The 57671-nt window shown below is 71.0% G+C and carries 49 protein-coding genes (2 of these 49 cut by a window edge); 24 read left to right on the forward strand and 25 right to left on the reverse strand.

Going from position 1 to position 57671, the window contains the following annotated elements:
- From K7862_RS03835 to K7862_RS03850, 4 genes are all read left to right on the forward strand, one after another.
- Positions 1 to 531: the 3' portion of a GTP cyclohydrolase II gene (locus tag K7862_RS03835; protein WP_222960599.1), read on the forward strand. 102 nt of this gene lie to the left of the window's left edge; the window shows 531 of its 633 coding nt (coding positions 103-633); its start codon lies beyond the left edge, outside the window; its stop codon occupies positions 529 to 531.
- Between the two features lie 179 nt (positions 532 to 710).
- Entirely contained in the window at positions 711 to 1307 is a 597-nt protein-coding gene (locus K7862_RS03840) for a TetR/AcrR family transcriptional regulator (RefSeq protein ID WP_222960602.1), read from the forward strand.
- A gap of 163 nt (positions 1308 to 1470) precedes the next feature.
- A complete protein-coding gene (locus tag K7862_RS03845; protein WP_222960604.1) occupies positions 1471 to 3678 on the forward strand; it encodes an MMPL family transporter in 2208 nt (735 codons plus the stop codon).
- Between the two features lie 150 nt (positions 3679 to 3828).
- Entirely contained in the window at positions 3829 to 6468 is a 2640-nt protein-coding gene (locus K7862_RS03850) for a YfhO family protein (RefSeq protein WP_222960607.1), read from the forward strand.
- A gap of 68 nt (positions 6469 to 6536) precedes the next feature.
- On the opposite strand, the gene K7862_RS03855 is transcribed toward K7862_RS03850, so the two are convergent.
- From K7862_RS03855 to K7862_RS03875, 5 genes are all read right to left on the reverse strand, one after another.
- The gene (locus K7862_RS03855; RefSeq protein ID WP_222960609.1) at positions 6537 to 7103 is read right to left on the reverse strand and encodes a methylated-DNA--[protein]-cysteine S-methyltransferase; all 567 of its coding nucleotides are present in this window, start codon (positions 7101 to 7103) and stop codon (positions 6537 to 6539) included.
- On the reverse strand, positions 7100 to 8707 hold the full coding sequence (locus tag K7862_RS03860) for an AlkA N-terminal domain-containing protein (RefSeq protein WP_262412616.1): 1608 nt from the start codon (positions 8705 to 8707) through the stop codon (positions 7100 to 7102). Before K7862_RS03860 ends, K7862_RS03855 begins: the two co-directional genes overlap by 4 nt.
- A gap of 79 nt (positions 8708 to 8786) precedes the next feature.
- On the reverse strand, positions 8787 to 9098 hold the full coding sequence (locus tag K7862_RS03865; protein ID WP_222960613.1) for a GNAT family N-acetyltransferase: 312 nt from the start codon (positions 9096 to 9098) through the stop codon (positions 8787 to 8789).
- Positions 9095 to 9304, reverse strand: a complete 210-nt coding sequence (locus K7862_RS03870; RefSeq protein WP_222960892.1) for a DUF2630 family protein — start codon at positions 9302 to 9304, stop codon at positions 9095 to 9097. The genes K7862_RS03865 and K7862_RS03870 overlap by 4 nt, the downstream gene beginning before the upstream one ends.
- 170 nt (positions 9305 to 9474) lie before the next feature.
- Positions 9475 to 10248: a MerR family transcriptional regulator gene (locus tag K7862_RS03875; protein WP_222960615.1), complete on the reverse strand. Its 774-nt coding sequence runs from the start codon at positions 10246 to 10248 to the stop codon at positions 9475 to 9477.
- Positions 10249 to 10491: 243 nt separating this feature from the next.
- Here K7862_RS03875 and K7862_RS03880 point away from each other — a divergent pair, with 243 nt between their 5' ends.
- The 4 genes from K7862_RS03880 (at position 10492) to K7862_RS03895 (ending at position 14183) form a co-directional block, all read left to right on the forward strand.
- On the forward strand, positions 10492 to 11997 hold the full coding sequence (locus K7862_RS03880; protein WP_222960616.1) for a flavin-containing monooxygenase: 1506 nt from the start codon (positions 10492 to 10494) through the stop codon (positions 11995 to 11997).
- On the forward strand, positions 11994 to 12959 hold the full coding sequence (locus K7862_RS03885; RefSeq protein ID WP_222960617.1) for an alpha/beta fold hydrolase: 966 nt from the start codon (positions 11994 to 11996) through the stop codon (positions 12957 to 12959). The genes K7862_RS03880 and K7862_RS03885 overlap by 4 nt, the downstream gene beginning before the upstream one ends.
- The gene (locus K7862_RS03890) at positions 12956 to 13858 is read left to right on the forward strand and encodes an SDR family oxidoreductase (protein WP_222960618.1); all 903 of its coding nucleotides are present in this window, start codon (positions 12956 to 12958) and stop codon (positions 13856 to 13858) included. The genes K7862_RS03885 and K7862_RS03890 overlap by 4 nt, the downstream gene beginning before the upstream one ends.
- A 106-nt stretch (positions 13859 to 13964) precedes the next feature.
- The gene (locus tag K7862_RS03895) at positions 13965 to 14183 is read left to right on the forward strand and encodes a hypothetical protein (RefSeq protein WP_222960619.1); all 219 of its coding nucleotides are present in this window, start codon (positions 13965 to 13967) and stop codon (positions 14181 to 14183) included.
- Between the two features lie 180 nt (positions 14184 to 14363).
- Here K7862_RS03895 and K7862_RS37270 read toward each other — a convergent pair whose 3' ends face one another.
- Entirely contained in the window at positions 14364 to 18275 is a 3912-nt protein-coding gene (locus K7862_RS37270; RefSeq protein WP_262412617.1) for a S41 family peptidase, read from the reverse strand.
- Positions 18276 to 18436: 161 nt separating this feature from the next.
- Complete coding sequence (gene gltX / locus K7862_RS03910; protein WP_262412651.1) at positions 18437 to 19813, reverse strand: glutamate--tRNA ligase; 1377 nt, start codon at positions 19811 to 19813, stop codon at positions 18437 to 18439.
- A 195-nt stretch (positions 19814 to 20008) separates the two neighbouring features.
- Between gltX and K7862_RS03915 the strand changes: the two genes are divergently transcribed.
- The 4 genes from K7862_RS03915 to K7862_RS03930 all read left to right on the forward strand — a co-directional run bounded on the left by K7862_RS03915 (position 20009) and on the right by K7862_RS03930 (position 26160).
- Positions 20009 to 21685 (forward strand): FAD-binding dehydrogenase, encoded by a 1677-nt coding sequence (locus K7862_RS03915; protein WP_222960625.1) that lies wholly within the window; start codon positions 20009 to 20011, stop codon positions 21683 to 21685.
- Between the two features lie 293 nt (positions 21686 to 21978).
- Positions 21979 to 23838, forward strand: a complete 1860-nt coding sequence (locus K7862_RS03920) for a glycoside hydrolase family 6 protein (RefSeq protein ID WP_262412618.1) — start codon at positions 21979 to 21981, stop codon at positions 23836 to 23838.
- 278 nt (positions 23839 to 24116) lie between these two features.
- Positions 24117 to 25349: a serine hydrolase domain-containing protein gene (locus K7862_RS03925; RefSeq protein ID WP_222960627.1), complete on the forward strand. Its 1233-nt coding sequence runs from the start codon at positions 24117 to 24119 to the stop codon at positions 25347 to 25349.
- 4 nt (positions 25350 to 25353) lie between these two features.
- The gene (locus K7862_RS03930) at positions 25354 to 26160 is read left to right on the forward strand and encodes an SDR family NAD(P)-dependent oxidoreductase (RefSeq protein WP_222960629.1); all 807 of its coding nucleotides are present in this window, start codon (positions 25354 to 25356) and stop codon (positions 26158 to 26160) included.
- Positions 26161 to 26679: 519 nt separating this feature from the next.
- Here the strand turns inward: K7862_RS03930 and K7862_RS03935 are convergent.
- Together K7862_RS03935 and K7862_RS03940 are read right to left on the reverse strand one after the other, a co-directional pair.
- Complete coding sequence (locus K7862_RS03935; protein WP_222960631.1) at positions 26680 to 27522, reverse strand: EamA family transporter; 843 nt, start codon at positions 27520 to 27522, stop codon at positions 26680 to 26682.
- Positions 27523 to 27583: 61 nt separating this feature from the next.
- Positions 27584 to 29230 carry a penicillin-binding transpeptidase domain-containing protein gene (locus K7862_RS03940; protein WP_222960633.1) on the reverse strand — a complete coding sequence of 549 codons (1647 nt, stop codon included), beginning with the start codon at positions 29228 to 29230 and terminating at the stop codon, positions 27584 to 27586.
- A 229-nt stretch (positions 29231 to 29459) separates the two neighbouring features.
- Between K7862_RS03940 and K7862_RS03945 the strand changes: the two genes are divergently transcribed.
- Complete coding sequence (locus K7862_RS03945) at positions 29460 to 29780, forward strand: hypothetical protein (protein WP_262412619.1); 321 nt, start codon at positions 29460 to 29462, stop codon at positions 29778 to 29780.
- 128 nt (positions 29781 to 29908) lie between these two features.
- Positions 29909 to 30472, forward strand: coding sequence for a hypothetical protein (locus K7862_RS03950; protein ID WP_222960635.1), 564 nt, complete (start codon positions 29909 to 29911; stop codon positions 30470 to 30472).
- A 309-nt stretch (positions 30473 to 30781) separates the two neighbouring features.
- Here the strand turns inward: K7862_RS03950 and K7862_RS03955 are convergent, their stop codons facing one another.
- The 13 genes from K7862_RS03955 to K7862_RS04015 all read right to left on the reverse strand — a co-directional run bounded on the left by K7862_RS03955 (position 30782) and on the right by K7862_RS04015 (position 41342).
- A complete protein-coding gene (locus K7862_RS03955) occupies positions 30782 to 31216 on the reverse strand; it encodes a DUF4259 domain-containing protein (protein ID WP_222960637.1) in 435 nt (144 codons plus the stop codon).
- 97 nt (positions 31217 to 31313) lie between these two features.
- On the reverse strand, positions 31314 to 32558 hold the full coding sequence (locus K7862_RS03960) for a tyrosine-type recombinase/integrase (protein ID WP_222960638.1): 1245 nt from the start codon (positions 32556 to 32558) through the stop codon (positions 31314 to 31316).
- An 84-nt stretch (positions 32559 to 32642) separates the two neighbouring features.
- A complete protein-coding gene (locus tag K7862_RS03965) occupies positions 32643 to 32879 on the reverse strand; it encodes a helix-turn-helix transcriptional regulator (protein WP_222960639.1) in 237 nt (78 codons plus the stop codon).
- Between the two features lie 442 nt (positions 32880 to 33321).
- Positions 33322 to 34797 (reverse strand): AICE element replication initiation protein, encoded by a 1476-nt coding sequence (locus tag K7862_RS03970; RefSeq protein ID WP_222960898.1) that lies wholly within the window; start codon positions 34795 to 34797, stop codon positions 33322 to 33324.
- 2 nt (positions 34798 to 34799) lie between these two features.
- Positions 34800 to 35621: a bifunctional DNA primase/polymerase gene (locus K7862_RS03975; RefSeq protein ID WP_222960640.1), complete on the reverse strand. Its 822-nt coding sequence runs from the start codon at positions 35619 to 35621 to the stop codon at positions 34800 to 34802.
- Between the two features lie 81 nt (positions 35622 to 35702).
- A complete protein-coding gene (locus K7862_RS03980; RefSeq protein WP_222960641.1) occupies positions 35703 to 36023 on the reverse strand; it encodes a hypothetical protein in 321 nt (106 codons plus the stop codon).
- Positions 36024 to 36036: 13 nt separating this feature from the next.
- Complete coding sequence (locus tag K7862_RS03985; RefSeq protein ID WP_222960642.1) at positions 36037 to 36828, reverse strand: deazapurine DNA modification protein DpdA family protein; 792 nt, start codon at positions 36826 to 36828, stop codon at positions 36037 to 36039.
- Entirely contained in the window at positions 36825 to 37151 is a 327-nt protein-coding gene (locus tag K7862_RS03990; RefSeq protein WP_222960643.1) for an RRQRL motif-containing zinc-binding protein, read from the reverse strand. Before K7862_RS03990 ends, K7862_RS03985 begins: the two co-directional genes overlap by 4 nt.
- Positions 37152 to 37356: 205 nt before the next feature.
- Positions 37357 to 39519 (reverse strand): FtsK/SpoIIIE domain-containing protein, encoded by a 2163-nt coding sequence (locus K7862_RS03995; RefSeq protein WP_222960644.1) that lies wholly within the window; start codon positions 39517 to 39519, stop codon positions 37357 to 37359.
- 86 nt (positions 39520 to 39605) lie between these two features.
- A complete protein-coding gene (locus K7862_RS04000; protein ID WP_308011830.1) occupies positions 39606 to 39788 on the reverse strand; it encodes a DUF6257 family protein in 183 nt (60 codons plus the stop codon).
- A complete protein-coding gene (locus tag K7862_RS04005; RefSeq protein ID WP_222960646.1) occupies positions 39785 to 40150 on the reverse strand; it encodes a hypothetical protein in 366 nt (121 codons plus the stop codon). The genes K7862_RS04000 and K7862_RS04005 overlap by 4 nt, the downstream gene beginning before the upstream one ends.
- A complete protein-coding gene (locus K7862_RS04010) occupies positions 40147 to 41049 on the reverse strand; it encodes a protein spdB (protein WP_222960648.1) in 903 nt (300 codons plus the stop codon). Before K7862_RS04010 ends, K7862_RS04005 begins: the two co-directional genes overlap by 4 nt.
- Positions 41046 to 41342, reverse strand: coding sequence for a hypothetical protein (locus K7862_RS04015; RefSeq protein ID WP_222960650.1), 297 nt, complete (start codon positions 41340 to 41342; stop codon positions 41046 to 41048). Before K7862_RS04015 ends, K7862_RS04010 begins: the two co-directional genes overlap by 4 nt.
- Positions 41343 to 41683: 341 nt before the next feature.
- Here K7862_RS04015 and K7862_RS04020 point away from each other — a divergent pair, with 341 nt between their 5' ends.
- Positions 41684 to 42550, forward strand: coding sequence for a GntR family transcriptional regulator (locus K7862_RS04020; protein WP_262412621.1), 867 nt, complete (start codon positions 41684 to 41686; stop codon positions 42548 to 42550).
- 44 nt (positions 42551 to 42594) lie between these two features.
- Positions 42595 to 43047: a GNAT family N-acetyltransferase gene (locus K7862_RS04025; RefSeq protein WP_308011831.1), complete on the forward strand. Its 453-nt coding sequence runs from the start codon at positions 42595 to 42597 to the stop codon at positions 43045 to 43047.
- Positions 43048 to 43123: 76 nt separating this feature from the next.
- Here the strand turns inward: K7862_RS04025 and K7862_RS04030 are convergent, their stop codons facing one another.
- The 3 genes from K7862_RS04030 to K7862_RS04040 all read right to left on the reverse strand — a co-directional run bounded on the left by K7862_RS04030 (position 43124) and on the right by K7862_RS04040 (position 48341).
- Positions 43124 to 45712 carry an SEL1-like repeat protein gene (locus tag K7862_RS04030; RefSeq protein ID WP_222960654.1) on the reverse strand — a complete coding sequence of 863 codons (2589 nt, stop codon included), beginning with the start codon at positions 45710 to 45712 and terminating at the stop codon, positions 43124 to 43126.
- 1 nt (position 45713) lies between these two features.
- Positions 45714 to 46124 (reverse strand): hypothetical protein, encoded by a 411-nt coding sequence (locus tag K7862_RS04035; RefSeq protein WP_222960656.1) that lies wholly within the window; start codon positions 46122 to 46124, stop codon positions 45714 to 45716.
- Positions 46125 to 46616: 492 nt separating this feature from the next.
- Positions 46617 to 48341: a dolichyl-phosphate-mannose--protein mannosyltransferase gene (locus K7862_RS04040; protein ID WP_222960666.1), complete on the reverse strand. Its 1725-nt coding sequence runs from the start codon at positions 48339 to 48341 to the stop codon at positions 46617 to 46619.
- A 356-nt stretch (positions 48342 to 48697) separates the two neighbouring features.
- Between K7862_RS04040 and rsmI the strand changes: the two genes are divergently transcribed.
- The 8 genes from rsmI to K7862_RS04080 form a co-directional block, all read left to right on the forward strand.
- A complete protein-coding gene (rsmI, locus tag K7862_RS04045; protein WP_222960668.1) occupies positions 48698 to 49561 on the forward strand; it encodes a 16S rRNA (cytidine(1402)-2'-O)-methyltransferase in 864 nt (287 codons plus the stop codon).
- A gap of 300 nt (positions 49562 to 49861) precedes the next feature.
- A complete protein-coding gene (locus K7862_RS04050; protein WP_222960670.1) occupies positions 49862 to 50266 on the forward strand; it encodes a hypothetical protein in 405 nt (134 codons plus the stop codon).
- 58 nt (positions 50267 to 50324) lie between these two features.
- Complete coding sequence (locus tag K7862_RS04055) at positions 50325 to 51299, forward strand: TatD family hydrolase (RefSeq protein ID WP_222960672.1); 975 nt, start codon at positions 50325 to 50327, stop codon at positions 51297 to 51299.
- Positions 51300 to 51359: 60 nt separating this feature from the next.
- Entirely contained in the window at positions 51360 to 52259 is a 900-nt protein-coding gene (rsmA, locus tag K7862_RS04060) for a 16S rRNA (adenine(1518)-N(6)/adenine(1519)-N(6))-dimethyltransferase RsmA (RefSeq protein ID WP_222960675.1), read from the forward strand.
- Positions 52260 to 52425: 166 nt separating this feature from the next.
- A complete protein-coding gene (locus tag K7862_RS04065) occupies positions 52426 to 53337 on the forward strand; it encodes a 4-(cytidine 5'-diphospho)-2-C-methyl-D-erythritol kinase (RefSeq protein ID WP_222960676.1) in 912 nt (303 codons plus the stop codon).
- Between the two features lie 246 nt (positions 53338 to 53583).
- Complete coding sequence (locus K7862_RS04070) at positions 53584 to 55374, forward strand: ABC-F family ATP-binding cassette domain-containing protein (protein WP_222960677.1); 1791 nt, start codon at positions 53584 to 53586, stop codon at positions 55372 to 55374.
- A gap of 239 nt (positions 55375 to 55613) precedes the next feature.
- On the forward strand, positions 55614 to 57347 hold the full coding sequence (locus K7862_RS04075) for an outer membrane protein assembly factor BamB family protein (RefSeq protein ID WP_222960678.1): 1734 nt from the start codon (positions 55614 to 55616) through the stop codon (positions 57345 to 57347).
- 293 nt (positions 57348 to 57640) lie between these two features.
- Positions 57641 to 57671, forward strand: partial view of a response regulator transcription factor gene (locus K7862_RS04080; protein ID WP_222960679.1) — the 5' end (the start) only. 644 nt of this gene lie beyond the right edge of the window; 31 of the gene's 675 nt are visible here — the first part of the coding sequence; the start codon lies at positions 57641 to 57643; its stop codon lies off the right edge, out of view.

A 57671-nucleotide genomic window follows, 5' to 3' on the forward strand; every position in this document is an offset into this window, starting at 1 on the left:
ACGTTCACCGGACTCGCCGACGGCAAGGAGCACCTGGCTCTCGGGATCGGCGACTACGCGACCGTGGACGTGCCCCTGGTGCGTCCGCATTCGGAGTGCCTGACGGGGGACGTGTTCGGGTCCGAGCGCTGCGACTGCGGGCCGCAGCTGCGGGAGGCGGTGGAGCGCATCTCCGGTGTCGGCGGGTACCTGCTGTACCTGCGGCAGGAGGGTCGCGGCATCGGCCTCTACGCCAAGCTCGACGCGTACGCCCTGCAGGACCAGGGGCTCGACACCTATGAGGCGAACCGCGCCCTGGGCCACGGTGACGACGAGCGTGACTACACGGCCGCGGCGCAGATGCTGGCGGCGCTCGGTGTCGACGAGATCACCCTGCTGAGCAACAACCCCGACAAAGCGGAGCAGCTCTCCCGGCTCGGTGTCACCGTGCGGGAGCAGGTGCCGACGGGGGTGCACGTGTCCGCGGCCAACGTTCGGTACCTGCGCGCCAAGGTGGAGCACACCGGTCACACCCTGGCCCTGCCGGCCTGAGAGCCGACGCGCGCGGGACCGGATGCGGAATCTGCGGGTTGCGCGTCAACCACGTGATACGGCCCACGATCGAAACGGTGGCGTTTCGATCGTGGGCCGATTACTCTCTTAGGTGTACGACATCGTTTCGACAGTGCGTACGCACGCCGTGCACGTAGGGAAGACAAGGAGGGCAGGTCATGTCGCCGGAGGCAGCCGCCGCGCGTCGCACCCGTCTGACACCCGAGCGTGAACGGGAGCTGTACACGGCGGTCGTCGAACTCCTGCGGGAGGTCGGCTACGAGGCGCTGACCATGGACGCCGTCGCCGCCCGCACCCGTGCCAGCAAGGCCACCCTCTACCGCCAGTGGAAGGGCAAGCCGGAACTCGTCGCGACCGCGCTGCGGCACCACAAACCGGTGTCACCCGCGGACATCGACACCGGTTCACTCAAGGGTGATCTTCACGAACTCGTCAGAGCGCACGACGAGAACGAGATCAAGCGCGACCAGGAGGTCATGCGGGGGCTGGCGCACGCCGCCTTCCAGAACGAGGACCTCTTCCGCGCGCTGCGGGAACTGCTCATCGAACCGGAGCTCGCCAGCTTCCGCGACCTGGTGCAGCGCGCCGTGGACCGCGGCGAACTGGCCGCGGACAACCCAGCCCGCGGCTTCGTCCCGCATCTGCTGTTCGGCGGCGCGCTCGCACGTCCGGTGATCGAGGGCATCGACCCCGATCCGGAGTACACGCACCGCTACATCGATGCCGTGGTCGTCCCTGCGCTCGGGCTGTCCTGACCCGAGGGAAGCCCGCGTCGGTCTGAAGAAATCCCTTCCGAAGAACCGACTTCACAACAAACCACCATCGCACCACCGCTCCACCTGACACGCCGCTCTCGTCGTCGGGCTGGTTACACACGCCCATATCCGCCCCCCCCTCTCGACGGGAGCTCCTGCCTTCATGGCCACATTCCTGTACAAGCTGGGCCGGCTCGCCTTCCGGCGACGGCGCTATGTCGTCCTCGTCTGGGTGGCGTTGCTGGCACTCGCCGGTGTCGGAGCCGCGACCGCGCCGAAGGCGCCCAGCGACAACTTCACGGTTCCCGGCACCGAGGCTCAGCACGCCTTCGACCTGCTCCATGAGCGCTTCCCCGGCACCAACGCCGACGGCGCGTCCGCGCGCATGGTGTTCAAGGCCCCCACCGGCCAGAAGATCACCGCGGGACCCGGCAAGGCCGCGGTCGAGAAGGTCGTCACCGATCTGAAGAACACACCGCAGAAGGCCACCGTCGCCGACCCGTTCACCGCGAACGCGGTCAGCAAGGACGGCACAACGGCCTATGCGTCGGTCACCTACACCGCCAAGGCGACGGAGATCACCGACGCCACCCACACCGCGATCGAGAACGCCGCGCAGCACGGCAGGGACGCCGGGCTGACCGTGGAGACCGGCGGCACGGCCCTGCAGGCGTCACCGGAGACCGGCAACAGCGAGGTCATCGGTATCGGCATCGCCGCGGTGGTGCTGCTCATCACCTTCAGTTCGCTGGTCGCGGCGGGGTTGCCGCTGCTGACCGCGATCATGGGGGTCGGTGTCGGCATCGCCGGGATCACGGCGCTGGCGACCACGCTGGGACTGTCGAGCACCTCGTCGACGCTCGCGTCGATGATCGGACTGGCGGTCGGCATCGACTACGCCCTGTTCATCGTCTCCCGGCACCGGCACGAACTCATGGAGGGCCGTGACGGTGAGGAGGCCGCCGGCCGGGCGGTGGGGACCGCCGGGTCAGCGGTGGTCTTCGCCGGCCTGACGGTGCTGATCGCGCTGGCCGGACTGTCGGTGGTGAACATCCCGATGCTCACCAAGATGGGACTGGCCGCAGCGGGAACCGTCGCACTGGCGGTGCTCATCGCCCTCACCCTGATTCCCGCCCTGCTCGGCTTCGCCGGCACCAAGGTGCTCACTCGCAAGGTGCGCAAGGGACGTGCGACGGACGAGGGCAAGCCGAACATGGGGACGCGCTGGGCGCGGCTCGTGGTCCGCCGGCGCATACCGTTCCTGATCGCCGGTGTCGTCGCCCTCGGCCTTGCGGCCCTGCCGGTGACCGGGATGCAGCTCGGGCTGCCGGACGACGGCTCGCAGCCGGTGAGCACCACGCAGCGCAAGGCGTACGACATGCTGTCCGACGGCTTCGGGCCCGGCTTCAACGGCCCGCTGATGGTCGTCGTCGACGCCGCGCACAGCGACCGGCCGCAGCAGGCCGCCGAGCACGTCAAGCAGACCATCGCAGGATTCCCCGACGTCAAGACGGTGACCGCCCCGGCGTTCAATCCGAAGGGTGACACCGCGACCCTGACCGTGGTGCCGGCCTCGAAGCCGAGCAGCACGGAGACCGAGGACCTGGTCCACACCATTCGCGGTCACTCGCACGAGTTCACCGAATCGACGGGTGCGGATGTGCTCGTCACCGGTACGACGGCGATGAACATCGACGCCTCGCAGCGGCTGAACGACGCTCTGGTGCCGTACCTGGCGCTCGTGGTCGGTCTGGCGTTCCTGCTGCTGATGATCGTGTTCCGGTCGGTGCTGGTGCCGCTGAAGGCGGCGCTCGGCTTCCTGCTGTCTGTGCTGGCCGCGCTCGGCGCGGTGGTGGCCGTCTTCCAGTGGGGATGGCTGGCGAACCTGATCGGCGTCGAACAGACCGGTCCGATCATGAGCATGATGCCGATCTTCATGATCGGTGTGGTCTTCGGACTGGCGATGGACTACGAGGTCTTCCTGGTCACCCGGATGAGGGAGGCGTACGTCCACGGCGAGAAGCCGCGTCAAGCGGTGGTCACCGGATTCACCCACGGCGCCCGCGTGGTGTCGGCGGCCGCGGTCATCATGATCAGTGTGTTCGCCGGGTTCATCGGATCGTCGGAATCGATGATCAAGATGATGGGCTTCGGGCTGGCCATCGCGGTCGCGTTCGACGCGTTCATCGTCCGTATGACCATCGTCCCGGCGGTGCTCGCGCTCCTCGGCCGCGCCGCCTGGTGGCTGCCCGGCTGGCTGAGCCGCGCGCTGCCGAAGGTCGATGTCGAGGGCGAGCAACTGCGCAAGAACCTCGAGGCGGCGCACGCTTCGCGCGCCGAGAGTGACGAACCCGAGCCGGTCACCGTCTGATCGGACGATCAGCTCGTCGTGTCCCCGGTCGGTTCTTTGCCGACCGGGGACACGACGTTCATGGGGTGGCAGGACGGGGGACACCATCCGGTCGTATGACCGGGCCTACGATGCGGCGACATCACGGACTTCGTGCGCACCGGGGGACCGATGGCACTTCAGGACATTCCCTCGCGCGGCGCGGACCGCCTGCGTGCGGCGGTCATCGCCGCATGTGTGACGGCGGTGGCGTTCTGCCTGGGAGACGTCGTCGCCCGCCAGTACCCGTTCGGGCCGCGGACGCGGGACGTCAACGACCTCGGCAACCAGTTCGTCCCCTTCCACGCCCACCTGTGGGACCTGCTGCACGGCAGGGCCGACGGCGGCTGGCTGCTCAACTGGCAGTCGGGGTACGGCAGCAGCTTCCTCCCCGACTTCGGCACATACCTTTCAAGTCCGTTCGCCCCACTCGTCGCGGTGTTCCCGCGGGACCAGATCGACCTGGCCGTGTACGTCATCACGGTCCTCAAGATCGTCTCGGCCGCCGCCGCCATGGCGTGCCTGCTGCTGACCCTGCGGCCCGGTCCGCGCTGGGCGGCGGGCGTTCTCGGTGCGTCCTACGCGCTGTGCGGCTGGACGCTGATGCTGGCCTCGTACAACCCCATGTGGCTCGACGGCCTCATCGCGTTCCCGGTGCTGTGCATGGTCGGCGAGTGGGCGCGCGAAGGGCGGCGGCAGATCTGGGGGATCGTGATCGTCGCCCTGTGTTGGACGGCCAACTTCTACATCGCCTACATGGCGACCATCGGTGCCGCGCTCGTGCTGGTGGCCCGGCTCGTCACCGACCAGGACCCGCGGACCACCACCCGCGTGCGGCTGCTGACGCTGGTCCGGGCCGCCGTCACCACCGTGCTCGGCGTCGGCCTGACCGCGCCGCTGCTGCTGACCATCGTCAAGGGCACCAAGCTCGCCTACCCGCTCCACCACGCGGTCTTCCACCCGCTGCCGTGGACGGACCTGCTGGTACGGCTGCTGCCCGGCACCTACGGGTTCTCCAGCCCGTCGACCTATGTGGACACCGCGGCGCTGCTGCTGGCGTTCGTGCTGCCGTTCCACTCGGCGGTGCCGCGGCGCACCCGGGTGGTGTGGACGGTCATGGCGATCGCCATCGCCGCGTCCTTCCAGTGGCGTCCCACCCATCTGATGTGGCACGCCTTCACGACACCCAACGGCAGCCCCTACCGGCAGACGTTCGTGCTCAGTGGGGTGCTGGTGATCGCCGCCTGGCTGGCCCTCTCGCACGCCCTGCCCAGCCCGCGGCAACTGGCCTGCGGCGCCGGGGTGATGGCGGTGGTCGCGGGCATCGCCGCGCTGGGGGCGCCCGGTTCGCTGGCGGGCCTGGGCACCTACCCGATGCTGGGCGTCGGGCTGGTGGCCGCGGTGGGCGCGCTGTCCGTGCTCCGGCGGGCCGCCGACAGCCTGGAAGGACCGGCCCGGCGCACCGTACCGGCGGCGATCGCGATCGGCGTGCTCGTCGTCGCGCAGGTGGGGCAGATCGCGCTCAGCAACGCGTGGATCGACCGCAAGCGGGTCGCCGCCATGGACGACTACGCCGTGTGGGGCCAGCGGCAGGACTGGCAGCGCGAGACCATCGCCTCGGCCGACGACTGGCCCGACCGCCGCACCGACCCCGGGCGCGAGCAGACCGTCGGCAACGACCCGATGGCCGTCGGCGGTCAGGGTGCGCAGTACTACAGCAGCCTCACCGCCGACGTGTACACCCGCACCATGCTGGCGCTCGGCGACGGCTGGACCTCGCACGGACGCAACCTGCAGAGCCTCGACAACCCGGTCACCGACGTGATCTTCTCCGTCGGCGCCCGGCTGCGCTCACCGCGCGACCCGCACACCTCGCACATCCCGCAGACGGCTCCGCCATCCGTCGTCCACGAGGACGTGCCGCCCCTGGTCACCGTGCGTACGGCCGCGCCGCCCGCGAGGTTCGTGCGGTCGCCCTACCGCAACCAGGAACTGCTGCTGGGCAGCGGCGTCTACACCGCCGGCCGCATCGCCCTCACCGACGGCTCCGGAAAGCCGGTGCCGCTGTCGGCCGGCGGTGTGTACCGGACGCCCGGCGGCAAGGCGGGCGGCAAGGGCCGCGACTACCGGATCGCGACGTCGTGCCCGGCGCGCACCGACGTCTACTTCTGGGCGCCGAACTTCATGGGCGACGTGGGCATGGACGGCCAGCAGCAGCTGATCTGGCGTGGCGCGCTGCCCAGCCACCGTGCGCCGATGCAGCGCCTCGGCCCGACCCCGGAGGGTGGCCGCCTCTTCGTGCTGCTGCACGCCTCGCCGGGGGTCAGCACCGTCTCTCCCCAGGGCGTCGGGTGCCTGTCGCTGTCGCGACTGGCGGCGGCGGAAAAGCGGATCGCGGCCTCGGCCGCCACCCAGGTGCACGTCACCGATGACGGGATCAGCGCTCGGCTGCCGCAGGGCGCGCGAGGGTTCGCGGTGATCGCGGCGCCGGCGATCACCGGATGGAGCTGTTCGGTGGGGAACGGGTCGCAGCCCGGGCGCTCCTACATGGGGCTGCTGTCGGTGCCGCTGGACGGGCGCAGCACCGGCATCTCGTGCGCGTTCACCCCGCCGGGTCTGCACCTGGGCGAGGCGGTCGGCGGCGCGTGCCTGCTGGGGGTCGTGGGGCTCGCCGGCTTCGGGTGGTGGCGGTCGCGGCGGCGGCCGGCCGGCGCCGGTGGCTCGCCCGCGCCCGCGGAACCGCCGGTGCTGCCCGAAGAAGCGGTCATCTGACGAACGGACCGCGCATGTCACCCGATCCGGTGGCATGCGCGGTCCGTCGATCCGATGTCGGATCAGCATCAGATCAACGTCGGCTGGTGTGCGCCGCGTTCGAAGGCCAGCAGCCAGCGCTTGCGGTCCAGGCCGCCGCCGTAACCGGTGAGGCTGCCGTTGGCGCCGATCACGCGATGGCAGGGCACGATGATGCCGACCGGGTTCTTGCCGTTGGCCAGGCCCACCGCCCGGGAGGCACCGGGCTGCCCCAGCACGTCGGCGAGTTCGCCGTACGAGACGGTCTCGCCGTAGGGGATGTCCCGCAGGGCCGACCAGACGCGCTGCTGGAACGGCGTGCCCGACAGCCGCAGGTCGAGGTCGAAGCCGGTGCGCTCGCCCGCGAAGTACTCCGCGAGCTGGGTGACGACCTGCTCGAAGACCGGATGGTCGTCGAGCAGGCCGAAGGTCTCGTCGCCGGGCCGGTGCCGCTGCTCCGTCATGTACAGGCCCGCGAGCCCACCCTCCCGGGCGACGAGCGTCAACGGCCCGCAGGGGCTGTCCACGACGGTGTGAACAGTCCCGGAGGGGGCGGCCGTCGGTGAAGCGGCCGCGGTGGCCGGAATGGCCTCAGCGGCCGGGGTGGTGGTCGTCATCGCGCCACACCTTTCATCGGAGGAACGGCGGTCACCGGAATGCCCGTCGGAAGAATGCTTGTCGGACCGGCGGCCGGTTCGCCGTCCGGCGGCAGGATGTTGATCGGATGGTCGCCGGTCGCCCACAGGTACTGCGTCGCGTAGGCGCGCCACGGCTGCCAGGCGGCGGCGTGCCGGGTCAGGGCCGCGGGTGTCGTGGGCAGGCCCAGGTCGCGGGCGGCGTAGCGGACGCCGAGGTCGGTGGCGAGGAACGCGTCGGGGTCGCCGAGCGCGCGCATGGCGATGGTCTCCACCGTCCAGGGGCCGAACCCGGGCAGCGCGGCGAGCTGCTCGCGGGCGCGCTGCCAGTCGCTGCCCACGTCGAGGTCGAGCTCGCCGCCCGCCAGCGCCCGTACCAGTGCGGCCAGGGTGTTCCGGCGGCTCTGCGGCATGGCCAGGGAGGCCGGGTCGTGGTCCGCGAGGGCGGCGGGGGACGGGAACAGGTGGGTGAGGCCGCCGGCGGGGTCGGTGACGGGCTCGCCGTACGCGGCGACCAGCCGCCCGGCGTGGGTGCGGGCCGCGGCCGTCGAGATCTGCTGCCCCAGGACCGCCCGCACCGCGAACTCCGGTCCGTCGGCGACCCTCGGGACCCTCCGTCCCGGGGCCTTGGCGACCAGCGGCGCCAGCACCGGGTCGGCGGACAGCAGCGCGTCCACGGCCACCGGGTCGGCGTCCAGGTCGAGCAGGCGGCGGCAGCGGCTGATCGCCTGGGCGAGGTCGCGCCAGTCGGTCAGCCACAGTTGGCAGCCGATGTGGTCGGGTTGCGGCCGCAGCGCGGCGATGCCCGGGCCGTGCGGCAGGCGCAGGGTGCGCCGGTAGGCGCCCGCCCGCCACTCCTCCACACCCGGCACCGCCGTGGCGGCCAGGTGCCCGAAGAGGTTGTCCGGGGTCAGCGGGCGGCGGAACGGCAGCCGCAGCGCGAGCGTGCCCGCCGTCGCCGCGGGCCGGCCCTTGGCGAGGCGCGCCCGCAGCTCGCTCGGGGACAGCGCGAAGACCTCGCGCACGGTGTCGTTGAAGGTCCGGATGCTGGCGAACCCGGCGGCGAAGGCGATCTCGCCCATCGGCATGGTCGTGGTCTCGGTCAGCAGCCGTGCGGTCTGGGCGCGCTGGGCCCGGGCGAGCGCCAGGGGGCCCGCGCCCAGTTCGCCGAGGAGCTGCCGTTCGATCTGGCGCTCGCTGTAGCCGAGCCGGGAGGCCAGGCCGGGCACGCCGTCGCGGTCGACGACGCCGTCGGCGATCAGCCGCATGGCGCGGGCGACCAGGTCGGCCCGCTCGTTCCACTGCGGCGAGCCCGGGCTGGCGTCGGGCCGGCAGCGTTTGCAGGCCCGGAAGCCGGCTTGCTGGGCGGCGGCCGCACTGGGGTAGAAGGTCATGTTCTCGACCTTCGGCGGCACGACCGGACAGCTGGGCCGGCAGTAGATGCGGGTGGTCAGCACCGCCGTGAAGAACCACCCGTCGAACCGGGCGTCCTTCGACTGGACGGCGCGTACGCAGGCGTCGAAGTCCGTATGCACCCCACCAGCATCGCCCGTCGTCAGGGTCCTGGTCTGGCGAGAATCCGACATCGAGGTCCGCCGCAGGTCCGCGCGGTGCCCGGGAGCCGGAGGACGAGAGGCCGCACCCCGGTGGCGGGGTGCGGTCCGCTCAGTCGGCGACCCGGCTCGCGGGCTCGAACCGCAGGTCCTCGTACTCGGGGTGCCGCTGCATCCAGCCGTCGATGAACGGGCAGATCGCCACCACGCGCAGCCCCAGCTCGCGGGCCTCGTCCAGCGCCGTGCGGGCCAGAACGGACCCCACGCCGTGCCCTTCGCAGGCGGACTCGACCTCGGTGTGGACGAAGACGATCATGTCCGGGGTGCGCATGTAGGTGGCCATCCCGGCGAGCTCGCCGCCGATGCGCGCCTCGTACCGCCGCGCGTCGGGGACGTCGGTGACGGTGACGTCCGGCGTGCTCACGACCGGTAACCCTCGACGGTCGAGGAGGGCCGCACGCGGGCGCCGCTCGGGTCCTCGCCGGCCTCCTTCAGCGCCCGGCGCTGCCGCAGCAGGTCCCAGCACTGGTCGAGTTCGCGCTCCAGCGCCGCCAGGCGCTCGTGTTCGGTCCCGCCCTCGATGGAGCCTTGGGCGAGGAGGTCGCGCAGAGTCTTCTCGTCGGCGACCATCTTGTTGATGCGGCTGAGGATGGCCGCTTCGGCGTTGACGTCGTGGGGCTGTTCCACGGAAAGGCACCTCCAGAGTTCCGTTTCCGGACGGTCCGGCTCTTCCACTCTTGCAGGTCGCGCGCCGCGCCGCAGACCGTCCCCCTGGGAACGTCGTCCGCCGCCTCTGACCCTCACTCCGCCGCGGCGGCGCCGGCCTCAGTCTGCTCGCGCACCCACTGCTCGATCTCGGCGCGCACCCGGCGGTCCATCGCCAGCGACATCTCGGCGTCCACGATGTTCTTGGCGAGCGGGCGCAGGCGCTGCAGGGCCTCGGCGATGCGATGGGCCTCGTCGGGCGGCAGGTCGGCGAGCGAACTGAGCACATGGGTCTTCACGACCTGGGTGAACAGTTCGGCGATGGCGTCGACGTGACCGCGCACCTCGCGGCCCGCGGCCAGCACGGCGGACAGCGGCACGCCCTCGCGCACCAAGGCGGCGGACGCGTCCAGCAGACGGCGGCTGATGTGCAGGACGTTCTCGCCGTCGACCGCGATGTAGCCGATCTCCAGGGCCGACGTGAGGTTCTCCGGACTGACGTCCTCGCCGAAGTAATCGGCGAGCTCCTGGGGGGTGAGCCTTACCGGGGTCTCGTCGGACCAGGGCGCGGACAGGGCGCCCTCCAGACCGAGCTGTTCGGCGACGCCGTCGAGGGTGCGGCCCTTCTCCCAGGCGGCGATGAGGTCGGCGATGCCGCCCAGGGTGTGGCCGCGCTCCAGAAGGGCGGCGATGGTGCGCAGCCGGGCGAGATGGTCCTCGGAGTACCAGGCGATGCGGCCGTCGCGGCGCGGGGGCGGCAGCAGGCGGCGTTCGCGGTAGAAGCGCAGGGTCCTGACGGGGATTCCGGCCGCCTCGGCCAGTTCCTCGACGCGGTACTCGCGGGTCCCGGTGCCGTCGTTGTCGTCCACCCGGTCAGCCTATGCGCTGGCGAACGCGTGATCGGCCCGCTCCTGGGCGCCGCGCCCGGTGCGGGGAGCGGCCAGGAGACTTACCGGGCGGTAAGAATTCCGCCGATCCCCTACCGCAGGTAACTCGCGTGCCCTACAGTCCGACTGTACGACCGTGCCAGTGATTGCTGGCGTGATTGTCGGACGAGACGGTAACGCGGAAAGCTCAGGCGGTTCAGTCAGTCGGTCGAAGGGCGGTGCCAGGTGGACGGCGACCTCGAACACGTGCGGGTGGCGGTGATCGGGTCAGGGTTCGGCGGACTGGGGGCCGCCGTCAGACTGCGCAGGGAAGGGATCACCGACTTCGTGATCCTGGAACGCGCCGACGCGGTGGGCGGGACCTGGCGGGACAACAGCTACCCCGGTTGTGCCTGCGACGTCCCCTCCCACCTCTACTCGTTCTCCTTCGCGCCCAACCCGGACTGGCCGCGGGCCTTCTCCGGGCAGGAGCACATCCGGGCGTACCTCGAACGGGTCACCGACACCTTCGGGCTGCGGCCGCATCTGCGGTTCGGCGCCGAGGTGCTGCAGGCCCGCTGGGACGACGGCGCCCGCCGCTGGCACCTGACGACGGCGGCCGGCGAACTGACCGCGGACGTGGTCGTCTCCGCCACCGGGCCGCTGTCGGACCCGAAGATCCCGGACATCCCCGGGATCGAGGACTTCCCCGGGCGGGTCTTCCACTCCTCGCGCTGGGACCACGACTTCGACCTCAAGGGCAAGCGGGTCGCCATGGTGGGCACGGGGGCCTCGGCGATCCAGATCGTGCCGTCGATCCAGCCCGAGGTGGGCCGGCTGACCGTCATCCAGCGCACCCCGCCGTGGGTGATGCCGCGGATGGACCGGCCGATCGGCGCCGTCGAGCGCCGGCTGCACGGGATCGTGCCGGGCACGGCCAAGGCCAGGCGCGGACTGCTGTGGCTGATCCGCGAGTTCCAGGTGGGCGCGTTCGTCAAGCGGCCCAAACTGATGAAGGCCGCTGAGCAGATCGCCCGCAACCACCTGCGGCGCTCGGTGAAGGACCCGGACCTGCGCGCCCGGCTCACCCCCGACTACACCATCGGCTGCAAGCGCATCCTGCTGTCCAACACCTACTATCCGGCGCTCGCGCAGCCGAACACCGAGGTGCTCACCTCCGCGCTCACCGAAGTGCGCGGCTCGACGGTGGTCACCGCGGACGGCGCCGAGCGGGACGTCGACGCGATCATCTTCGGAACCGGCTTCCACGTCACCGACATGCCGATCGGCGACCGGGTGATCGGTGCCGACGGCCGCAGGCTCAGCGAGCACTGGAAGGACGGCATGGCGGCCCTGCGCGGCTGCACGGTGGACGGATTTCCCAATCTTCTGTTCATCATCGGTCCGAACACCGGACTGGGGAACAGTTCGATGATCCTGATGATCGAATCGTCGCTCAACTACGTCGCCTCCTACCTGCGGGCCCTGTCGGCGAGCGGCGGCGCGGCGCTGGACGCCAAGCCGGACGCAGTGAAGGCGTGGAACGACGAGATGCAGCGACGGGCGTCGCGCACGGTGTGGAACACCGGCGGCTGCAAGAGCTGGTACCTGGACGCCAACGGCCGCAACACCACCGCCTGGCCGGGTACCACCGCCGAGTTCCGGCGGGCCACCCGCGAACTGAAGCTGTCGGAGTACGAGGTGCTGGCGCCGGTCGCCGCCCAGGAGCGATCGGTGGAGGCCGTCTCATGACCCTGCCCTACGAGGCGGTGCGTGCCCGCCGTGAGCACACCGTCGTATCAGCGGACGGAACGCGCCTGCACGTCGAGGAGTACGGGCGGGCCGATGGTCCCACCGTCGTACTGGCGCACGGCTGGACGTGCTCCACGCTCTTCTGGGCGCCGGTCGTGCGGCTGCTGGCCGCCGACCACCGCGTCGTCGCCTACGACCAGCGCGGCCACGGCCGCAGCGGCGGGCCGGCCACCCGCACGGGTTACAGCACGGACCTCCTGGCCGATGATCTGCAAGCCGTACTGGAAACCGTCGTCCCCGACGGTCAACAGGCCGTGCTCGCAGGTCACTCCATGGGCGGTATGACGATCATGGCGGCATCCGGGCGGGTGCCGGTCACCACCCGCACGGCCGCGGTGCTGCTCGCCAGCACCGGCAGCGGGCGCCTGCTGGGCAGCACCGAGGTGCTGCCGCCCCGGTTCGGCGGGCGGTGGCTGCGGCGCGTCCTGCACCGTCAACTGCTCGTCTCCCGGCTGCCACTCGGACCGGTGACCCCCGTCTCGAAGGCCGCGCTGAAGTACGGCGTCCTGGGCGCCGCGTCGTCACCCGCGCAGGTGACCTTCACCGCGCGCATCGTGCACGCATGCCGCCCACGTCACCGCTCGGCCTGGGGACAGGTGCTGGCCCTGCTCGACCTGGACCGCGAACTCGCCGCGATCGGCGCGCCCACCGCCGTCCTGGTCGGCACCTCCGACAAGCTCACCCCCAAGTCGCACGCCCACCGCATGGCCGCCGCCCTGCCGCAGCTGGTCTCCCTGACCGAACTGCCACACCTCGGCCACATGACACCGATCGAGGACCCGCCCGCCGTCGCGCAGGTCATCCGGGACCTGGCCGCCCGGCACCTGGCGCCCGCCGCGGACCAGGCGGCCGGGAAGCCCGAACAGCAGCAGGAGCTGGCGAAGGAGGAGAAGACCGCATGAGCGGACGATCGCTGGACGGCCGGGTGGCCGTCGTCACCGGAGCGGCCCGCGGCGTGGGGGAGATGATCGCCCGCAAGCTCGCGGCCCGCGGCGCACGGGTGGCCCTGGTGGGCCTGGAACCCGACGAGTTGAAGAAGGTCGCGCAGTCGCTGCCCGGCGACGCCGCCCACTGGACCGCGGACGTCACGGACCGCGAGGCGATGAAGACGGTGGCCGCCGAGGTGCTCGCGCACTTCGGCCGCATCGACGTCGTCGTGGCCAACGCCGGTGTCGCCACCGGCGGTCCGTTCCTCGACTCCGACGCCGACGCGTTCGACCGGGTCATCCAGGTCAACCTGCTGGGCAGTGTCGCCACCGCCCGCGCGTTCCTGCCGGCGCTGGTCACCACCCGTGGCTACCTGCTGCAGATCGCCTCCCTCGCCGCGATCACCCCCGCCCCGATGATGGCCGCGTACTGCGCGAGCAAGTCGGGCGTGGAGGCGTTCGCGCACAGCCTGCGGGCCGAACTCGGCCACCGGGGTGTGGGGGTGGGCGTCGGCTACCTCAGCTGGACCGACACCGACATGGTGCGCGGCGCCGACGAGGACGAGGCGCTGCGCCTGATGCGGTCGCGTCTGCCCTGGCCCGCCAACCGGACCTACCCGCTGGAGCCCGCCGTCGACCGGCTCGTGGAGGGCATCGTCCGCCGCTCGCCGCACGTGTACGGACAGTGGTGGCTGCGCGGGATGCAGCCGCTGCGCGGCTATCTGCCGTCGATCATCGGCGGACCCATGGGACGCCGCGAAATGCGGCGTGCGGCACCGGCGCTGGCGCGCAACGCCGGTGCTCCCAGGGGCCTGGTCGGCCGCGGTGGGGCGGCGGACGAGGCCGAGCGATCATCGATCGATCACGCTCGGTAACAGTAACCGGCCGCTGACCTGCGGTAATTGTCCCAGGATGCGGGGGTTGTCCGGTCATGTCACTCTTGTCGAGGCCCCATTCCCACACACTCCAGGAGGAGTAACCATGGGCGCTTTCGATCAGTTCAAGGACCAGGCCACCCAGTACGAGGAGCAGGCCAAGGGCGCGGTCGGCAACAAGCGCGACAAGTCCGCCAACCCCCAGCAGCAGGAGCGCATGGACCGCGAGCGCGGCCAGCGTGACCCGCAGCGCGGCTCCGAGTTCGAGGACCGTGCGCGTGAGCGCATGGACCGGGACGCCGAGGAAGAGCAGGACTGGGCCTGAACGGCCTGACTTGAACGGTCGCCGACGACGACGGCGCGTGCGCCGCAGTCGGACGCAGTGACACGGGAAGGGGCACCCCCCGGGGTGCCCCTTCTTCGCTGCCCGCGACAGGTCGCCCTGCCGAGCCGTCCGGAAGAGTCTGCCGAGCCGTCCGGAAGACCGGAAGGGGGGGAACCCCGGTCAGCGCGGCGGGAGTTCGGGGCGGGCCCGGTTGGGTCGCGTGGACAGGTCCGGCGGCACGGCGGCCGGATGCCGCTCCAGCAGGTCGAGTGCGGTCCGCACGGCCACGGCGAGTTGGCCGTGGCGGCCCTCCGCCCAGTCGAGCGGCGTACGCAGGCACTCGATGTCGGGCGAGACGCCGTGGTTCTCGACCGCCCAGCCGTAGGCGTCGAACCAGGCGGCGTTCATCGGCACGGTGATGACGGTGTTGTCGCCCAGCCGGTGCCGGCCGGTCATGCCGACGACCCCGCCCCACGTGCGCAGGCCCACCACCGGTCCCAGGCCCAGGAGTTTGAAGGCCGCGGTGATCATGTCGCCGTCGGACGACGTCGCTTCGTCGGCGACCGCCACGATCGGCCCGCGCGGCGCGCTGCCGGCGTACGAGACCGGCTGGGCGTTGCGCGTCAGGTCCCAGCCGAGGACCTTGCGGGTCAGCTTCTCGATGACGAGTTCGCTGATGTTGCCGCCGGCGTTGCCGCGGACGTCCACCAGCAGCGCGTCGTACGCGACCTCCTTGCGCAGGTCCCGGTTGAACTGCGCCCAGCCGGAGCCGCCGAGGTCCGGGATGTGCAGGTAGCCGCAGCGGCCGCCGCTCAGCCGCCGCACGACCCTGCGGCGCCGGGCGACCCAGTGCTGGTAACGCAGCGGCCGGTCGTCGATCAGCGGGACGACGGCGACCCTGCGCGGCGCGCCCCGCCCGCCCGGCGGGAGGAACGTCAGCTCCACGGTGGTGCCCCCGGCGCCCGACAGCAGCGGGAACGGCCCGGCCTGCGGGTCGACCGGGCGGCCGTCGACGTGGGTGAGCACCGCGCCCTCCCGGATGCCGGTGCCGGCCAGCGGCGACCGCGCCTTGGAGTCCGAGGACTCGCCGGGCAGGATCCGCAGCACCGTCCACGTGCCGTCCTTGTTGTGCTGGAAGTCCGCGCCGAGCAGGCCGATCGGGCGCTGGTAGTGCGGCGGCCCCTCGCTGCGGCGGGCGGGCTGCACATACGCGTGCGAGGTGCCGAGTTCGCCGAGGACCTCCCGCAGCAGGTCGGCGAACTCGTCGGGCGTGGAGACGCGTTCGACCAGCGGCCGGTACTGGTCGAGGATCGCCGGCCAGTCCACGCCGCACATGTCGGGCGCCCAGAAGTAGTCGCGGATCAGCCGCCCGGCCTCGGCGTACGACTGACGCCATTCGGCGGTCGGTTCGACCTCGTGCAGGATGCGGCGCATGTCGACGTAGACGGTCGAGTCGTCGTCGCCGCGCTCGGTGGCGGGCAGCACCGCGAGGTCGCCCTCGTCGAAGACCGCCAGACGCTGGCCGTCGCCGCTCACCGCGTACCAGTCCATGTGGTGGACGAGTTCGGTGCGCTTGGACTTCCCGAGGTTGAAGTAGTCCAGCGTGGGCCGCGCGGAGGGGTCGGCCGGGTTGACGAACGTCTCGCCCAGCGCGCCGGAGATCGGCCAGCGCAGCCACACCAGGCCGCCCTGCACGGGTTCCAGCGCCGAGTACTTCGACGCGGCCACCGGGAACGGCGTCACCCGGTTCGGCAGACCCTCGGCCTCGACGACCACCGGCCCGTCGCCGACCGCCTCGCCCGGGTCCAGGCCGGAGCCGACCGGACTGCCCTCGACGCGCAGGGCGAAGGGCGAGGGCGTCGCCGAGTTCAGCGGCACGAGGTAGGGGCGGCAGCCCAGCGGGAACGACAGGTCGCCGGTGTGCACGTCGTACACCGGGTCGAAACCGCGCCACGACAGGAACGCCAGGTAGCGGCCGTCGCGGGTGAACACCGGCTGCTCGTCCTCGAAACGGCCGTTGGTCACGTCGAGGATCGTGTGATCGGACAACCGGGCGATCTTGATGGAACGCAGCGAGCGGCCCACCCCGGGGTGCGACCACGTCAGCCACGCCGAGTCCGGGGAGAACGCCAGGTCGCGCACGGGACCGTTGGTCGAGCGGATCAGCTCCTGGACGGTGCCCGCGGGCCGCGCGACCGGCGGGCGGCCGTGCGTCAACCGGTCGTCGTCGAAGTCACCCTCGCCGGTGGCCGGCCCGCGCGTCCCCGAGCCGACGGAGCCGTCGCCGTCGTCCCCCACACCGGTGCTCACCAGCAGCAGCCGGCCGTCGTGCGAGGCGACGGCGAGAGTGCCGCCGTCCGGCGAGGACACCAGTTCCAGGGCACGGCCCAGGCGTCCTGTCGCCAGCCGGACGCGGACGTCGTCCACGTCCCGCACGTCGCCGGAGCCAGACCCGGCCCCTGACCCGTCCGCCGATCCGGCCGCGGGTCCCGTCGCCGCGCCGCCCCCCGGGCCGCCGTCCCCCGAGCCGCCCTCCTCCGAGCCGTCGTCCGCCGAGCCGTCGTCACCGGCACCGCCGTCCCCCGCGCCCCCCTCCACCAGCGCCTCGGGCCGCGGCCCGGGCCGCTCCGTGCCGCCGCCCTCCCGACCGGACGGGCCCACGCCGGAACCGTCCGCCCGGGAACTGCTAGCGCCGGATCCGTCCGCCCCGGAACCGCTCGCCCCAGCCCCGTCCGGCCCGGTGCGCTCCGGCCCCGTGCCGCCGTCCGGCGGCCCCGGACCGTCCGGTCCTGCGCCGGTCCCCTCGTCCTGCCCGGTCCACCGCGTGGACCCCCGGCGGGCCCCCGCCCCCACCTGCACCGCGTCCCCGGCGGCCGCCGCACCGGCCGCCACCTCAGCCACCTCGCCGAGGCCCCCCTCATCCAGTTCCCCCAGTTCCTCCCGCTCACGGGACAGCGTCCGCGCCGCGCGGCCCGGCAGCGGCGCGAGCTCGATGCCGTCCTCGCCCTCCGCGTCCGTGACGTACGCGATCAGGCCGGTGTCGCCCAGCATCCTCGGCAGCCGCACCCGGGCGCCCGGCTCGTCGGCGATGGTGCGGGCCGGGCCGTCGCGGTGGGTGAGCCAGTACAGGCTGCCGCGGACGCACACCGCGCTCGCCCGCCCGGTGCGGTCGGTGGCCAGTCCGTCGACGTTCGAGGCGGCCGGCACCTGGTACGGGCGGCGCCCGCTTCGGGGCCCGCCCAGCCGGATGTCCAGGCGGCGCGGCAGGGCGTCCGGGTCGGCCAGGTCCTCGACCACCCACAGCTCGCCCGCGCACTGGTACACCACGCGCTCGCCGTCGGTCGACGCGCTGCGGGCGTAGAAGTCGGCGTGGTCGGTGTGGCGGCGCAGGCCGCTGCCGTCGGTCGCGCAGGAGTACAGGTTGCCGATGCCCTCGTGGTCGGACAGGAACGCGATGCGGCCCGCGACGAACATCGGCGACGCCAGATGCCCGTCGATGTCCGGGACCAGCCGCTCACCGTGCAGCCACAGGCGCCCGGTGGCACCGCCGCGGTACCGCTTCCAGGCGTGCGGCTCGTGCGGCGGCGTGCCGGTCAGCAGCAGGGTGCGGCGCTCGGTGCCGCCGCCCCGGGCGCACGGCCGGTCCTGGACGGCGATGTCGGAGACCGGACCCCACGGCAGCGGGGCGCCGGGCTCGCCCTCGGCCGGGACGCTGTGCGCCCACGTGTGGTACGCGAACGGCTTGCCGTGCGACGACACGGCCAGCACGTGGCCGTCCGGCGTCCACGAGCACACGCGGGTGTCGGTGCTGCCCCAGTACGTCAGCCGACGCGAGGGGCCGCCCTCGGCCGGGACGAGGTAGACCTCGGGGTCGAGACTGCGCCAGTTCGTGAACGCGATGGTGCCGCCGTCCGGCGAGAAGCGTGGTGGCCCCACCCGTGTACGGTCCGCGGTCACCCGCCACGCGCGCCCGGGAGGTCCGCCGGGCGGCCCGAGCGGGGCCACCCAGATGTCGTCCTCGGCGGCGAAGCAGACGAGGTCGCCGTTCAGGTGCGGGAACCGGAGGTACGCGCCATCGCTCACCCCTCCCATGGTTCGGGGCGCCCGGAGGCCCAGCAACTTTTCGGACAGGGGTGCGCCCCCGCGATACCCCGATCCGCCGTACACGCGCCCCGCGCTCCGGCGGCCGACCGCCCGCGCCCTGCCCGCGCCCGGCACCCCCAGGGGCCCCGCGCCGCACAAGGGCGCCCCCGCTACTCCTGCCCCTGCTCCCGCAGCCGCCGCTCCGCCGCCGCCAGCCGCGCCAGCGTCCGCTCCCGGCCCAGCGCGACCAGGGACTCGAAGAGCGGCAGGCCGACCGTGCGGCCGGTGACCGCGACCCGCACCGGAGCCTGCGCCTTGCCGAGCTTGAGGCCGTGCGCCTCGGCCACCGCCTCCAGCGCGGCCTTCAGCGGCTCCGCCTCCCACACCGCGCCGGACAGCGCCGCCGAGGCGTCCCGCAGCAGTTCCCGGGCGCCCGGCTTCATGGCCTTGGCCCACGACGCCTCGTCGTCCACCGGCTCGTCGAGGAAGAGGAAGTCGACGTTCGCGGTGATGTCCGACAGCACCGCGAGCCGGGTCTGCGCCAGCGGCGCCACCTGCGCGAAGACCTCCGGGTCGTACGACTCCGGCGCCCAGGGGGCGTGCGGCGCCATCAGCCACGGCGTGCACTCGGCGACGAAGTCCGCACCGGACAGCGCCCGGATGTACTCGCCGTTGAACGCGGTGAGCTTCTTGAGGTCGAAGAAGGCCGACGAGCCGTTGACGTCCTCGATGCGGAAGAGCCGCTCCAGCTCCTGGTAGGGCATGATCTCGCGGTCGCCGCCCGGGCCCCAGCCCAGCAGCATCAGGTAGTTGACCATGGCCTCGGGCAGGTAGCCCTCGGCGAGGTAGTCCTCCAAAGCGACCTTGTCCCGGCGCTTGGAGAGCTTCTGCCGCTTCTCGTTGACGATCACGGGCAGGTGCGCCCACACCGGCGGCCGGGCGCCGAGGGCCTGCCACAGCAGCTGCTGCTTGGGCGTGTTCGACAGGTGCTCCTCGCCGCGGATGACCTCGGTGATGCCCTCGTCGAGGTCGTCGACCACGTTGGCCAGCAGGAACACCGGCGAACCGTCGCCACGCGCGATCACGAAGTCCTCGATCGCGCTGTTGGGGAACGACGGCTCGCCGCGGATCAGGTCCACCACGACCGTCTCGCCCTCGTCCGGGGTGCGGAAGCGCAGGGCGCGGCCCGGCTCGTGGGCGAGCCCGCGGTCGCGGCAGAAGCCGTCGTAGCCCAGGTGCGGGGAGCCGGTGCGCTCGGCGAGCTGCTCGCGGGTGCAGTCGCAGTAGTACGCCGCGCCCGCCGCGTGCAGTTTCAGGGCGGCCTCGCGGTGGCGGCCGGCGTTCGCGGACTGGAAGTACGGGCCCTCGAAGTGCGGGTCGGCCTGCGAGATGCCGATCGCGGCGAGCGCGCTGACGATCCCGTCGATCCACTCCGGCTTGTTGCGGGCCGCGTCGGTGTCCTCGATCCGCAGTACGAAGGTGCCGCCGGACTGTCGTGCCACGGCCCAGTTGTAGAGCGCGGACCGCGCGCCTCCGACGTGGAACATGCCGGTCGGGGACGGTGCGAAACGGACGCGGGGCGCGGCATCAGACATGGGCCACAGCCTATCCGGCCGATCACCGGTGCCCGCGGACAATGACCTGGCCGCGGGGCTCGCGTAACGTGCTCCGGACGTTGACCGGTGAGGAGCAACCGGTGAGGAGCAACCCGCGGGTTGCGCACAGTGGACGGGAGCGGGCCGATGGCACTGGACGCGGACGTCGTGGTGGTGGGAGGCGGGCTGGCCGGGCTGGTCGCCACCGCCGAGCTGGCCGGGGCAGGACGCAAGGTGATCCTGCTCGACCAGGAACCGGAGGCGTCGCTGGGCGGGCAGGCCTTCTGGTCGTTCGGCGGGCTGTTCCTCGTCGACTCGCCGGAGCAGCGCCGTATGCGGATCAAGGACAGCACCGAGCTGGCGCTGCAGGACTGGATGGGCACCGCGGGCTTCGATCGGCCCGAGGACCACTGGCCGCGGCGCTGGGCGGAGGCGTACGTGCACTTCGCGGCGGGGGAGAAGCGGGCGTGGCTGCGCGAGCGCGGCATAGGCCTGTTCCCCGTGGTCGGCTGGGCCGAGCGCGGCGGGTTCCTGGCGACCGGCCCCGGCAACTCGGTGCCGCGCTTCCACATCACGTGGGGGACCGGCCCCGGCGTCGTGGCGCCGTTCGAGCAGCGGGTGCGGGACGCGGTCGCCGCGGGCCGGGTCGAGATGCGCTTCCGGCACCGGGTGACCGCGCTGTCGGTGACGGACGGCGTGGTGGACGGCGTCAGCGGCGAGGTGCTGGTGCCCAGCCTGGTGGGCCGGGGGGAGGCCAGTTCGCGCGAGGTGGCGGGCGAGTTCAGCCTGAAGGCGCAGGCCGTGGTGGTCACGTCCGGCGGCATCGGCGGCAACCACGACCTGGTGCGGGCCGCGTGGCCCGAACGGCTCGGCACCCCGCCGCAGAAGCTGCTGTCGGGGGTTCCGGCGCACGTCGACGGGCTGATGCTCGGGGTGGCCGGGAAGGCCGGCGCCGGTCTGATCAACGGCGACCGGATGTGGCACTACACCGAGGGCATCGAGAACTGGAACCCGATCTGGGCCCGCCACGGCATCCGCATCCTGCCCGGCCCGTCCTCGCTGTGGCTGGACGCGACCGGCCGGCGGCTGCCGGTGCCGTACTTCCCCGGTTTCGACACCCTCGGGACGCTCGAGCACATCATGCGTACCGGGCACGAGTACACCTGGTTCGTCCTCACCCAGAAGATCATCGAGAAGGAGTTCGCGCTGTCGGGCTCCGAGCAGAACCCTGACCTGACGGGCAAGAGCGTGCGCGAGGTGCTCAAGCGCGCGCTGCCCGGCGCTCCGGGACCGGTCGAGGCGTTCAAGCAGCACGGCGTGGACTTCGTGGTGGAACGCGAACTCGGCGCGCTGGTCCGGGGGATGAACGCGCTCAGCGGCGAGGGGCTGATCGACGAGACCGAGCTGCGGCGGGAGATCGAGGCGCGCGACCGCGAGATCGCCAACGCCTACACCAAGGACCTGCAGGTCACCGCGATCCGCGGCGCCCGCAACTACCTGGGCGACAAGCTCATCCGCACCGCCACCCCGCACCGGCTGCTGGACCCGAAGGCCGGACCGCTGATCGCGGTGCGGCTCAACATCCTCACCCGCAAGTCGCTCGGCGGCCTGGAGACCGACCTGGACGCCCGCGTGCTCACCCCGGCGCCCGGTGCGGGCGAGAGCCGCGGCGAACCGCTGCCCGGGCTCTACGCGGCGGGCGAGGCGGCGGGCTTCGGCGGCGGGGGGATGCACGGGTACCGCTCGCTGGAGGGCACGTTCCTCGGCGGCTGCATCTTCTCCGGGCGCGCGGCGGGCCGTGCGGCGGCCAAGGTGACCGCGTAGGGCGCGCGGCGGACGGGGATTCGGCAGCGGAATCCCGAACCGGGCCCGGAGGGTGCGTACATGCCCTCCGGGCCCTGTTCACGCGGCAGTTGGCAACTGATGTGACGGGACGTCAACTCGCCCCGGATGTCCGCCACTCCTGCTTCAAGCATTGACAGGGACAGGGCGGCTCCGCACTATGGGAGCGCTCCCACGTTAAGAGCGTGTAACCGAACCATGAATCACCGCACCACCTCCCTTGACCTCTCGAACCAGCTTCGACGGTCCACCCCCCATATGGAGGTTGTTCGCACATGGCAGTCCCGATAGTCCGACGCAGAACGGCCGCGTTGGCGGCGGCAGGCGCGCTCGTCGTCGCCTCCGGTGCCGTGGCCGCTGCGATGAGCACCACCGCCTCGGCCGCCACGGCCGGCTGCTCGGTGAACTACAGCGTGAACCAGTGGGACAGCGGGTTCACCGCGCAGGTCACCATCACCAACACCGGCCCCGCACTGAGCACCTGGACCCTCGGCTGGACCTTCGCCGGCAACCAGAAGGTCACCCAGGGCTGGAACGCCACCATCACCCAGAACGGCCAGGCGGTCACCGCCAAGGACATGGGGTACAACGGCGCGATCGCGACCGGCGGCACCACGAACTTCGGCTTCAACGCCTCGTACAGCGGCACCAACGCCTCGCCGACCGCGTTCACGCTCAACGGCGTGGCCTGCGGCGGCTCCGGCAGCACCGGTGGCAGCACGACCGGCGGCAGCACCACGGGCGGCAGCACGACCGGTGGCAGCACGACCGGCGGCAGCACCACCGGCGGCAGTACGACGGGTGGCAGCACCACGGGCGGCAGCACCACGGGCGGCAGCACGACCGGTGGCAGCACCGGCGGCACCACCCCGCCCCCGCCCGGGCAGAAGCTGGACAATCCGTACGTGGGCGCCAAGGGCTACGTCAACCCGGAGTGGTCCGCCGAGGCCGCCGGCGACGGCGGCCAGGCCATCGCCAACCAGTCGACCGCCGTGTGGCTGGACCGGATCGCCGCGATCAACGGCGTGAACGGCGGGATGGGTCTGAAGGCCCACCTCGACGCCGCGGTGCAGCAGGCCGCGGGACAGCCGCTGACCGTGGAGTTCGTGATCTACGACCTCCCCGGCCGTGACTGCTCCGCCCTCGCCTCCAACGGCGAGCTCGGCCCCACGGACATCGACAAGTACGAGACGCAGTACATCGACCCGATCACCTCGATCATGTCGGACTCGAAGTACGCGAACCTGCGGATCGTCAACATCATCGAACCCGACTCGCTGCCGAACCTCGTCACCAACGCGGGCGGCACGGCCGGTTCGACGGACGCCTGCGCGACCATGAAGGCGAACGGCAACTACGAGAAGGGCGTCAGCTACGCGCTGGCCAAGCTCGGCGCGCTGCCGAACACCTACAACTACATCGACGCCGGCCACCACGCCTGGCTCGGCTGGGACAGCAACCTCGGTCCCTCCGCCCAGGAGTTCTACAAGGTCGCGACGACGGGCGGCGCCAGCCTGGCCGACGTCCAGGGCTTCATCACCAACACGGCCAACTACAGCGCCACGGTGGAGCCTTACGTCAAGATCACGGACAACGTCAACGGCACGACCGTGCGCCAGTCCAAGTGGATCGACTGGAACAACTACGACGACGAGCAGTCGTACGCGGTCGGCCTGCGCAACCAGCTGATCTCCGACGGCTTCCCGTCCAGCATCGGCATGCTGATCGACACCGGCCGCAACGGCTGGGGCGGCTCCGCGCGTCCCACCGGTCCGGGCGCGACCACCAGCGTCGACACGTACGTCAACGGCGGCCGGATCGACCGCCGTATCCACGCCGGCAACTGGTGCAACCAGTCCGGTGCGGGCATCGGTGCCCGTCCGACGGCGGCGCCCGCGGCGAACATCGACGCCTACGTGTGGATCAAGCCCCCGGGCGAGTCGGACGGTTCGAGCTCGGCCATCTCGAACGACGAGGGCAAGGGCTTCGACCAGATGTGTGACCCGACCTACGGCGGCAACGCGCGCAACGGCAACAACCCGACGGGTGCCCTGCCGAACGCGCCGCTCGCCGGCCACTGGTTCTCGGCGGAGTTCCACCAGCTCCTGCAGAACGCGTACCCGCCGCTGTCGTAAGTCCTGAAGAGCCTGAAGAGGCGGACGGCGGATCCCCCCACCGGGCCCGTGACGGGGCCGCGTCCTGGTCGACCCGACCAGGACCGCGGTCCCGGAGCGGGCCTGCCGCCTGTCCGGGCGCCGTCCAGGTCCCCGGGGTCCATGACGCCCCGCCCGCGGCCCCCGGACCTGCCGGTCCTCGCCGTCGTGCACCATGGAGGGCGGAACGACGACACGCAGGCGGGCACGGGTACGGCACCCATCGCCCCGCAGGCCGGGCAACGCAGGAGGCACCGCTCATGGGCTTCGGGGACGTCCACGGGACGGTGGCGGACGGCTGGCAGCCGGTACGCGAGACCTTCGCGCACAACTTCTCCCGCCGCGGCGACCGCGGCGCGGCCGTCAGCGTCTACCACCAGGGGCACAAGGTGGTGGACCTGTGGGGCGGCACCCGCGACTTCGACGGCGGCCCCGGCGGCAAGCCGTGGGAGCGGGACACCGCGCAGACCGTGCGGTCCGCCACCAAGGGCGTGGCCGCGGCCTGCCTGCTGCTGCTCCACCAGAGCGGCCGGCTCGACCTCGACGCGCCGGTGGGCGCGTACTGGCCGGAGTTCAAGGCCCAGGGCAAGGACCGCGTCACCGTGCGGGACGTCCTCGCGCACCGGGCCGGCGTGCCCGCGCTCGACGTGCCGCTGACCCCCGCCCAGGCGCTGGACGGCGTGTCCGGCCCGCGGGCGCTGGCCGCCCAGGCGCCGCTGTTCCCGCCCGGCGCCGCGCACGGCTACCACGCGCAGACCTACAGCTGGCTGCTCGGCGAACTGGTGCTGCGCGTCACCGGCCGGACCCTGGGGCGGTTCGTCGCCGAGGAGATCGCCTGGCCGCTCGGCCTCGACCTGTGGATAGGCCTGCCCGCGGGCCAGGAGCACCGTGTCGGCCGCATCGGCGCGACCCCGGCCCCCGAGCCCACGGCCTCGGGCGCGCTGCGTGCCCGCCCCAAGCCGGCCGTCAACGACGCCTACGCCGACCCCGAGTCGCTGACCCGCCGTGCCTTCGCCGCGATCACCCCGCTGCCCGACGAGAACGACCCGGTCTACCGGGCCGGCGAACTCGCCGCGTCGGGCGGCATCGCGACCGCCCGCGCGCTGGCCCGCTGCTATGCGGCGTTCGTCGGCGACGTGGACGGTGAGGCCGGCGGTGAACCCGGCGGTCCGGGCGCGCGAACGTCACCGGACGGGCACCGGCTGCTCGCCCCGGCCACCGTGACGGCCGCCCGCACGGAGGAGTCCGCGGGTCCGGACCGCGTCCTGGTGGTCAACACCCGCTTCGGGCTGGGCTACATGCTGCACGGCCCGTCCTCCCCGCTGCTCGGCCCGGCCTCCTTCGGGCACCCCGGCCGCGGCGGCTCGCTCGCGTTCGCCGACCCCGACCACGCGGTCGGCTTCGGCTACGTCACCAACGGCATGCAGCAGAACGTCACCGCCGACCCTCGTGCACAGGCTCTGGTCAGGGCCGTTCGGGAGTGCCTAACCTGACCCGATGAAACGCTTCGACACCTACGGTGTGATGGTCACGGGCGGTGCCCGCGGGATCGGCGAGGCGACCGCGCGGCGCTTCGCCGCGGAGGGGGCCGGTGTGCTGATCGCCGACCGCGACGGCGCGTCGGGCGCGCGCACGGCGGCGTCGATCCGGGAGGACGGCGGGCTGGCCGAGCACATCGTGTGCGACGTGGCCGACCGCGACTCCGTGGACGCGGCGGTGGCCTGGGCGGCGGCCGCCTTCGGCACGCTGGACGTGCTGGTCAACAACGCGTACTCGTGCACCGACCACCACGAGGACTTCGGCGACGAACGGGACGAGGAGTGGCTCCTCGACCTGGACGTCAGCCTCGTCGGCGCGATGCGCTGCGCGCGGGCCGCGCTGCCGCACCTGGCGAAGGCGCCGGGCCGGCGCGGCGCGATCGTCAACATCGGCTCGGTCAACGGGCTTTCGTATTTCGGCAACCACGCGTACAGCGCGGCGAAGGCCGGGCTGGTGTCGCTGACCCGCACCCTCGCGCAGACCGCGGCCGCCCAGGGTGTGCGGGTGAACCTGGTCGCCCCCGGCACGATCCGCACCCCGGTGTGGGAGGGGCGCGAGGCGACGCTGACGGCCGCGGCCCGGATCTACCCGCTGGGCCGCGTGGGCGAGCCGGCCGACATCGCGGCGGCGGTCACCTTCCTCGCGTCGGCCGACGCGTCGTGGATCACGGGGGTGACGCTGCCGGTGGACGGCGGCATCCTGGGGTCGAACGCGGGGTTCACCGATGCGTTGGCGGCTGAGGCCGCGGCCGACTCCCTGGGCTGAGGGCCCTCCTCACGTGCCCGGGTGCCGGGTCGGGTCTGCCCCTGCGGGGGGCGTTGTGGTGTGGCGGCGCGTTGTGGCTGGTCGCGCGGTTCCTCGCGCCCCTGGGGTGGGCGTTCGGGGTGTGTGCGGCCTCTTCATGCGTGCCCGGGCGCCGGGTCGGGTCTGGCCCTGCGGGGGGCGTTGCGGTGTGGCGGCGCGTTGTGGCTGGTCGCGTCGTTCCCCGCGCCCCTGGGGTGGGCCTTCGGGGTGTGTGCGGCCTCTTCATGCGTGCCCGGGCGCCGGGGTGGGGTCTGCCCGTGCGGGGGGCGTTGCGGTGTGGCGGCGCGTTGTGGCTGGTCGCGCCGTTCCCCGCGCCCCTGGGGTGGGCGTTCGGGGTGTGTGCGGCCTCTTCATGCGTGCCCGGGTGCCGGGGTGGCGTCTGCCCCTGCGGGCGCGTTGTGGCTGGTCGCGCCGTTCCTCGCGCCCCTGGGGTGGGCCTTCGGGGTGCGTGCGGGCACTCCTCGCGTGGCCGGGCGCCGGTCAGCCGGCGAGGAGGAGGGTGATGCCGGTGACGACCAGGGCGGCGGCGAGGAGGCGGGGGCGGCCGAAGCGCTCCTTGAAGACCAGGGTGCCGATGGCCGCGCCCACCAGGATGGACGTCTCGCGCAGGGCGGCCACCGGCGCGAGCGCGGCGCGGGTCTGGGCCCACACCACCAGGCCGTACGCGGCGGTCGACATCGCACCCCCGAGCAGCCCGCGGGCGGCCACCGGGCGCAGCTCGGCCAGGAGGTCGGCACGGCGGGCGGTCGCCGCAGCCACGGGGATCGCCATGCCCTGCATCAGCATCAGCCACGCGATGTAGCCCACCGAGGTGCCCGACGCGCGGACACCCACCCCGTCCACCACCGTGTACGAGGCGATCGTCAGCCCGGTGCCGACGGCGGCCGCCAGCGCGGGCCAGTTCGGCCGGCGTCCCCGCAGCCCCCACAGGGCGACCCCGCCGAGCCCGGCCGAGGCCACCAGCACGCCCGCCGCCTGCCACGCGTCGGGCCGTTCCGAGACGAACACCGCGGCCAGCACCGTCACCGTGACCGGCGCCACCCCGCGGGCCACCGGGTAGACCTGCCCGAACTCGCCGAGCTGGAACGACCGCATCAGCAGGTACTGGTACGCCAGGTGGATCGCCACCGAGGCGGCCAGGTACGGCCACGCCGCCCGGTGCGGGGCCGCCGCGAACGGCAGCATCACCAGCGCGCACAGCGCCCCGCCCCCACCCACGAGGGTGAAGGCGAGGAGCTGGTCCTTGATGCCGTGCGCGATGGCGTTCCAGGCAGCGTGCGTCACGGCGGCGATGAGGACGACGAGGACGACGACCGGGCTCATCCGCGGCGGCGCCCGCCGGTTCGAACGTCCGCAGCCGTCACGGCGGAACGGGCCGCCGCCGTCACTGCGCTGCCAGGACCTGGGCCACGATCGGGCCCGCGGAGGTGTTGCCGTGGCCGCCGCCCTGCACGATCGCCGCCGCGGACACATGACCGCTGTACGCGGTGAACCAGCCGTTCGTCGTGGGGGCGCCGTCCACCTCGGCGGAGCCGGTCTTGGCGCCCGCGCCGGAGCCGAAGCCGCGCATGACGCCGCCGGCCGTGCCGTAGGTGATCGTGTCGTGCATCATCGCCCGGAGACCGGACGAGACGCCCGGCGGGAGCGAGCGGGACGGGACGATCTGCCCCTGGACCAGGCCGCGGTCGACGATCAGCGGCTGGTGGAAGGTGCCGGTGGAGGCCGTGGCGGCCACCGAGGCCATCACCAGCGGGCTCATCGCGAGCTGCCCCTGGCCGATCATCTCCGAGGTCAACTCGTCCTGGTCGCCGCCCGGGTCGGGCATGGTCGGCTGGTTGGCGGGGGTCGGGGTGCCGACGCTCCACGGCTGGGTGAGGCCGAACTGCGCGGCGGTGTGCCGCAGTCCGCCGTCCGGCAGGTGGCCGGCCTGCGTGATGAACCCGGTGTTGCAGGACACCGCGAAGTCCCAGCGCAGGGTCGCGCCGGGGTTGTCGTGGACGCCGCTGTCGTTGTGGTAGATCCGGCCGTACTTGTAGTTCCTGGCGTTGACGCACGGCGCCGGGGAGTTCGGGGTGAGGCCGCCCTCCAGCAGGGCCGCCGCGGTGACGATCTTGAACGTCGAACCGGGCGCCGCGCTGCCCTGCAGAGCGGTGTCCCAGCCCGCGGCGGGGGCGTAGGCGGCCGCGAGGACGCCGCCGGTGCGTGTGTCCAGCGCCACGACGCCCGCCTGGTCCTTGCCGGCCACCGCCTTCTCCGCCGCCGCCTGCAGCTTGGAGTCGAGAGTGGTCGTCAGGCGCTTGCCCTTGCCCTTCTGCAGGGTGACCAGGGTCTGGCCCTCGGAACCGTCGGCCTTCTGGACGTACGTCCTGACGGCGGGCGTCCCGCCGGAGAGCTGGTCGCCGTACTTGGTCGCGAAGTCGTCGAAGATCCGGGCGAGGGAGGGGTACTGCTGCGCCGTCATGGTCGTGCCGTGGCGGTCCACGATGTCCAGGTCCGGCGTCCTGGCCTGCCCGGTGACGATGGTGTCGCCGTCGGCCAGCCCCGGGTACAGCACCGAGGACGCCCAGGTGACGGCGGGATCACCCTTGTCGTCGCGGCCGACGGTCAGCGAGGAACGGTACTGCAGGGCCGTGTCCTTGCCCTGATATCCGACGTGCGCGATGACGGTGTACGGCATGGACGTCGCCGAGGGCGTGCCCGGGGTGATCTCCACTTTGGTGATATGGCCGTCCGAGGCGAATCCGCGCAATGCGCTGGTTGCCGTCTGCACTGAGTCCGTCAGTCCGGCCGCCCTGGAGATGTCGCCGCCCGCCCACGCGGTGAGGAAATCCGTCGCCGTCTCGGAGACCTCCTTGGCCGACAGCGCGTTGTTCGCGGCCGTCGAGGAGGTCCCGGTACTGCTCTTGCCACTGCTCCCGCCCCCGCCGCCGGTGTCCAGCGCGCTGAAGATGTTGAACGCGCCGAACGCGGCGACCCCCACCATTCCGGCGAACACCGTGCCGATGATGCCGATTTTGACACCTCTTGCCATGGGCACAGCCCAATCCCCCCTCCCCTTGAACGCGTTCAATGAACGCGCTTACCGGACTCTACGGGAGCGGCCGGAACCCTCGGGTCTCGGCAATGCAACGGGTTCGTGCCGAAACCCTATGAAGAGGAACCGCGTTGACCGCTTTCCACTCGCCGCCCGCACGGGCCGCCCGTCCGGGCCCGGGCCGGAATCGGATGCCGCGTCCGCGCGTCCCTGGAACGCTGGCCACATGCCTCGACGGATCATGTTCGTGCAGCTGAAGACGGGTTACGACACCGACCGCGGGCCCTCGTGGATCGGATGGGTGGACTTCTCGAGGTCCTGGGGCACGGCGTACTTCCGCGGGCGCACCCTGCGCCGGACCACGGGCCTGTACGACGCGAACTTCCACGACGTCGGGACCGGCGAGGAGTTCTGGCTCTCCGGCCCCAGACGGGACCGCGCCGACACCCGCTACGGTCCCCTCCCCCCGGAGATCGAGCCGGCTGCCGCCACCGCCTACCGCGCCTTTCTGGACGGCGCGCCCCTGCCGGGCCGGGAGAACGGCTGAGGGCCGGGTCGCCCGCGCGTGATCCGGGAGTCCGGACGGCCCGGGACCTGCCGGAGTGTCCGCAGGGCCCTGGGGTGCGGTGAGGCGGTCGAGGTGTCGGTGACGGGACCCCGGCCTAGCGTGGGGGTATGAGCGGCAGCGACGGCGCACTGACCCGGAACGCGGAGGTGATAGACCGCCTCCCCCGGGAGCCGCTGCCCGTCGTGGGGTTCTGGGGCCGTGGTCAGGACCGGGCGCTCACGGTACGGCTCGGCGGCCGGGAGCAGCGTGCCGTCGCGACCGAGGAGTACGCGTACAGCGACGGCCGGGTCGCCTACCGGATCCGTCCCGCCGAGGCCGACGGTCCGCAGGTCCGCGTGTGGTGGGACGACGCCGCGATGCGGTGGGGGTGGCTGCCGCCGGGCCGTGACGGCCGGACGGCGCCGCGGTACGGCGGGCCCGGCGAGGTCCGGAGCCGCCGGTGGCCCGAGGACGACTGGCCGATGCTCTGGGTCCACGTCCGCGGCCGGTGGCGGCCGGCACTGCTGTACCAGCGGGAGGACTGGCCGGACGGCACGGTCGTCTACACGGTCGGCGTCGACCCCGAGGGTGCCGCGGGGTCCGCGGACCGGGAGGAGCTGCGGCTGACCTACGACCCGCGGGCGATCCAGCCCCGCGAACACCTGGTGCGCGCCGACGGCTCCCAGGCATGACGAGGGCCCCGCGCCCGGCGTACCGGTGCGGGGCCCCGCGGTGTCTCCACGTCATCGCGTATCAGCTCGCCGACCTGGCTAGATCCAGGAGTCGAGCCACATTCGGGCCTGCCACCCGGAGTACGGGATCGTCATGCCCGTGTAGATCGGGAAGAAGTAGATGAAGTTGCGGCTGGCCAGTGCCGTGGGCCTCTGACCAGCCGATACGTGTTCGTTTGGGCCGCCGCTACGCAGCCTGGGCCGTGTGTGGGCCGTGATCTTGCGTACCCGTGGTCCTGCTCACGGGCTTTCCAGCGCTTGGCTACTCGGCTAGAGATCGAACAGCGGTTCTTGGGACTCCGGCTTGGGTGCCAGGACTGCGCGCATGCGGCTGATGCTCTGCCGCCACTTTGGACCATCGGGCGTCTCGTCCCAAAGTGCGGCAAGCTCGGATGCCTCTGCGGTCACGCGGTCGAGCACCTCAACGGCAAGCGGGCGCAGATCGTCGGCGAAGCGCGGAAGGTCTCCCTTGGGACCGTAGCTTGTGCTGATCGGCTCACCCCCCGGGTACTGCGCTGCGATGAGAGCAACGGCAGCGACGGCTTCCACCCCTTCTGGGCATTCCAAGTAGTCCCGCGGCCGGATTGCGCGTGCCAGAGTCGCCCTGACAACGCCCTCGCGTTCGTCCTGGGCTGTCTCGTCCAGGGTGTAGGCGAAGTCCGCGGCTGTGTCGTTCTCGAACGGGCCGATGTCCCATGTCCCCATAGCGACTCCTCGCGTCAAAGTGCAGTGATCGTCGCATTGGCCACCGACAGCGGCGCCAAAAGGCGAGTGGCGCTCCCCGTGTGCGACCCAGCCACAATCAGGCGTCCAGGCCACCAAGCGGCCTGGACGCCTGGTAGACACTCTCGACTGCCTTTCGAGTCCTTCCCTCGCTACTCGGCATCAAGTGCGTATACGTGCGGAGCGTGAACCCCGGATCGGCATGGCCGAGGTACTGGCTCAGCGCGCGGATGTTCTCCCCCGCGTCCAGCAGGACCGAGGCGTAGAAGTGCCGCAAGGCATGCATGCCGTGCTCTCGCGCTGCGGCGTACCGGTTGCCCTGTTCGGCAGCCGCGATGACGCCGGCAGCCGACAGAGCAGGCTTCCACATGAAATCGTTGAAGTAGCTCGCCCGGATGTGCTCACTGCTACTGCCAGTGAAGATGAGCCGCTTCGCCACGATCGGCCCATCGGGCGTCCGCCAGGGCAGCGCAACCTCGACGGCCGGGAATGCCTCCATGTGAGCCCGGAGCGCGCTAGCGACGGCCGGAGGGAGCGGAACGTCTCGCACCTTTCCGCCCTTGGGCAGGGCGAACACGTGCTTTCCGCGAATGCGCTTGAGCTGGTGGCCGACGGTCAGCCAGCCTCCTGCGAAGTCGATCTCGTCCAGGGAGAGGCCGAAGATCTCGCCTTGTCTGAGTCCGCATCCCGCTCCGGGGTCTACGGTCGCTCGCACACGTGCCGGCAGTGCTGCCCGCACTGCGAACACCTGCTGTGCCGTCCAGGGGCTGACGCGGGGCTTTCCCGGTTTCGGTAGCTGCACAGTCCGCGCCCGACATGGGTTCTTCGAGATCAGGCCGTCATCCACAGCGGCGCTCATCGCTGCGGAGACGGTTCCCACGATGATGCGGCGGTGCGATTCGGCGGGCACGGTCTTCTCAAGCTCGCTGATCCATGTACGGATGTGCTCGGGCTTGAACGAGCCGAGGGGGCGAGTGCCGATGTGGGGATAGGCGTGCAGCCGAAGCCGTCGTTCGGCGGCTTCTCGGCTGTTGATTTCGCCGGTATGCGACTTCACCCAGCGCTCCGCGTACTGGCGGAAGGTGATGCGGGCCGCCCTGGGATCGACGTAATGGCCACGCATCATGTCGGCCTCAGTCTGGGCGAGCCACTGCTCTGCCAAGCGCTTTTGGCGGTCCGGGAAGCTCTTGCTCTTCTCGGTGCCGTCCGGTCCGATGTATCGGGCCCGGTAGCGCAGGCCGGTGCCGTAGCGCTCTGTCTTCACGGGACGGCCTGTGCCGTCGGGGTTGGTCCTGTACCAGCGGTCTTGGATGTGGCCTGCCATGTGGGGCGACTCCTAGCGGACATGGCTGCGGCCGGTGGCGAGCGTCGTGGCTCGCCACCGGCCGCGGTGGTCGATGGGTGGCGGTTAGGCGGCTTGGGTGGCCTGTTCGTCCGTCCAGGCGCGTACGGCGGCGGGGTCGTAGCGCACGTGCTTGCCGACGCGGAATCCGGGCGGCCCGGTGCGCTTCTTGCGCCAGGCGTAGACGGTCTCCAGCGGCACGCTGAACAGGTTGGCGATGTCTTCGGGGGTGAGGTACCGGTCTGGGAGACCGCCGCGAAGGGTGGCGCGGGGGTCGGGTTGAGCGGATTGGAGTCGGCTCATGGGGTCCTCAACAGTCGAGTCGGAGGCGCGGTCGGGAGCTCTTGGGGCCCGTGCTGTCCGAGGTTCGGATTTCTGCGTCACTGCGTCACCTGCGTCATGCGGACTTGTGACCTGCGGATTTTGGTGACGCAGGCGCGTAAGGCTGCGTCATCCGTGCGTCATCGGGTGACGCAGGTGACGCACGATGACGCAGAGCCCGCCGTCTGCGTCATCGCTGTTCCCGCAGGTCAAGCGGCGTTTCGTGACGCAGGTGACGCAGGTGACGCAGGATTTCCTACTTAGGAAAAAAGAGGGGGTGTTTGTAGTCGTCTGGGTGTGCCTCAGAGCGTGAAGAAGGAGCCGCTGCGCGGCGCGACCCTTCGGCGGCCCATGGGCCGAACAGCAAGAGGAGCACCCCCGCGGCGCGGCTGGTGCTCTTCTTGCTTGTCCGCCCGAGCGGCCGTCAGAACGCTGCCTGTTGCTCGGGTGGCGGTTGTGCGGCGGGGCGGCTCATTTCGAGGTAGCGGCCTTCCTTGGTGCGGCCAGAGTCGATGAGCACCCCGCGGGCGGCCAGAGTGGGCTGGAGGCGCTTGAGGCGGTCGGAGAGTACCTTCCCCGTAGTCGGCCACCCTTTGGGCAGGGGACGGCAGTCCTCGCCGTTGTAGAGGCGGCTGAGGGTTTGCAGCCACTCGGTAGAGGTCATCCGCTCCTCGATGCCCGGGGTCATGGTTTCGGCGTGCTGGAGGACTGTCTGCGCGAGCAAGTCCCCCTCGATCACGTCGTCATTCAGGTCATCCAGGCTGGCCCGGTACGCGGCCAGGGCCCCGATGCCGGTGGCCCCGTCGAGCTGCGCACACAGATGCGCGAAGTCGGCCATCCGCAGGTCTGTGGGCGTCTCCGCGGCAACGGCACGGACCTTGACCGTCAGGTCCAGGAGCGATCCAAGGATGACGGGTAGGGCTTCGGCGTACTCCGCCCACAGTTCCGCTTCCGTGCGGCGGACGCCGGGCCGCTCCAGCCGCAGCGGCAGGAGCCGTTCAGCGAGGTCCGGCCGGATCACGCCCACGTCGATACCGGTCAGCAGCAGCGGTCGGCGGTAGCGGGCGCGGAAGACATCCCCATCGGTGAACAGGGCCCGCTTGACGTTCTCCGCGCCGGTCACGATGCAGCACATCGCATCCGACAGGTCGGGGGTCATGTGGGAGAGGTTGTCGAGCGCCGTGACCCATCCGGCAGCCACGGCCGCGATCAGGTTCTCTTCATCCTTCGGGGCGCGCCGCAGGTCCCCGCTCATGCCCTCAATGATCCGGATCAGCATCCGCCCCCCGGTGGACTTGCCCGCGCCCTGCGGGCCGGTGAGGAACGGGGCCGGCACGGGAACGGACGGGGCGAGGCAGCCGATCAGCCACGCGATGGCCAGGCATTCGGTCTCGGCGGTGGCAAAGTTGCACAAGCCCAACAGCAGATCGATGCCCTTGCCGTCGGTGTCCTTGACGGGCAGGGGGAGTTCTCCAGTGAGCTGGGTGCGACGCCAGCACACCTCGCGCGGGTCGGGCGTTTGGATGTCCCAGCCGGTGGGGTGGATACGGACTGACTGCCCGTCGTTGCGTCCCAGGTCCAGCCACGTCGCGCCGTCGAAACCGGGGGCGACGCGGATGTGTACCGGCTGCACCTCCTCCGACAGGGCCAGGGCTTCGATCAGGTCCAGCGCCTCTTTCAGAGCGGTGCCGTTGAAGACTCCGCAACCGTCCTTGAACAGCCCCACCATGAGTTCCTGTCGGTGGCTGCCCGTCGTGCCCTGGGAGCGGATGGGACGGGCAACAGGGTGGCCGTTCTTCTGCGCGTAGACGGTCCCGTCGGCGGTGCGGAAGTACCGGAAGTGCGCGCGGGCGTAGTCGGCGATGATCTCGCGTGCGGGGTTCTTCTCGTCGTCCGACACGATCACACCCCCAACCGTGCTCGGGCGTTGGTCCATGCGTCGGTGCAGTGGCGGGCACTCTCGCCTTTGGCCTGCGCGGCGGTGAACAGCCGGGCGATGTGGGCGTCGGTGAGGCACCCGCACCGGCCATGGGCGGACAGCACCGCGAGGAACGTGCGGTAGACCGTGGCGTGCACGCCCGCGGACGCGGCCGTGATGGTCTGTTCAGCCATCGCGATACCGCGTTCCAAGTAGGTCGGCGTGCGGTGCGGGCAGGCACCCGCACCGGCCGGCGCGGGCACGGCAACCGGTCGCACAGCGGCGGGCGCTTTCACCGCCAGAGCGCGCACGGCATCCGGCAGATCCGCCAGCATGCCCGTGCCGTGGCCCAGCCAGCGGGCGTAGGCCATCGTGGACTTGATGTCCACGCCCGGCCGGACCGCGTTCGCAGACTGCATCGCCCCGCGGTAGATCCAGTGCTCACCGCGGGTCGTCGGAACCGTCCGGGTGGCGGGCAGGGTGTCGCGGGCCCACTCGATGGCCGCCGCGTTGTCCAGGTCCACCACCGTCAGCCCAGCACCGCCCGGGTGATAGGCGATACAGACGGCCCGGCGCCACGCGTTCGCCCACGGCCGGGAGGCCAGGATGGTGGGGTCGGTGGTGGCGGCGGCCCATCCGTGGCACGGGCGCGGGCAGGCGCACGGGCCGGGGGTCTTCATGTTCGGTCGGCCGCCGCATGCGTTGCGCGCACACGCGGGGCAGTTCGCGAAGGGCACTTTGCCCTTGCGTAGCGGCAGCACGGGCACGCCACTGGACGCAAGACGCAGTGCGGTCGGATCGGTCATGCTGGATGTCTCCAGTTCCTTGGTTGGTGCTGGGAGTGAGGGGCGACCGCGGTCTTTGGCGAGAGGCGGTCGCCCCGAGCGTCATCGGGCTTGCCGGGCACGTTCGTTGAGGCTGAGTTGTTCGGGGCGGGTGCGGGGCACGCCGGTCACCCAGGGGAAGGGGTTGATGTCGGCGGCGGCGGTGAAGACCCGAAGGGCCGCACCCTTCGGGGCGTCGGGCAGGGCGTAGACGCGCCCGCCGTTCAGGGACGCCAGCAGTCGCGCGGCGTGATGCTCGCAGCCGTTCGCGCCTGCGTTGGTGGCGTCCAGGATGGTGACGGCTGGGGCCCCGGTGCACGGCGTGTGGTCGTCGGGGTGGGCTACCGGGCAGCGGGCCGTGGTGGATGTGAAGGCCTCGTTCACGCGGGTCTCCTGATCACACAGGCGGGATGTTGGCGGGGAGTCCGGTCAGGACTTTGGTGCGCCAGTTGAGGGCGTAGGGCAGGCAGTTGGCGCAGTTCTTGTGGGTGGTGTGGCCGGGCATGGGGGGTCGTCTGCGGGCGTGGTAGGACCAGGCGGCGGAGTCGGCGGATGCCATGAGGTGGCCTACGCGCTGGAGGCCGAGGGTTTTGAAGCCGAAGCCGTGCAGGGGTATGCCGTGCGCGGCCAGGGTGGTGACGATGGCGGCGCCGTCGTTGGTGGATTGGCGGCGGCAGACCGACCCGAGGCCGACGAGGGGTTCGCGGGTGAGGTCGATGCCGGCGCGCTGGTAGAGACCGACGCAGTGTTCGTAGTCCGGGAGCTCCCAGCCCTGGAGGACGGGCACGATCGGCAGGTCCGGGGCCAACTCGCGCAGGTGCAGGTAGTTGGCGACGGTGCGGTGTTGGTGTTCGGCCACGGATAGGCCGGTGCCGGTGAAGGTCTGTCCTGCGAAGGTGCCGCCGTGGATGATCGCGGGTTCGCACATCCAGTCCTGGGGTGCGGCCCAGTCGAACGGGCCGACCTGATCGCGGATGCGCCGCAGGTCGTCCACGTAGTGCTGCGGGGTGATGGTCCAGGTGCCGAAGCGCTGGAGGATGGTGAAGCCACCGGAGTCGATGGCGTAGCGGCCGATGGCACGCGGCAGGCTGCGGGCGGTGCCCACGCCGAAGTGCTCGTACTTCAAGAACAGCGGCACGTCGGTGAGGGTGACCCAGTGCCGTTTGTGGGTGGTCAGGTAGAACCTCACGCGGCCTCCTTCGAGGCGTCGGCGCAGGGCCAGCAGCAGCCCAGCGAGCGGGGGATGACGTAGCCGCGATCGCGGCGGCAGGTGGAGCAGGTGCGGCGGGCCCGCATCGCCGCGGACAGCGCGTGCCAGCGGCCCGCGGTCATCGGCCGGACGGGCTTCGCGCGGCTGCGGTCGTAGAGGAGTGCATAGCGTCGTCCGCGTCGCCAGCGGATCTCAGCGACGGGATCGACGCCGCCCGGGCGTAGGCCTGCCGCACGTGACTGGCGGCGGGTCAGCAGGCCATCGGGGGCGCATCGGTAGGGGTAGACGGGCAGGGCAGGCACGTGCGCTTCTCCTCCCGTGTTGGTGACTGTGTGTGCAGGGAGGGAGGCATGGGGGACCCTGGGAACCCGGGTTGTCGGGGGTTTCCGCAGGTCCGGGCCGGGTGCCTCCCTGACTCCCTGTGCGGGTGTTCGTGCTGATCAGGTCAGGGAGGCGGGGTCAGGGAGGCAGTCAGGGAGAACTCCCTGCCTCCCTGACCGCCTCCCTTCACTCAGCGTCACTCTCGGCGGTGTTCTCGGTCCGGTCGTCCAGTGCCTCACGGACCCTGCCCCGGTCCACGACCATGCGCCCATCGGACTTGCGGACCGCGCCGGAGGGGGCGAGGACCTCGCGCAGATCGGCGAACGTCCACTCCCGGTACTCGCGGCCGTTGCGCTCGGAGAGGCGGTGCAGCACCTCTTGGGTGCGCATCCGCTCCGCCTGCCCGAGCACCGCGTAGATGTCGGCGAGGTGGTCCACCACAACACCGACCGGAGCATCGGCAGCAGCGGCGGGCGTGATGCCTTCGCGCAGTGCCAACGCCCGCTGGACCACGGGTGTCACCTGGTCGACCTCGGCGTCCTTGCGGACGTAGTAGGCCCGGACCAGCTCGAACGCGTTCGACGTGAAGCCGACCGTGAGGGCGGTGCCGATGTTTTCGGCGGGGTTGAGGGTGGTGGCGGTGATGCCGGCGCGGTGCTTGCCGGTGCCCAGCAGACCGTCGTTGGCGACGTGGTCTCCGACCGCGAACGCCACCCGATGGGAGGTGTTGCGGGTGACGTCCTTCGGGATGCTGGACGCGGTCGGGGAGACGGTGACGAACACCAGCGTGATGCCGACCTTCCGGGCCTTCTTGAGCACCTTGATGGCCAGCTCAGCGGCTTCCTCACCGTACTTCTTGTGCTCGAACAGCTCGTGGCACTCATCGAACACCACCACGCGCGGACGCATGCGCGGGTCGCGTTCGGCAAGGTCGCGGGTGAGCTTGACGGTCTCCCCGCCCATCTCCTCCAGCAGCTTGCCGCGGCGGGTCACCTCGTCGCGCAGGTCCCGCAGCGCATACAGGGCGTCTTTGACCTGCTCGTCCTCGTCGCCCTTGACCAGCGTGCGCAGACGCTCACGCATCGGGTCGTAGTCCACGTTGTAGGCCATGACGTAGACGTCGATCTCGACCAGCGGGTCGAGCATCGCGCCCAGCAGCAGGCCCACGACCAGGGACGACTTACCCGAGCCCATGATGCCGCCGACCATGTAGTTGGAGGCCATGAGCTTGCCCATGACCGGCTCCCCACGCTGCGAGACACCGACCGGAACGCCCTTGAAGTAGTCCGCGGACCCCTCCGTGAGCAGGGGCCAGGCGGGCACCTTCCCGGACAGTGAACCCTGGTCAGCCACCCACAGATCGAGGGTGCCGGGTGCGGTGCTGGGCTCGGTCGGCCACACCTCGACGGGCAGGCGCAGCAGGTTGTGGGCGAGCACGTCCTTGTGCTTGTTGATCATCTCGACAGTGACGCCCATCGGGAGCTGCAACTGGGTGTGCCAGCCCTTCCCCAGCCGGGTCGTCGGCTGGACCCATCGGGCCTGCCAACCAGCCTTGAAAGCCTGGTTGAGCGGACCGATACCCAGGTGCCGCAGGGCGTCCAGGATCGCGCCCTCATCCGGCACCACATCCCGCTGCTCCTGCTCGGAGGCGGGCAGGGCCCAGTTCGGCGCGGACTGCCCCTTGCGGCCGATGTTCCAAAGCGCCGCGAGACCCAGCCACGGTCCGAAGAACGTCGCAGGTCCCCACACGATCGACGCCAGCCACACCAGCGTGCTTATCGCGTGGATGGTGAACATGATCGGGGCGATGGTCAGGCCCGGCTGCTTCTCGGCGATGGCCAGCACGATGCCCAGGGCCAGCAGGCCGCCCGCGGTTCCTGTGGTGCCGACCGCAGCGGACTTCACCACCCGCGGGGCGGCGGTCAGCAGCTCCATACGGCGCTTGTGGCGGTCCTCGCGGGCCTTGGCTGCCGCCTGCGCCCACTCCAGGGCCACCTCGTGTTGACCGGCTGCCTCAGCGGCGCGCATCATCCGCTCATGTCGGGCGACCGTGCGCGCATCCCACGCGCGCTTTGCCACGATGCGAGCACCCCCCACCACATAGGCGGTGTGGCGGGCAGCAAGTCGTACACCGGTCTTAGTGCGGTCGTGGGTGACGACGTGCAGCGTCACACCCGCGGCACGCTTGAGGCGCACCCCCGTGGGCCGCGCGGCGGGGCGTTCGTCGGAGGGGATGACGACGCCCTCCAGCACCCGCGGAGCGTCCGCAGAGGTGGGGTCGGTGTCGTGCTTGGTGAGGTCGGTGACGGGCCGGGCCCGTCGTGTGCTGATGTCGATGATCTCGGTCATGCTGGGCTTCCCTGCTCTCTGGCATGAGGTGTGGGGCCCGGGCCGGCCGGATGTCTTGGCGGATAGGCGGCCGGTCCGGGGCGGATTCACTTGCTGGCGTCGGCGCGCTTGCGTGCGCCGTCCAAGATGCGATCGAGCTTGCGTTGCAGGTCGCGCTGATCAACGTCCTCACCCGCAACGCCACGCTTGGCCATACGGGCGATCAGCCACGCCACGCGGGCGGCTTCCGCGCCGGTCAGCGGCGGGTCGTCGGGATGGGTGCGGATCACTTCCGCCCCCGGATGTCGCGGTAGATGCCGTAGACGACCAGCGCCACCAACGCGATGCACGCGGCGGCGATGGCCAGCGCCACCGCAGCGAACGCCACGGTGACCATGAGCATCGAGCCGCCGACCGCGATGGCCAGCCACTTACCTGCCTGACCGGCGCCGGACTTCTGGATGACGATCGGCGCGGGCGGGGCCGGAGCCTGTTGGGCGTTGATGATGTGCTGGGCTTGCAGCGCGGCCACGATGACCGCGAACTGGTCGCCCTGCCGGGCGGCTTCCACCGCTTCGGCGGAAGCCTTGCCGATCTCGGACACGTCGGTGCCTCCGGTCTTCCGGGTCAGGTGGGGGTCGGCGGGGGTCATCCGGTTGCGCCATCGGCCGTCAGGCGCTTCCACGACGCCCGCAGCCGGGTCTCTGAGGCGCTGTGACCGGCAGCGCGGAAGCGGGAAGCGGCCTCGCGGTAGGAAGGCGGCGGGGTCTGGGAGGCGAGGATCTGCCCGATGATCGAGTCCAGTTCGTCATCCGACAGCGCGGGCGCGTCCAGCGCGGGCAGGGCCGGTAGCGGCTCAACCGGGCCCCACACCGGCAGTTCCCACATCGGCTGTGAGCCGGGCGTGACACGGCCGGTCACGCTGGCCAGAGCCGCCGCAGACTTGTCGTCCAGACGTGCCTTTTCCAGCACCGCCCACGCCTCCGAGAGCGCGGCGGCGGTAGCGGCCTGCACCTTGGCGACGCGCGCGCCTGCCTCCGTCACGGCGGTCAGGCGGGTCTCTTCGGTCGTGGCGTCGGCCTGCAGCCGAGCCCGCGCCACGGCGGCTTCATCGCGCGCCTCTTGCTGGATAGTGCTGATCTTGTCCAGCGCCCCTGCGGTAAGCGCGGTGCGCTCCCACAGGCTGTGGACAAGCCACAGCGCCTTCGCAGCCAGGGGCAGCCAGGCGACGGCCAGCCACGCACCCGCGGAGGCTTCGGCGAGCAGCGCGTGAGCGACCAGAACAGCGGTCGCGAGCACGCCGAACGACCAGCCGACCGCGGTAACGGGGCGGGAATGGTCGCCCTGTGCGGCAAGGCGACGCTCGTAGGCGAGGGTTGAGAGCCATCCGCCGTCCAGGCCGAGACCGACGACCAGGGCGACCTGCCACGGCATTGACTGGCCCAGCCACATCACGACCACGGCCAGGGTGAGGACCATGGACACGAGCGTCATGGCGACGGCCGGCGCGACCGTCAACAGCCGCTTGAGGTTCTTCCGGGTGCGGTTCATGCCGCCACCTGCTTTCCCCGCGGGCGGCGGCGGGCCGGGACGGTGGGGCGGGCCGGGACGAGGTTCAGGAGCTCCGGCATCGTGCGGCCGATGGTCTCGACGGCCAGTGCGGTGGTGCGGTCGTACAGGCTCGGGTCGTCGGCGAGGATGTCGCGCGCGGCGGCCAGGCGGGCGGCGCGCTCTTCCTCGCTCTCGCCCTCCTCGCCCAGCCACAGGTCCAGCGGGGTACCGATAGCGAGCTCAACGAACTCCGTGGCGTTGGCGGCCACGTGACCAGCGACGATACTTCTCATGGGTCGTGCACTCTCCTAGGTAGATAGGGGAACGGCCCGAACAAGCGCCCCCGGAGTTGCACCTCCGGGGGCGTTCGCCGTTCTGGGGTGCTTCCTGCGGCCGCACGCCGACCACCGCCACGACAGGCGCGGTGGACGACGTGCAGCACAGGTCTGCAAACGCGCAGCTCAACAGCCACGCAATCCGCCTTTTCGACTCGGGGAGACGGGACCCGGTATGGAGTTCTCAAGCAACCAGCGCTTCCTTCGGACCCGTGTCACGGAGCCCTCCAGGCGCATCCGAGCAGCCCAAAGAAGGGCCGTTCGATGTAGCTATTGTCCGTACAATGGCTACAGTCAGGATGTTGGCAGCGAGAGGTGGCGTCGTCAAGGGCAATGCCCGCATTGACTGGACAATGCCTACAACCTGCGGCTTTCATGGAGGCGTGACGGTGAACCGACTCGGGCGAAACCCGATGTACCAGCAGATTGCGGACGTCATCCGCAGTCAGATCGACACCGGACAACTGGCCCCGGGCGCCAAGCTCCCGACGGAGGCAGAGCTCCGGGAGGAGTACGGCGTCTCACGCGAGACCGTGCGCAAGGCGCTGGGCCTCCTCGTCAACGAAGGGCTTGTCGTCTCAGCGCGACCGCAAGGGCACTTCGTGCGGCGACGGCAGCCGATGGTATTCCGCCCGCAGGCGGAGTTCCGTGAGCGGCCGTACACGCCAGAGATGGACGCCTTCGTGACGGAGTACAGCGCGGAGGGACGCGAACCCCGGCAGGAGATCGAGGTTGCCATCGTGGAGCCGCCGGCCGACGTGGCCAAGCGCCTGCGGCTGGAGCCGGGCGAGCTCGTCGCGGTGCGCAAGCGGGTCCGGTACCTGGATGGCGAGCCGTTCAACACGAACGACAGCTACTTCCCGCTGAGCATCGTCCGCGACTCGGAGATCATGCGGCCGGAGAACATAACGCGGGGAGCCAACGAGGTGCTGGCGGACCTCGGCTACCGCCAGGTGCGTGCGCTGGACGAGCTGTACGTGCGGATGCCGGTCCCAGACGAGGTGCACCGCCTGGACCTGGGACCCGGAACGCCGGTCGGTGTCCACCTCACGACAGGGTTCACGGAGAAGGGCAAGCCGGTCCGCGTCGCGATCACGACGCTGCCGGGGGATAGGCACGTCGTGTCGTACGAACGCCGTTGGGAAGCGCCGGACGGGGAAGCATGACCCCCTTGCACATCCGGCCCGCTCAACCTGACGAACTCACAACCGTGGAGAGCCTGCTCATAGAGGTGAGCGAGTGGCTTGCCTCGCGGGGCATCGATCAGTGGCAGTTCCCCCCACACCGCGACCGCATCACGGCAGCCCTCCACCGCGGCGAGGTCTTCCTCGCCGAAGTGGAGGGGCGGCCCATCGCCACCCTGCAATTGGATAACCACGCCGACCCGGAGTTCTGGACCGCGGTGGACGAACCCGGGAACGCCCTATACGTGCACCGCATGGCCGTCGCCCGCGACTTCGCTGGCTTTGGTGTCGGTGGTGCCCTGCTGCGATGGGCGTCAGACCGTGCTGCTTTGATGGGTAAGGCGTGGCTGAGGCTCGACGCATGGAAAGACAACCTTGGACTGCACCGTTACTACGAGAGCCAGGGCTTCACGCTTATACGGGTGATCAACCTGCCCCATCGAGGTTCTGGAGCGCTCTTCCAGCGGCCAACCCGCTGAAGTCTCGTCTACGGGCCTGTACCCACTCGCTGCACCAAGACAGCGCCACCACGATGCCAGTCCGTTCGATGAGGGCTTAAGTGGTGCGGCGGCCAGTGCTTTCCTCGTCATAGTTGATCATGTTTCGAACCATCTCATATGCCGGGGTCAGATCATACGACACACTATCCATCAGCTCGCGAGCTCGGGCTGGGTCGCCGTCCCTGAGTGCCAGGTAGGCAAGCATGTGAGAGACGGGCTCCCCTTTCTTATTTGCCTCCACTAGGTATGTGCGCGCCTTTTCGTAATCTCGTTTACGGAGGCAGAGCTGACCCAAATGGTAGAGCGCATGGCCCTCGCCATTCTGTGCCGCCTTAGCGTAAATCCTGGTTGCAGCCTTGATTTTTCCTTGTCTCTCGTACAGAAATCCTAGGGCGGTGGCGCCTCGGTATTGCCCAGCATCCATGGCGCGTCGATACCAGAGCATGGCCTTATTTGGCTCCATGAGCGCCTCTTGAACCATTCCCATCTCGATGTAGTACTCGGGCTTTCCGGAGGCTAGAGCTTGGTTGATCCAAGACAGGGCTTCGCGCGGATCCCGGCTCTTGCGGCAGCGAGTAGAAAGATTAGCCATCGCTCGCACATCTCCGTCGGCGGCTGCTTCACGAAATAGTGCGTCAGCTTCTTCGTCGCGATCGGCCTTCTCCAGAAGTAGTGCCAGATTGTTTTTTGCGTACTCCGAACCCATAGCTATCGCTTTTCTGTACAACTCTTCTGCTTCGTTCGCACGGCCATTCTTTGCTAGCAGGGCAGCGAGATTGAAGGCGGCATACTTATCGTCAGCCTGAGCCAAGCGTTCGCGGTAGAGAGACTCTGCCTCCTCTGGCTCGCCTAGCTGGTTGAGAACCCCGGCCAAGTTGTTCGCCGCTTCAGCGTTGCCGGCCCTTATCGCCTGCCGGTAGGAAGAGGAAGCTGCCTCTAGGTCCCCATTTTCTTCTTGTGCGACACCCAAGAAGAACCAAGCGTCATCGTTATCGCCTTCGTCAATCGCCTGCCGAAGCCACTCCTCGGCTTTCCGGTAGTCGTCTTGATGAATGCAAAGGCGCCCCAGTACAGTCTTTGCTACGGGCGAATCTTTCTGCGCAAAAGAAAGAAATAGTTCTTTTGCTTCATCCAATTGGTCGTGAACTAGAAAATAGTTTCCGAGGTTGCGCATCGCGTGACCGTCGCCCTCTTGGGCTGCCTCTAGAAACCAATATGACGCTTCGTCTTCGCGACCGGAGCGACTCAGTACCAAGCCCAGGTTGTTCTTGGCTAGTAAACTTCCCTGAGAGATCGCCTTGCGGTACCAAAACTCGGCCTCTTCCAGGTCGTCGCGCTTGGCGGATATGTAGCCTAGGTGGAATGAGCCCTCGGAAATACCGGCAGATGCCAGACGCTCGTATGCGCGGGATGCGTAGTCGTATTTGGCTGCCTTTTCGGCTCTATGTCCTACGCTATGCGTGACCTCTAGGGAAAAGTCATCGACAGCCGAATCCCATACTTCCTGTGGTAGTGATGGGTCTTTTTTGTCGCGAGCATGGGCTTCCGCAAGGTACTCGAAAGATCTATATGTTTCTTCCCCTACTGGTATTAGCAAGCTGCTTGTAGCATGTAGGGGCTCGAGTGCCCAATGGATGGCATCAAGCAGAGACTCGGGACGTAGGCGAGATCCGCCACGCTTATCTAGGTAGATGGCATGCAGTCGTTCTAGCAGTTGTTTAGAAATGGGCTCCCGGACCCCGGCGCGTCTCAAATCGACCGCAGCTGAAACAAGGGCGGCGCCGCGAGGGTGAAGGCCTGGCGACCAGGCATTCTGCCATTCGCGATAAAGCTGCGGGCCCGCCGCCAGATATTCTGCGATCCCATACTCGGATGCGTAGCGGCTTGCGTCCTTTACTCGCGGGTCTTTAGACCGACTTGCCCGCTTTACCTCGTCATCGCTCCATTGCCGGTCTATGTAGAGTATGTGAGCCCTCGCCGTGACCCCTCTGGCTGCCCTGACAAGGGCTCTAGCCTCGGCGCTATGACCTCTTTCGTGTCGAGGTGACAGCAAGTCTAATTGATCAGCGCGCATAGTCCCGATGAGGACGGCGCCAGACCGCAATGCTTCATCCAGCGTGCTCGTCGAAATGGATGGGCGGCTAAGGAACCTATCGAGTTCGTCAAGCCAGATCACTTTGTCGCGCGACCGCGCAAAGGCCACACACTCTGCAAACTCCAGTCCATCTTCTGGCCGAAATGCGAGATATTCGGGAAATTTACTTTTGATGGCCTCGAAAGCAGTGCGTGACTTCCCCGATGTGGGGTCGCCTACGAGCAGTACGAATGCGCCTGGCTGCAATACGGCGTAGAGGTCCTCATCGATATCCCTGCGCACGTACTCTGGAAATTGAGTTTGGTTCCATGTAGCCGCTGGGTGTACGCCAAAGCTTACAGGGTCGCGATATTCCCGGAAGCGGAGAGTCCTGTCTAGGGCGAGCAGATGTGCAGTATTGGCCAACTCTTCCGGCGATCTTGCTCCGCGGCTGGCGTAGTAGATTTGGACGCCGTGATTTTGCTGGAAGGCCGTTCCGTGATCGTGAACGTCAGCAGATTGAGACGGCTTAGATGAACCGGCAGCTTCCCATTCAGATTCAGGTTCCATTTTAGCTCTTGCGGTAATTCTGGATGCCGCTGATCTGCTGGAAATTCACGCCGTTATCTTGAACCGTTGCGCTCTGGTGAATTTCTCTCGCCTTAACTGGTGCGGAACTGTCTTCCAGATCCCTGAGTAGCTCCTTTAGAGGGGCTATCGCGCCGGGGTCTCTGGAAATCGCTGTGCACAGGAGGGCGAATACTTCGCTTCTCCTCTGCTCAAGCGCTTCAGGAGAGTTGTTTGCAATCGCCCGCTGCCGAAGTTCGTCAAGGCTTTGCCCAGCCGTTTGGGGGTCCCCTTCCGTTCTAGAAAAAATGTGAATGAGTCGCCCCTTAGCGGCGTTCCACCCGTCAGTGAGCATTGTCGCCAAAAGTGTTTGTGCAGCTGGCGCTGCAAACTGAGCAAGTTCCAACTCGTTCACGGTTCCCCCCTACACACGTAGCTACCTTTGCCGAGGCTAGCGTTGCGTGCGGCGGTATGTCGCGCGATTGAGCAAAGATGCTTGCTCCGTTGAGTCGAGGGGGTGATGCCATCGAAGGTGCAGATGGCGAGCCTGATCTTGTGAGAGTCACGAGAAGATGAAGGACAAGGTGGCCACCTCAAAGTTGCGTCCGAGTTGCTCAGCCCACCCCCGGCTGGCTGGACGTCCGTCCGCCGGCTCAGACCCGGAACGGTTCTTGTGGTGGCCGCGACATGATCATCCCCCCTGCCCAGGTGTTGAGGCGAAGCGCCTGCTCGGGAGGGATGTAACCGGCTCCGTGTAAAGACGCCCATTGCGTACCTTCCTGGGCCGTCCCTGGGCCGTCTGACCACGGCCCAGGGCCACCATGGACCACCAACAACGACCGGGGGCCCCGCGCCCGGCGTACCGGTGCGGGGCCCCGCGTCGTCTGGTTTCAGCTCGCCGACCTGGCTAGATCCAGGAGTCGAGCCACATTCTGGCCTGCCACCCGGAGTAGGGGATCGTCATGCCCGTGTAGATCGGGAAGAAGTAGATGAAGTTCCAGATGATGAGCAGGACGAGGGTGCCGGCGCCCACCGCGCCCCACATCCGGCGGCCCTCACTGGCGCCCGGTGGGCCGAGGAACGCGCCCACCATCATCGCCACCGCCAGGCACAGGTAGGGGACGAACGCCACCGCGTAGAAGTAGAAGATCGTCCGGTCCTGGTAGTGGAACCACGGCAGCCACCCGGCGCCCAGCGCGCACAGGATCGCGCCGGCCCGCCAGTCGCGCCGCATCGCCCACCGGAACAGCAGATAGACGATCGCGAAGCACGCCGACCACCACAGCAGCGGCGTCCCCAGCGCCAGGATCTCCCGCGAGCAGCCGGACGTCGTGTGGCAGCCGTCCTGCCCGTACTTCGGCGACTCGAAGTAGTACGACACCGGCCGCCCCAGCACGATCCAGCTCCACGGGTTGGACTGGTACGGGTGCGGGGTGTGCAGGCCGACGTTGAACTTGTAGACCTCGTGCTCGTAGTGCCACAGGCTGCGCAGCGGCGCCGGGATCCACGACCAGGTGCCGCCGCGGTCGTCGGCCCAGTGCCGGAAGTAGCCGTTGCCGGTGACGAACCAGCCGGTCCACGTCAGCAGGTAGGTGACCAGCGCGACCGGCAGCATCGACAGCACCGACCAGCCGAGGTCCTTCCGCAGCACCGCCAGGTGCGGGCGCCGCGCCCCGGCCAGACGGCGCGAGCCGACGTCCCACAGCACGGTCATGATCATGAAGAAGGCCAGGAAGTACAGGCCGTTCCACTTGCTGGCCGCGGCCAGTCCCAGGAAGAAGCCCGCCGCGAGCCGCCACGGCCGCCAGCCCATGCCCGCCCGGTCGCCCGTGTGCTGGTCGGGCCCGGCGAAGCCGTCCTCGCCGACCGGCAGCGCCGCCGCCAGTCTGGCTCTGGCCCAGTCCCGGTCGATCAGCAGGCACCCGAACGCCGCCAGCGCGAAGAACATGATCACCAGGTCGAGCAGCGCGATCCGGCTCATCACGTAGTGCAGGCCGTCCACCGCCATCAGCGTCCCGGCCACGCAGCCCAGCGCCGTCGAACGGAACAGCCGCCGCCCGATCCGGCACAGCATCAGCACCGACAGGCTGCCGAGCAGCGCCATCATGAAGCGCCAGCCGAACGGGTTCAGGCCGAACATCCACTCGCCGGCCGCGATCACCCACTTGCCCATCGGCGGGTGCACGACATAGCCGGGGGCGTCGGAGAGGGGGATGGTCTGCGGGTGCGCCAGGATCTGAGGGTTGGAGATCTTGCCGTCCGGCCAGCTGCCCTCGTAGCCGAGCTTCAGCAGCGCCCAGGCGTCCTTGGCGTAGTACGTCTCGTCGAAGACGACCTCGCGCGGGCTGCCCAGGTGCCAGAAACGGATGCCGCCGGCGACGGCGGCGACGAGCAGCGGACCGAGCCAGCCCGACCACCGCGCCAGCCGGTGGGCCGCCACCGGGCCGAGGCCCAGCATCTCCCACATGCGGGTCCCGGGCTCGGGAAAGGGCGGGACCAGGCGTTCGCGGGTGTCGGTCCGGGGACGCTCGGCGTAGCCGAAGCGACGCAGGCGCCGCGCCCAGGGACTGGCGTCGGCCTGCACCCGGACCTCCTCGTCGACGCGGTCCTGCGTCGCGGTGTCACTCGTCACCGGGCCATCGTAGGGAAACCACCTGAGAAAGCGATGTGCCCGGCGGAGGGCGGCGGTATTTGCCCCCTATCTCCGTGTGACGGCCCCGCCGCCGGCCTGTGGGCGCTCGGCCGGCCGTCTCCGTGCCCGGCAACCGCGGGGTGCCTGGTCGCGGGGCCTGCCCGCCCCTCGTCCCCGGCCGGCCGCTCCCTGGTCGCGGGACTGCCGCGCCGGCGGGCCGGACCGCCCGCCGCCGTGCTCGAAAGCACACGCACCCGCGGCCGAAGGCACTCGCTCCCGGCCTCGACCGCGTCCGCCGGCGTGGCCCGCGGCCCGCCCGTGCGGGGCCGGGTCGCCGCCGGTGGGAGGATGCCGGGGTGAACAGCAGCGCAGCCGAAGGCGTCCTCGTCCTGGCCGGAACCCCCATCGGCGACCCCGCGGACGCCCCGCCCCGGCTGGTGACCGAGCTGGCGGGCGCGGACGTGGTCGCCGCGGAGGACACCCGGCGGCTGCGGCGGCTGGCCCAGGCCCTGCAGGTGGAGATCGGCGGCCGGGTGGTCTCGTACTTCGAGGGCAACGAGGCGGGCCGGACGCCCGAGCTGGTGGAGGCGCTGCTCGGCGGGGCGCGCGTGGTGCTCGTCACGGACGCGGGCATGCCGTCGGTGTCCGACCCCGGCTACCGGCTGGTGGCCGCCGCGGTCGAACACGGCATTCGCGTCACCGCGGTGCCCGGCCCGTCGGCGGTGCTGACCGCCCTCGCGCTGTCCGGGCTGCCGGTCGACCGGTTCTGCTTCGAGGGCTTCCTGCCGCGCAAGGCGGGTGAGCGCGCGGCCCGGCTCCGGGAGGTGGCCGCCGACCGCCGCACCCTGGTCTACTTCGAGGCGCCGCACCGGATCGCCGACGCGCTCGCCGCCATGGCCGAGGTGTTCGGGTCCGAGCGGCGGGCCGCGGTGTGCCGCGAGCTGACCAAGACGTACGAGGAGGTCCGGCGCGGTCCGCTGGGGGAGCTGGCGCAGTGGGCGGCCGACGGGGTGCGCGGCGAGATCACCGTGGTGGTCGAGGGCGCTCCGGAGCCCGGTCCCGGCGACCTGGAACCGGCCGAGCTGGTGCGCAGGGTCGCGGCCCGCGAGGCGGCGGGGGAGCGGCGCAAGGAGGCGATCGCGGCGGTCGCGGCGGAGGCGGGCGTGCCCAAGCGCGAGGTGTTCGACGCCGTGGTGGCCGCCAAGCACGGCACCGCCTGACGGCACGGCCGACCACCAGACCACCCGACCGTCTGATCACCTGACCGTCTGACGGCCCGGCCGTGTGATCATCGCCCCCGTTGTCCACAGGTTCCGGGCTTCGTCCACAGGCCCGTCCGGAGGGCACCCGGCGGACCTAGACTTGGGACAAGGCAAAGCAACAGCCCCCAACTTCCACATACGCGCCAAATCTCCCCCAAGAGTCGGATGCTGGGCTGCGGTATCCGTCCGGGAGGCGTTCGCTGGGAGGTGGGAAGTCCCGGTCCGGGCACCTCGCTCGGAGGGCACGCAGGAGCTGCCATGAGCGACACCGTCGGAAGCGACCGCGGCACGGAAGGACAGACCGTCACCGAGGCGTACTCGTTCGCCTGCATGAACTGCGGGCACTGCTGGGAGCAGACGTACGAGATCGAGCACCACAAGGACACCGCGGGGCGCCCGTACGTCACCTACCGCGCCGAGGGCGTCGAGGTGCCCTCACCGCTGACGCGGCCCACCTGCGACAACTGCGACGGTCACCGGGTGCGCATCATGGGGTCCGGGCAGGTCTCGCACGCCGTGGCGCAGCGCTGGACGCTGGAGCACAGCGACCGCGAGCGCGGCGTGCACCGCACCCGCCACTGGCCGACCCTGCACCTGATGCACCGCAAGCAGGGCCGTGCGCCGCGGGACGCCGAGGGCTCCGGGCCCCGGATGACGCCGTGACGGTCTGACGCCCGGCCGCCGCCGACGCCCGGCCGCCGGGGTCCCTAGGATCGGGCGCATGGCGACGCACGAAGAGCACAGCAATCCCGCGGGCGGCACCGGCTCCACCGGCGCCCCCGCCCCGGCGCGGGCGACGACCCCGGCGGCGAAGGACGCGGACCGCAGGAAGGCCGCCCCGCCCGCCCCCGAGCCGCTGCGGATCGCCGTCGCCGACTCGCACACCCACCTGGACATGCAGTCCGGCACCGTCGAGGAGGCGCTCGCCGCGGCCGCCGCGGTCGGCGTCACCACGCTCATCCAGGTCGGCTGCGATCTGCCCGGCTCGCGGTGGGCCGCCGAGACCGCCGCCGCCCACCCGGCCGTCTGGGCCGCGGTGGCCCTGCACCCCAACGAGGCCCCGCGGATCGTCCACGGCGACGCCGAGGCCGGCTCGCCGCGCGCCGCCGGCCGCACCCGCGACGGCGGCGGCACGGCCGCCCTGGACGAGGCGCTCGACGAGATCGACGCGCTCGCCGCCCTGCCGCAGGTCCGCGCCGTCGGCGAGACCGGCCTGGACTACTACCGGACCGGCCCCGAGGGCGTCGCCGCCCAGCACCACTCCTTCCGCCGCCACATCGCCATCGCCAAGCAGCACGGCAAGGCCCTGGTCATCCACGACCGGGAGGCACACGACGACGTGCTGCGCATCCTCGACGAGGAGGGCGCGCCGGACACCGTGGTCTTCCACTGCTTCTCCGGTGACGCCGCGATGGCCCGGGTGTGCGCCGAGCACGGCTACTACCTCTCCTTCGCCGGGACGGTCAGCTACAAGAACGCGCAGAACCTGCGGGACGCCGTCGCCGTCGCCCCGCTGGACCGGCTGCTGGTGGAGACCGACGCGCCGTTCCTGACGCCGGTGCCCTTCCGCGGCCGCCCCAACGCGCCCTACCTCATCCCGCTCACCGTGCGGGCGATGGCCGAGGCCCGCGGGATCGGCGAGGACACGCTGGCCGAGGCGATCGCCGCGAACACCGCCAGGGCCTTCGACTACTGACGGGCGCCGGGCGGTCCTCCGGTGCCGGGGGGCCGCCCGGCGGGCCGATAACCTTGCGGTGTGAGTACGACACCCCCCGACGACCAGGACTCCCTGCTCGGCCCGGCCGACATCCGCGAGCTGGCCGCCGCGCTGGGCGTGCGCCCGACCAAGCAGCGCGGCCAGAACTTCGTCATCGACGCGAACACCGTGCGGCGCATCGTCAGGACCGCGGGGGTGCGGCCGGAGGACACCGTCGTGGAGGTCGGCCCCGGCCTCGGGTCGCTGACGCTGGGGCTGCTGGAGGCCGCCGACCGCGTCACGGCCATCGAGATCGACGACGTGCTGGCCGGTGCGCTGCCCGCCACGGTGGCCGCCCGCCTGCCGGAGCGTGCCGACCGCTTCGCGCTCGTCCACAGCGACGCCATGCAGGTCACCGAACTGCCAGGGCCGCCGCCGACCACCCTGGTGGCGAACCTGCCCTACAACGTGGCGGTCCCGGTGCTGCTGCACATGCTGGCGACCTTCCCGACCATCGAACGCACCCTGGTCATGGTCCAGTCCGAGGTCGCCGACCGGCTGGCCGCGCAGCCCGGCAACAAGGTCTACGGCGTGCCGTCGGTGAAGGCCAACTGGTACGCCGAGGTCCGGCGGGCCGGCGCGATCGGGCGCAACGTCTTCTGGCCCGCGCCGCACGTGGACTCCGGCCTGGTGTCGCTCGTCCGGCGCGATCCGCCGAGCACCACCGCGTCGCGCGAGGCGGTGTTCGCCGCCGTCGACGCCGCGTTCGCCCAGCGGCGCAAGACGCTGCGCGCCGCCCTGGCCGGCTGGGCGGGGTCCGCGCCGGCCGCGGAGGCCGCGCTGGTCGCCGCCGGGATCTCACCGCAGGCCCGCGGCGAGGCCCTGACCGTCGAGGAGTTCGCCGCGATCGCCGAGCACCGGCCCGCCGAGGCCGCGGGGGCCCGGGCGGTCCGCCCGTGACGCCGCCAGCCGTGACGCCGGCGCCGCCCGCGCCCGGCCGCGACGAAGCACGCCCCGTCGCCCGCGCCCGCGGCTCCGTCGTGCCGGAGCCCGCCGCTTCCGTCCGTGGGGCCGCGACCCCCGCAGCCCGTGCCGTACCGTCACCGTCCCCGAGGAGCGTCCGCCCGTGAGCGTCAACGCCGTGACCGTCCGCGTTCCCGCCAAGGTCAACGTCCAGCTCGCCGTGGGCGGGCGCCGGCCGGACGGTTTCCACGACCTGGCCAATGTGTTCCTGGCCGTCGGCCTCTACGACCACGTGACCGCGACCCCGGCCCAGGAGTTGCGCATCACCGGCGAGGGGCCGGACATCGCGTCCGTGCCGCTCGACGCGTCGAACCTCGCTGCCCGCGCCGCCGTCGCCCTCGCCGAGCGCCACAACATCACGCCGCGCGTGCACCTGCACATCGGCAAGGACATCCCGGTCGCCGGCGGCATGGCCGGCGGCAGCGCCGACGCGGCCGCCGCGCTGCTCGCCTGCGACACCCTCTGGGGCCTGGGCTCCTCCCGCGCCGACCTGCTGGCGATCTGCGCCGAACTCGGCAGCGACGTTCCGTTCAGCCTGGCCGGCGGCGCCGCGCTCGGGGTCGGGCGCGGCGAGATCCTCACCCCGCTCGAGGTCGGCGGCTCCTTCTCCTGGGTCTTCGCCGTCGCCGACGGCGGCCTGTCCACGCCCGCGGTCTACCGCGAGTGCGACCGGCTGCGGCGCGAGCAGGGCACCGGCGACGCCGCCGGGGACGTCCCCGTGCCGGAGGCCGACCCGCGTCTGCTGTCCGCGCTGCGCGACGGCGACGTGCACGCGCTGGCCGCCGCCCTGCACAACGACCTCCAGGCGGCCGCCCTGTCCCTGCGGCCCGAGCTGGCCGGCACGCTCCAGGCCGGCACCGAGGCAGGCGCGCTGGCCGCGATCGTGTCCGGTTCCGGGCCCACCTGCGCGTTCCTCGCGCCCGACGCCGACACCGCCGGCAAGATCGCCGCCACCCTCGGGTCCTCCGCCCGCGCCGCCACGTCCCCGGCCCCCGGCGCCTCCGTCGTGGCCTGAGGCCCGGACCGGCCTGAGCCCGGCCCCGGCCGGGTCTCCGTCCCGGAAGCCGGGCGGCCCCGGCACGGCCTGAGGTTGGTCTCGGGCGGGTCTCCGTCCCGGAGGCCGGGCGGCCCCGGCCTCCCTCGGTTGCCCGGCAGTCCCGGCCTCCCTCGGCTGCCGCACCCCCGCGGGGGACCGGCCCCCCGTGGTGGGCCAGTAGGCTGGAAGGCCGTACACCCGAGTGAAGCGTGGAGAACCGCCGACGTGGCCGTCAATCTCGTCAATGTCGAAGGCGTCGGCAAGACCTACGGGACCCGCACGCTGCTGGACTCGCTGAGTCTGGGCGTCTCGGAGGGCGACCGCATCGGCGTCGTCGGCCGCAACGGCGACGGCAAGACCACACTCATCCGGATCCTCGCCAAGCTCGAGGAGCCCGACTCCGGCCGCGTCACCCACCAGGGCGGACTGCGCTTCGGCGTGCTGACCCAGGGCGACACCCTCGACCCCACGGCCACCGTCCGGCACGAGATCGTCGGCGACCGGCCGGACCACGACTGGGCGGGCGACTCCCGGATCCGCGACGTCCTGACCGGCCTGTTCGGCTCGCTCGACCTGCCCGGCTTCCCCGACGGCCTCGACACCGTCATCGGCCCGCTGTCCGGCGGTGAGCGCCGGCGCATCGCCCTGGCCCGCCTGCTCATCCAGGAGCAGGACCTGATCGTCCTCGACGAGCCGACCAACCACCTCGACGTCGAAGGCATCGCCTGGCTCGCCGGCCACCTCCAGGCCCGCCGCTCGGCCCTCGTCTGCGTCACCCACGACCGCTGGTTCCTCGACCAGGTCTGCACCCGCATGTGGGACGTGCAGCGCGGCGCCGTCTACGAGTACGAGGGCGGCTACAGCGACTACGTCTTCGCCCGCGCCGAACGCGAGCGGATCGCCGCCACCGAGGAGGCCAAGCGGCAGAACCTGGTCCGCAAGGAGCTGGCCTGGCTGCGCCGCGGCGCCCCCGCCCGGACCTCCAAGCCGCGCTTCCGGATCGAGGCGGCCAACGCGCTCATCGAGGACGTCCCGCCGCCGCGCGACACCGCGGAGCTGATGAAGTTCGCCAACTCCCGCCTCGGCAAGACGGTGTTCGGCCTGGAGAACGTCACCGTCACCGCCGGTCCCAAGGAACTCCTCGCCCACGTCACCTGGCAGCTCGGCCCCGGCGACCGCTTCGGCCTGGTCGGCGTCAACGGCGCGGGCAAGACCTCGTTCCTGCGGGCCCTGGCCGACGCCGCCCGCAGCGACGGCGACGAGCAGCCCGCGCACGGCCGGGTGGTCGTCGGCAAGACCGTCAAGCTCGCCTACCTCTCGCAGGAGGTCGCCGAGCTCGACCCGGCCCAGCGCGTCCTGCAGGCCGTGGAGTCGGTGCGGCAGCGCGTCGACCTCGGCAAGGGCCGCGAGATGACCGCCGGCCAGCTCTGCGAGCACTTCGGCTTCACCAAGGAGAAGCAGTGGACGCCCGTCGGCGACCTGTCCGGCGGTGAGCGCCGCCGACTGCAGCTCCTGCGCCTGCTCATGGACGAGCCCAACGTGCTGTTCCTGGACGAGCCGACCAACGACCTCGACATCGAGACGCTCACCCAGCTCGAGGACCTCCTCGACGGCTGGCCCGGCTCCATGATCGTCATCAGCCACGACCGCTACTTCCTGGAGCGCACCACCGACCGGACGTACGCGCTGCTCGGCGACCGGACCCTGCGGATGCTGCCGCGCGGCGTCGACGAGTACCTGGAGCGCCGCCGCCACGCGATCGAGGCGGCCACGCCCCCGCCGCCCGCGGCCAAGGAGAAGCCGGCCGCCGACACCCGGGCTGCCAAGAAGGAACTGCAGCGCGTCGAGCGCCAGTTGGACAAGATCGGCGACCGCGAGAGCCGCCTGCACGCCCAAATCGCGGAGAACGCGACCGACTTCGAGAAGGTCGCGACCCTCGACGCCGAACTCCGCTCCCTGCGCGACGAACGCGAACTCCTGGAGAGCCGCTGGCTGGAGCTGGCCGAGGACGTGTAGCAGGGCGGTAACGGAACCGCGGTGGGCCGGCTGCGGCGTGTCGGGCGGGTGGTAGAAAGAGTGACCGCCCACCCACCCCGATCCGATGTACGAAGAGGACCCTGCTGATGTCGCAGCCGCCCCCGCCCCCTGGAAATCCGCCCCGGTTCGGGGCGCCGGACGGTGCCGCGCCTCCGCCTCCGCCGCAGGGCCCGCCGCAGACGCCGCCGGCCGGCCAGGCGCCGCCCCCGCCACCGGGGTTGCAGAAGGAGCAGCAGGCCCCCGCGGGCGGCGGGTACGGGTACCCGGCGCCGCCGACTCCGACCCAGGTCGGCCCGCAGGCGCCGCCGCCGGTTCCGCCGGCCGGTGACAACCCGTACGCCGCGCCGGTGCCGCCGGGTCAGAACCCGTACGCGGCGCCGACGCAACCGGCCTACCCGCAGGCGCAGTTCCCGCAGCAGCAGCCGCCCCCGCCGTACCCGAGCGGGCAGCAGGCGCCGCCGCCCGGCTACGGCTACCCGGCCCCGCAGCAGGGCTACGCGCAGCAGCCGTACGGCCAGCAACCGCCGTACGGCCAGCAGCCCTACGGCTACGGGCAGACCCCGCCGCCCGGCGGGTACCCGCAGCCGTACCCGGGGGCGCCCGCGGGCGGCGGGTCGAAGAACAAGGTGGTCGTGATCGTGGCGGCCGTGGTCGCGGCCGTGCTGGTCATCGGTGGCGGCGTGTACTTCGCGACCAAGGGCGGCGGCGGGGACGGCAAGCCCACGCATCAGGCGTCCACGGGCGGCACGAAGAGCGCCAGCGGCGGCCCGACCGGCGGCGGCCACAACTCCGCGCTGACGCTCAAGTGGCAGGTCAACGGCGACACGGTGGCCGAGAAGGACAACCTGAAGGACGTCGTCGGGGTCTGGTACACCGACAAGTACGTGGTGAAGAACCAGATCGGCAAGGTCGTGGCCTACGACAAGTCGACCGGTGCCCCGGCCTGGACGCTGCCCGCGCCGTCCAGCGGCGACTGCACCGCCTCCCGCGAGTCGTTCAACAACCTGACCGCGATCCAGTACGGCTCCTTCTGCGACAAGATCATGGTCATCGACCTGACGACCGGCAAGGCGGCGTGGACCAAGGAGCTGCCGGGCGGGGCGGGCGCCGGCAAGAGCACCTTCGACTACAGCGAGATGGCGATCAGCGGGGACACCGTCGGCGTCTCCTGGCTGGAGGGCTCGGTCGCGTACCGGCTGAGCGACCAGAAGACGCTGTGGCAGGGCGGCGACGGCGAGTGCAAGGACGGCGGGTACGCGGGCGGCAAGCAGTTCGTGGCGGTCGTCAACTGCGGCTGGACGACCTACAAGGTGCAGGTGATCGACACGGCGAACGGCGGCAAGCCGAAGTGGTCGTGGACGGCGCCGTCCGGCACGCAGGTCACCGCGGTGGTGTCGACCGACCCGGTGGTGGTGATCCTCGGTACCGAGACCAAGCTGAAGACCGACGTGGCCGTGCTCGACAACGGCCGTCTGAAGTCGCGGATCTCGCTGGGCACCGACAAGTACGACATCGACACCGACGGCACCGAGCAGGACTCGGTGCACAACGTGCTGGTGTCCCAGGACACGGTGTATCTGTCCCTGCAGGGGCGGCCCGACGCCAACGGCCAGGTGCTGGCCGGCATCGTGGCGTTCGGCCTGGCGGACGGCAAGCAGAAGTGGGTCGCGCGGCCCAGCGACAAGCACGGCATCACCGGCCTGAGCTTCGCCGGGGACAAGGTGCTGGCCTACGAGCCGGCGGACTACGGGGTGCAGGGCGCGCTGGTCACGGTCGACCCGGCGACCGGCGCGATCTCCCCTTACGCGACCTTCCCCAAGGAGGCCTACGACACGCTGGACACGGCCGGGACCGGTGAGTACCCGGAGTGGAACGGCGGCCAGTTCTACATGATCAACCGGACGATGTACGCGGGCAACACCGACCAGAAGTACGTGGTCGCCTTCGGCTGACGGCCGGTCAACCGGGCGGCGGCCGCCACTCGTCGGCGGTCCCCGCCCGGCTGTCGTCCGGCTCCCGGCCCGCCCGCCGGCAGCATCACGCGCCCCCTGCCGGGGTCACGTTTCCGGAATTGCCGGAACGTATCCGCCGGTTGGGGGCGCGCGCGGTTCCCGGACCGTGTAGCTTCGCGGCGGATGGAGCGGGTCTGTGCCAGGGGCATGGTTGGAACCGGTCCCGCCGCGGTATGCACTGGGCAAACGGGACCGGCGGCGGTCCGGGTTCCGGGGGATGGGGGATTCCCGAGATGGGTCTACGGCTCGTCGTGGTCGACGACC

The organism is Actinacidiphila acidipaludis (genome assembly GCF_019890725.1).
Lineage (GTDB): Bacteria > Actinomycetota > Actinomycetes > Streptomycetales > Streptomycetaceae > Actinacidiphila > Actinacidiphila acidipaludis.

Bases quoted from the DNA above. Each gene is read 5' to 3' on its own strand.
- K7862_RS03965 (WP_222960639.1), bottom strand. From the start codon at position 32,879: ATGAGCCGACTCCAATCCGCTCAACCCGACCCCCGCGCCACCCTTCGC.
- K7862_RS04030 (WP_222960654.1), bottom strand. From the start codon at position 45,712: ATGGAACCTGAATCTGAATGGGAAGCTGCCGGTTCATCTAAGCCGTCT.
- K7862_RS03960 (WP_222960638.1), bottom strand. From the start codon at position 32,558: ATGGCAGGCCACATCCAAGACCGCTGGTACAGGACCAACCCCGACGGC.
- K7862_RS03885 (WP_222960617.1), top strand. From the start codon at position 11,994: ATGACCCTGCCCTACGAGGCGGTGCGTGCCCGCCGTGAGCACACCGTC.
- K7862_RS03850 (WP_222960607.1), top strand. From the start codon at position 3,829: ATGGCACTTCAGGACATTCCCTCGCGCGGCGCGGACCGCCTGCGTGCG.
- K7862_RS03955 (WP_222960637.1), bottom strand. From the start codon at position 31,216: ATGGGGACATGGGACATCGGCCCGTTCGAGAACGACACAGCCGCGGAC.
- K7862_RS04055 (WP_222960672.1), top strand. From the start codon at position 50,325: ATGGCGACGCACGAAGAGCACAGCAATCCCGCGGGCGGCACCGGCTCC.
- K7862_RS04010 (WP_222960648.1), bottom strand. From the start codon at position 41,049: ATGAACCGCACCCGGAAGAACCTCAAGCGGCTGTTGACGGTCGCGCCG.
- K7862_RS03995 (WP_222960644.1), bottom strand. From the start codon at position 39,519: ATGACCGAGATCATCGACATCAGCACACGACGGGCCCGGCCCGTCACC.
- K7862_RS03860 (WP_262412616.1), bottom strand. From the start codon at position 8,707: ATGTCGGATTCTCGCCAGACCAGGACCCTGACGACGGGCGATGCTGGT.
- K7862_RS37270 (WP_262412617.1), bottom strand. From the start codon at position 18,275: ATGGGAGGGGTGAGCGATGGCGCGTACCTCCGGTTCCCGCACCTGAAC.
- K7862_RS03935 (WP_222960631.1), bottom strand. From the start codon at position 27,522: ATGAGCCCGGTCGTCGTCCTCGTCGTCCTCATCGCCGCCGTGACGCAC.
- K7862_RS03915 (WP_222960625.1), top strand. From the start codon at position 20,009: ATGGCACTGGACGCGGACGTCGTGGTGGTGGGAGGCGGGCTGGCCGGG.
- K7862_RS04015 (WP_222960650.1), bottom strand. From the start codon at position 41,342: ATGAGAAGTATCGTCGCTGGTCACGTGGCCGCCAACGCCACGGAGTTC.
- K7862_RS04005 (WP_222960646.1), bottom strand. From the start codon at position 40,150: ATGACCCCCGCCGACCCCCACCTGACCCGGAAGACCGGAGGCACCGAC.
- K7862_RS03945 (WP_262412619.1), top strand. From the start codon at position 29,460: ATGCCTCGACGGATCATGTTCGTGCAGCTGAAGACGGGTTACGACACC.
- K7862_RS04020 (WP_262412621.1), top strand. From the start codon at position 41,684: ATGTTGGCAGCGAGAGGTGGCGTCGTCAAGGGCAATGCCCGCATTGAC.
- K7862_RS03895 (WP_222960619.1), top strand. From the start codon at position 13,965: ATGGGCGCTTTCGATCAGTTCAAGGACCAGGCCACCCAGTACGAGGAG.
- K7862_RS03975 (WP_222960640.1), bottom strand. From the start codon at position 35,621: ATGACCGATCCGACCGCACTGCGTCTTGCGTCCAGTGGCGTGCCCGTG.
- K7862_RS03950 (WP_222960635.1), top strand. From the start codon at position 29,909: ATGAGCGGCAGCGACGGCGCACTGACCCGGAACGCGGAGGTGATAGAC.
- K7862_RS03855 (WP_222960609.1), bottom strand. From the start codon at position 7,103: ATGACGACCACCACCCCGGCCGCTGAGGCCATTCCGGCCACCGCGGCC.
- K7862_RS03940 (WP_222960633.1), bottom strand. From the start codon at position 29,230: ATGGCAAGAGGTGTCAAAATCGGCATCATCGGCACGGTGTTCGCCGGA.
- gltX (WP_262412651.1), bottom strand. From the start codon at position 19,813: ATGTTCCACGTCGGAGGCGCGCGGTCCGCGCTCTACAACTGGGCCGTG.
- K7862_RS03840 (WP_222960602.1), top strand. From the start codon at position 711: ATGTCGCCGGAGGCAGCCGCCGCGCGTCGCACCCGTCTGACACCCGAG.
- K7862_RS03930 (WP_222960629.1), top strand. From the start codon at position 25,354: ATGAAACGCTTCGACACCTACGGTGTGATGGTCACGGGCGGTGCCCGC.
- K7862_RS03845 (WP_222960604.1), top strand. From the start codon at position 1,471: ATGGCCACATTCCTGTACAAGCTGGGCCGGCTCGCCTTCCGGCGACGG.
- K7862_RS03925 (WP_222960627.1), top strand. From the start codon at position 24,117: ATGGGCTTCGGGGACGTCCACGGGACGGTGGCGGACGGCTGGCAGCCG.
- K7862_RS03890 (WP_222960618.1), top strand. From the start codon at position 12,956: ATGAGCGGACGATCGCTGGACGGCCGGGTGGCCGTCGTCACCGGAGCG.
- K7862_RS03920 (WP_262412618.1), top strand. From the start codon at position 21,979: ATGGCAGTCCCGATAGTCCGACGCAGAACGGCCGCGTTGGCGGCGGCA.
- K7862_RS04050 (WP_222960670.1), top strand. From the start codon at position 49,862: ATGAGCGACACCGTCGGAAGCGACCGCGGCACGGAAGGACAGACCGTC.
- K7862_RS03870 (WP_222960892.1), bottom strand. From the start codon at position 9,304: ATGGTCGCCGACGAGAAGACTCTGCGCGACCTCCTCGCCCAAGGCTCC.